The sequence below is a fragment of the Rhizobium sp. AN6A genome (assembly GCF_900215635.1).
Taxonomy (GTDB): Bacteria; Pseudomonadota; Alphaproteobacteria; order Rhizobiales; family Rhizobiaceae; genus Agrobacterium; species Agrobacterium tumefaciens.
The window spans coordinates 1-56,262 of sequence record NZ_OCNC01000004.1; the positions used below are offsets into that span (position 1 = coordinate 1).

The window sequence follows — 56,262 nt, forward strand, 5'->3', positions numbered from 1 at the left end:
CACAACGGAATAAGTGTCGCGATATTCGATGCGATGGGCGACACCGATCTTCGCCAGATATTCCGGCAGGACGTGCTTGGGGAAATTCGGCTGGCCCTGATCGAGATTGCAGGCAATGAGTTCCACAGGCAAAAGGCCGCGCCACTTCAGATCAAGCAGCAGTGCCAGAAGACCGTAGCTGTCCTTGCCGCCGGAAAGGCCGACCAGCCAGCGCTTCTGACCGTTCAGCATGCCGAAATCCCCGAAGGCCTGACGCACATTGCGCAACAGCCGCTTGCGCAGCTTGTTGAAGGAGACAGAACGGGGTGCCGCGTCGAACAGCGGATGCGAACCGCCATTTTCTCCGCCCAGGTCCTGATCGGCCTCGACCTCATCTGCGATGCTGGTGACAATGTTCATGATTAGCCCGCTCTGGCGTTCAGCCATTTTCAATGCAGGAAATGCCCGCATCCGCCCGCAATATCAAGCCCCGAATACCGACCAGCCGGTTTTCGTCGCCAGCATTTCCAGCGCATGCGACCCAAGCGCCGAATTGCCGACCTTGTTCAGACCCGGCGACCAGACCGCAATCGACGCCTTGCCCGGCGCCACTGCCATGATGCCGCCGCCTACGCCGCTCTTGCCCGGCAGGCCGACATGATAGGCGAAATCGCCCGATCCGTCATAATGGCCGCAGGTCAGCATCAGCGCATTGATGCGCCGCGCCCGCCGGTCTGACACGACCGTGTGGCCGCTCAACGGATTGCGGCCGCGATTGGCAAGGAAGAGACCGGCCCGCGAAAGCTGCGCGCAGGTCATGGATAACGCACACTGATGAAAATAGACGCCCAGCGTATATTCGACGGGGTGATGCAGGTTGCCGAAGGACCGCATGAAATTGGCAAGCGCGAAATTGCGGAACCCCGTCGCCTGCTCGGATTTCGCCACGGTGTCGTCAATGCTGATCGTGTCATCGTCAGCGAGATATCGGACGAAGCGCAAGAGTTCGCCAATCGCCTCACGCGGCTGGTGGCCGGAAAGAACGATATCCGTCACCACGATGGCACCGGCATTGACGAAGGGATTGCGAGGAATGCCGTGCTCATGCTCCAGCTGGACGATGGAGTTGAAGGACGACCCGGATGGCTCACGCCCCACCCTGTTCCACACCGTCTCGCCCGCCTTGCCAAGCGCCAGCGTCAGCATGAAGACTTTGGAGATGCTCTGGATCGAAAACGGCGTGAGCGCATTGCCGGCCGTATAGGTGGTTCCGTCGACAGTGGTGATGGCGATACCGAACTGGTTCGGATCGACCTTGGCGAGTTCCGGAATGTAATCCGCAACCTTGCCCTCGCCCAGGCGCGGCACCATGCTGTCGTAAATGGTATCGACGATCGCCTGAATGTCCTGCATGCAAAGCCTTCCCCAGCAAACAAAAAAGCCGCCCCGAGGGGCGGCTTTCTCAATACTGAAACGCGCCGATTAACGCGAGTAGAATTCGACGACCAGATGCGGTTCCATGACGACCGGGTACGGAACGTCAGACAGAGCCGGGATGCGAGCATAGGTCGCAACCATCTTGTTGTGATCGACTTCGATGTAATCAGGAACGTCGCGTTCTGCGAGCTGAACAGCTTCGAGAACGGTCACCAGCTGCTTGGACTTCTGGCGAACTTCGATAACGTCGCCCGGCTTGCAACGATAAGAACCGATGTTGACGCGAACGCCGTTAACCGTGACGTGGCCATGGTTGATGAACTGACGCGATGCGAAAACGGTCGGAACGAACTTGGCGCGGTAGACGATGGCGTCCAGACGCGACTCGAGCAGGCCGATCAGGTTCTCGGAGGTATCGCCCTTGCGACGGTTTGCTTCGTCGTAGGTGGCGCGGAACTGCTTTTCGCGCAGTTCGCCGTAGTAGCCCTTGAGCTTCTGCTTGGCGCGCAGCTGCGTGCCGAAGTCGCTCATCTTGCCCTTGCGGCGCTGGCCGTGCTGGCCCGGGCCGTATTCGCGGCGGTTTACCGGGGACTTCGGACGGCCCCAGATGTTTTCGCCCATACGGCGGTCAATTTTGTACTTAGCCGATTCGCGCTTGCTCATCGTATTTCCTTCTCAATAGGTTATGCCGGTTTGTTGCCAAACCGGTTTGAGGAAACACGCCCTCCTCTGAAGCCCGTTTCAGGACCTCTGACAGGTTTCTCACATGCGAATGGAGAGACCACGGGACATGTCGGTGATGTTGACCGCCGAACGTCAGCTTATAAAACTGCAAGGCAGTCAACGAAACACACCGGACATGACTGCCCGGCGTTGGGGCGGCTTCTAAACACGTTTTACAAATTTGTCAAACAAAGCCCGCCGCTTTTTTCTCGAACCACCCCTTGAAAAGCTGGAAGGCCCACCCACTTCTAAGCCGTAATCAGGACTCGGGCCCCTCTGGCGTGTTACCGGACAACACGCGATGTCGAGTCTCTTGAAGGTTGGGGCCCACGTTTATTCCTGATACGCGTCCCCATCCGCAAAGCCAACCTCGTCCGGCTAAAGGTTGACTGATGGAGTTCCTCCTCAACGATTTTCTCGGTACCCCCACATGGATGTGGGCGGTCTTCATTTCTCTTGTCCTTGGCCTCTTGGCGCTCGATCTTGGCGTGCTGCACAAGAATTCCAAGGAAATCGGCATCCGTGAAAGCTTGCTGATGTCCGGCTTTTATCGCCATCGGCTTGGCCTTCGGCGGATGGATCTGGTACCAGTCCGGTGAACAGTCAGCGATGGAATATGTCACCGGCTTCGTGGTCGAAAAAAGCCTCGCGATGGACAATATCTTCATCATCGCGATGATCTTCTCCTATTTCGCCATTCCCCGCCAATATCAGCACCGCGTGCTGCTATGGGGCATCCTCGGCGTGATCGTTCTGCGCGGCATCATGATTGCCGGCGGCGCCGCCATTGTCGAAAACTTCCACTGGGTGCTTTATCTCTTTGCGGCCTTCCTCGTCTTCACGGGCCTCAAGATGCTGTTTTCATCCGACCATGACGAGAACGACATCGGCAATAACCGCATCCTGAAATTCCTGCGCAGCCGCCTTCCGGTAACGGAGAAGCTGCATGGCGAGAAATTTTTCGTCAAGGAGACCGATGGGACCACCGGCAAGCTGAAGACCTTTGTGACGCCGCTGTTTCTGGCGCTCATCATGGTCGAAATCGCCGACCTTATCTTCGCGGTCGATTCGATCCCGGCGATCTTCGCGATCACCACCGATCCGTTCATCGTCTATACCTCGAACATCTTCGCGATCCTCGGCCTGCGCGCCCTCTATTTCGCACTTGCCGCCCTCATCCACCGCTTCGCCTATCTGAAATACGCGCTGGCTGCGGTTCTGGTCTTCGTCGGCTCGAAGATTTTCGTCGCGGATATGCTGGGCATCGCCAAGATCCCGCCCGCCGTCTCGCTCGGCGCCACCGTCGCCATCCTCGCAACCGGCATCATCGGTTCGCTGATTGCGACACGTAAGGAAGCAAAGGCTATCGAGTAACACCTGAAAATGTTGGCGGCAGGAAACCCTGCCCCAACTTACTCCGCCGCCAGCCTCGCATCATCCTCAGCCGCATCCGCATCGCCGGGTGCGGTCTTCGCGTCGAGATCGGGGAACGCCACAATGCGCTTGCCGGAGAAATCGGCGTGTACCACCACAAGCTCCTTCTCCTCGAAATAACCGAGAAGACGGCGTGCGCGGCGGGCGGAATGGGTACCGTAAGCGCGGGCAATGCGGGCGTCAGATGGGCAAGGCTCCTCATTGAGCGCCGCCTTGACCAACAGCAGGAAAACCCCCTGCAGATCGTCGGAGACCGACATCGACAATTCCAGCGCCTTCTCCCAGCCTTCGCTGGCCGCCATTGCCGCATCCACGCCGGAGCGGGCAATCGCCACCTGCCGGCGGAAATCCGCCAGCGTCATCGGCGTGCCGGGAATACGGCGCATGCGGGCGCGCACCAGAAAATCCTGGTACAGCACGGCGTCCGTGCGATAGGCCGATTGCGGATCGTCGAGAATTTCGACCAGCACCGCCGCGATCTTCTCTTCGCGCTCCTCCGGCGTCAGCTCCGGCTGACCTGCACGCGCGGACTGCTCCGGTGAAGGACCGGCGGCGGCAGGGGTGGAGCGGGAGAGTTCAGCCAGAATATCGGTGGTCGGGCGCGGCGCTGGCGGCGTGCGGCGCGTGGCGGGTCGCGTGAACTCTTCCGGGTCCGGCGTGAAGATCAGATCTTCCACATCCTGCGGCGCATCCGGCAGCGGCATCAGCTTCGGCGAGGAAGACCGCGCCGAGGTTTCCACCGCACCGATGACGATGGGCAACGGGCGACGCGACAGCGCCGGTCCAAGCGCCACGAAATTGCCGCGCTGCAGATCCCGGAACATTTCCGCCTGCCGCCGGTCCATGCCGAGCAGATCGGCAGCGCGCGCCATATCGATATCGAGAAAGGTGCGGCCCATCAGGAAGTTCGAGGCTTCCGCCGCTACGTTCTTGGCAAGCTTGGCAAGGCGCTGCGTGGCGATGACGCCCGCAAGCCCGCGTTTACGTCCACGGCACATCAGATTGGTCATGGCGCCCAGCGACGCCTTGCGCGCATCCTCGGTCACCTCGCCGCCGACGGAGGGCGCAAACATCTGCGCCTCATCCACAACGACAAGCACGGGATACCAGAATTCGCGATCCGCATCGAACAGGCCGTTGAGGAAAGCGGCAGCGGCCCGCATCTGCTGTTCGATGTCAAGACCTTCAAGCGTCAGCACGCAGGAAACGCGGTGCTGGCGGATGCGGTTGGCAATGCCCGCAAGCTCGGCTTCCGTGCGCTCTCCATCCACCACCACATGGCCGAACTTGTCGGACAGCGTGACGAAATCACCCTCGGGATCGATAATGACCTGCTGCACCCATTGCGCCGATTGCTCCAGGAGCCGGCGCAGAAGATGTGACTTGCCGGACCCGGAATTGCCCTGCACCAGCAAACGCGTTGCAAGCAATTCCTCAATATCGAGCTTGGCCTGCTGCCCGCCCGATAGGGTTCCCATGTCGATGCCGACCTGCAATGTTCCGTTCCTCGTGCTGCATGTCATCCGGCCGATTCCCGTAACGGCGGCCGAACATGCTCTTTACCAAAAAATCACCGATTGCGTCTGCCCCGTGCCGATAATGCACAGGCAATTGCGCCACATCTATGCGGCCCCGGACGAGACGCGCGAAAATGAAAGCCGCCTGCCGAACACATTCAGCATCAGCCCGATGATGACCAATGCGGCACCGACCACTTCGAAGACGGTAATATGCTCCGCAAAAGCGAGATAGGCGCTGACGAAACCGACAATCGGCACCAGCAGCGAAAATGGGGCCACCGTTCCGGCCGGATAGCGCAGAAGCAGGTAACTCCAGATACCCGCGCCGACGATGGTCGCACCATAGGCCATGTATATCACCACGAGAGCCATCGTAGGCGTCGCATTGCGCAGCCCTTCCGCAATCGCATCAGGTCCCTCCACCACCAGCGAAAGCAGGACCAACGGCAGAACGGGAACAAGGCTCGTCCATGCGACAAAGGAGACCGCGTTCACCTGGCCGATGCGGCGATTGACGATGTTGCCGCAGGCCCAGGCAATGGCCGAGCCGACGCCCATCAGCAGCGGTATCAACGCTGCAGCCGTCATGCGCTCCACGCCGATGACCGCCAGCCCGCCAAAGGCAACGATTGCGCCGACGATCTGTGACGGCAACGGCCGCTCGCCGAGAAACACCACGGCCAGCGCCAGCGTGAAGAAGGCCTGCGACTGCATGACGAGCGAAGCAAGCCCAGCCGGCAGGCCGAGCTTGATGGCCGGGTAAAGCAGGCCGAATTGCACGAAACCCATCGCCATGCCGTAAACGATCATATGCCGCCACGGCACATTGGGTTTGGGCAGGAAGAACACCAACGGCACGGCCGCAAACAGATAGCGCACCCCCGTCAGAAACAAAGGCGGCATGTCGGCGACGCCGATCTTGATGGCAACGAAGTTGAAGCCCCACAAAAACACGGTGATCAGGGCAAGAAGAATATGCGGCAACGCCATTTTGTTATGTCCGAATTTCAGGCGATCGACGGGCGTTTTACGCCGAAACCGCCCTCTTCCAGCCAAATGTAATGAGACCGGCGCCGATCAGGAGACCGCCGCCCGTGCGGTTGACGATGCGCTGAACCTTGGGTTTGCGGATCGTATTGCGGGCGGCACTTGCCAGAAGTCCATAAAGGGCCGCATTGCAGCTGGCAAGCACAAGGAATGTCGCTTCGAAAATCAGCACCTGCGGCCAGAAAGGCAGCGTCGGCACCAGAAATTGCGGCAGGAAGGCGACGAAGAAGACAATGCTCTTGGGGTTCAGCGCCGTGACGACATAGGCATGCAGGAAGATCTTGAGCGGCCGCTCACGGCCCGTCACGCCTGCGGCTTCACCACCTTCACCGCCAACCGGCGAACGCCACAGCTTGATGCCGAGATAGATGAGGTAAGCCGCACCGATCCATTTCAGACCGGTAAAAAGGGCCGCCGATGTGGCAAGCAGCGCGCCAAGCCCCAGCATGGAGGCCGTCATCGCAGTGAAGTCACCAAGCGTCACACCCGTCACCGTCGCGGTGCTCGCCTTGCGGCCATGCCCCAGAGCATAAGAAATCACCAGCAGGATCGTCGGCCCCGGAATGGCAAGCATGATGGCGGATGCGGCCACGAAGGCCAGCCAGTTCTCCAGCGGCATGATGCAATCTCCCCCGTTCGGTTTTTGGAGCAAGCCACCAAAAGCGCACGGTATCAAGCCAAATTTTCGGAGGCTATGCCGCTTTGTCATCCAGCGGACGAACGGGCTGCTGCTGCCGTTTCATCGCCTGTGCAAGATCGTAATTTGACTGCATGGCAAGCCATGCCGCGCCGTGCTGACCCCTGCCCGCTCCAGCCGCAGGGCAAGATCAGGGGTGACGCCTGCCCGGACGTTCACGAGGATAGTGCAACGCGCTATATGCCAGGCCTTTCCGCAGCTTCCGTTACGGAAAACTGAAGTACGGCAATGAACTCTTCGCAGACGCGCCGTGGCTGGATGCCGGGTCCAGTCCGGCATGACAGAGGCGCGCATTTCGAACATCATTAGCAGTTGAAACGGACGACGGAGCCTCCCCGGCATTTTCTCGCCGGAGAGACTGTCGTCATCAAAATCGCGGCGCCCAGTAAGGAGGGGCCCACTCCCGCCGCATTTTGCGGTCGGACGGCTCCAAGCCGATATCGTCCAGAAGACGCTCCGGCAGATCGGAAAGATCGGTCGGCGGCGGGCGCGGCACCATTGCCGCGACGAGAACCGCTTTCAGGGTTTTCCAGACGCCGAATGTGACGAACAGACGGTCGACCGCATCCGGCAGCGCATATGCTACCAATGGTTGATTTTTCTGCATGGGAAATCCGTCCCGGCGCGGCGAAGCAGCCAGGTCCTTTATCGATGATAAAACGACATGCGGGAACGGCGGGCGCAACACGCGGCAGCGCGGACGCACAATTCAGCTGTCAGACGAAGTGAAGATGCCAAACGGCAGGGAAATCAGGCAGGAAGCCTTATCGGAGGTCGATGCCTCGGGACATGTAACCGCCGATGACCATGCCGGAAAAGCCAAGCATGCCGGTAAGGCGCATATTCATATAGTCAGTCATTCCACGCCTCCTTTTTATAGCGGTTACAGACAAGATGCATCTTACACGAGATGCCGGACGCGACAAGAGGTCGCAATCTCGAATTGCAAAAGTCAGGCAGAATAGATGCAAAAATGCAACAAGCCTTTCAGCTCAGCGATACGCTGAGGCCAAAACCCTGCATCAGCCGCCGTGTGGCGAAATCCGGCTTGCCGGAAGTGAAGACGGCGAAATCGAAACCATCTGGATGCTCCGCATCCTGCGGCAGCGGCACCAGGTGGCGCGCGCGACGGGCAATCGCTTCCGCCGGATCGAGCCAGTCCACCGGCCATGGCGCCAGCCGGCGAAACACATTGGCCATGAAGGGATAATGAGTGCAGGCGAGAACAACGATATCGGTGCGCTTGCCGTCGCTATCGATGAAGCAGGGCTCAATTTCCGCCAGCACGGCTTCGTCGGAGATCGGCTCGCCCCTGATCCAGCTTTCGGCCATACGCGCCAGATTTTCCGATCCCACGAGGCGAACATGGCATTGCGTGGCGAATGACTGGATGAGATCGCGCGTATAGGCGCGCTTGACGGTGCCGGGCGTTGCCAGCACGGAAACGAGACCGGAACGGGTGCGTTCGGCCGCAGGTTTGATAGCTGGAACGGTGCCGACGAAAGTCATATCAGGAAAGCGCGCCCGAAGATCCGCACCTGCCAGTGTGAAGGCGGTGTTGCAGGCGATGACGCAGACTTCAGGGCTATAGTCTTCAAGCAGCTTCTCAAAGAGTGAAAGAATGCGCGCTTTCAGCGCCTCCTCTTCCCAGCCGCCATAGGGGAAACCGGCGTCGTCCGCCACATAGATGAAACCGCGCTCGGGCATCAGCACGCGCGCCTCGCGCAGAACCGTCAGCCCGCCAATGCCGGAATCGAACACCAGCACCGGTTTGAGAACATCGGCCAGAGCCTCAGTCGTCTTCAGCATTCTCCCCAGCCCTCTCCGACAATGGTCCCTCCGCCGTTCCGGCCCGGCCTGCCTGCTTGGACCACTGCCGGGGAAAACGATCGAGTGACCTGATCACGCCACGGAAAACACTGATTTCCTGCTCGGAAAAGCCGCGTCTCGACAGCACCGCACGCAGATTGTCCACCATTTTCGGCTTTTTTTCGGGCGGATGAAAATATCCGCGCGCATCGAGCGCCTCCTCGATGTGTTCGAACAGGCCGAAGACCTGTTCCTTGGTCGAGGGCCGCTGCTCGATAGGCTGGAAAAGCGTCTCGTCCAGATCGTCCATGCCGGATTTCATCCACTCATAGGACATCAAAAGCACGGCCTGCGCGATGTTGAGCGAGGCGAAGGCGGGGTTGACCGGAAATGTTACGATCTCATCGGCCAGCGCCACTTCTTCATTGGTAAGACCCCAGCGCTCACGCCCGAACAGGATGCCGGTTCTTTCACCCGCCTTGAACTTCGCGCGCAGCGTGCCGGCTGCGGTGACGGGGGCACGAACTGGTTTGAAACCGTAACGCTCCCGCGCGGTCGTGGCATAGACGAAATTGAGATCCTTGATCGCCTCTTCCAGCGTCTCGAACACTTTCGTCCCGTCGATGACATGATCGGCCTTGGAAGCGGCGGCGCGCGCCTTCTCGTTCGGCCAGCCGTCACGCGGCTTGACGAGGCGAAGTTCGGCAAGACCGAAATTGGCCATTGCCCGTGCCACCATGCCGATATTTTCGCCGAGCTGCGGTTCGACCAGAATGATCGCCGGGCCTTCCGCCACAAGTTCAAGCTCGCTGTTTGTGCCTGCCATCGTCGTTTTCCAGTTTCCGAAGCGCCGCATCGATTTTCAGGCCGATGCATTTTATGGTTTTTGCGCATTTCCAGACGGAAAACCGGTCGTCGCTTTTCCTGAAAATGCTCTAAAGCGCGCTTCACTGGCACAGATCCGCGCCAAAATCAAAGCCGGGGCAGGCAAAACGCCCTGTTATTCGCCCTTGATGATCGCCGCCATCTCTGCGCGCAGCGAATCCCTGCCCTCGTCTCCAACCCGGTGAATGTCGCTGATGACAGGCTGGCCGTTTTCCTCGATGACATCGAAATGCACCTCGTCGACCGTTGCCTTCATCTCTGCCTCATCCATGCAGGCCCAGAGCTTGAACTTCGCCGTCACGTCAGTCACGCCGTCCTTCACCTCACCGGGCGTTACCGAAACATCCACCAGCGGACAGCCATCCTGCGAGTTCGTCACCACATCGTAGCCGAAGGGATCGCCTTTCTCGCCGCTTTCCGCCTCGTAAGCAGGCTTCTTGGAAGCTTCGCGGTATTGGGCAACGAAGTCCTTGCTGAACAGGCTGGTCAGCATGTCCTCGTCGAAGATGTATTTCCAGTTTTCCGCATCGCCGGACCAGTTCTTGACGGTAATGTCCATCACCTTCTGGACGGGATCGGCGGGGCCGGCCGCAAGGGCGCTGTGGGAAAAGAGGACGGCGGCAGTCAGAAGCAGAATATTCCGCATGATGTGATCCCGGAGGTAGGCCCGACGCACGGGCGAAGCGATTCGCCTGACTGTATTCCGGCAATATGGTTTGGCAATGCGCAAAGCGTTATTGCACCGCGCCAAAAAAGCGCCCCCCATGGCTTTGCCTCAGGCGCGCGCGATGCTATAGCCGCACCGGATATTTTTCCGAATACCGGCGTCATCAGGCGCCACAGCTTCGAAGGTGAGGAATTCATGGCAAAGATCAAGGTAGCCAATCCAGTCGTCGATCTCGACGGCGACGAAATGACCCGTATCATCTGGCAGCTCATCAAGGACAAGCTGATCCTGCCATACCTCGATCTCGACATCGAATATTATGACCTCTCGGTCGAAAACCGCGATGCTACCAACGACCAGGTAACCGTCGATGCGGCACACGCCATCAAGAAGCACGGCGTCGGCATCAAGTGCGCGACGATCACGCCGGACGAGCAGCGCGTCGAGGAATTCGGCCTGAAGCAGATGTGGAAGAGCCCGAACGGCACGATCCGCAACATTCTCGGCGGCGTCATTTTCCGCGAGCCGATCATCTGCAAGAACGTTCCCCGTCTGGTTCCCGGCTGGACGAAGCCGATCGTTGTGGGCCGCCACGCCTTTGGCGACCAGTACAAGGCAACCGATTTCAAGTTCCCCGGCAAGGGCAAGCTGACGATCAAGTTCGTCGGTGAAGACGGTCAGGTCATTGAAAAGGACGTCTTCGACGCGCCGAGCGCCGGCGTTGCGCTGGCAATGTACAACCTTGACGAATCCATCCGCGAATTCGCCCGCGCATCCATGATGTACGGCCTGATGCGCAAGTGGCCGGTCTACCTGTCCACCAAGAACACCATCCTGAAGGCCTATGACGGCCGCTTCAAGGACATCTTCGAAGAAGTCTACCAGACCGAGTTCAAGGCGAAGTTCGATGAAATCGGCATCATCTATGAACACCGCCTGATCGATGACATGGTCGCCTCCGCTCTGAAGTGGTCCGGCGGTTACGTCTGGGCCTGCAAGAACTACGATGGCGACGTGCAGTCTGATACGGTTGCCCAGGGCTTCGGTTCGCTCGGCCTGATGACCTCCGTTCTCCTGTCCCCGGACGGCCGCACGGTTGAAGCTGAAGCGGCACACGGCACGGTCACGCGCCACTACCGCCAGCACCAGAAGGGTCAGGAAACTTCGACCAACTCGATCGCTTCGATCTTCGCCTGGACCCGTGGCCTCGCCCACCGCGCCAAGCTGGACGACAATGCAGAACTCGCAAAGTTCGCAGCAACGCTCGAAACCGTCTGCGTCGACACCGTCGAAAGCGGCTTCATGACCAAGGACCTCGCGCTCCTCATCGGTCCGGACCAGCCCTGGCTCTCCACCACCGCCTTCCTCGACAAGATCGATGAAAACCTCAAGACGGCGATGGCGGCTTAAAAGAACAGGGCACTGCCCGTTTGAAATATCGACAAAAGGAAACCCGGCCGCAACGCCGGGTTTCTTTTTTTGTTCACAGTATCTTGCTTAGATGTTGCACTAGGCGCAAACTTCGATTCCACAGCGTGCCGCAGTCAGAAAAATAAAAATATATAGCTGAAACAGCATAAAACGACACATAACTTGTCCGGCACAGTCAAAAATTCATGTGGTTACCAGCGCGATCCTTCGAGAAAACCGATAATGCTGTGGACTATAAAAACACACCGTGTCAGCGCGAACTCCGCGCGGGTTTTCAATGATGCTTTTGCAATTTTGCTTGGGGAGGCAAAGCAATGAGTGAATTGATCTTCTACACCAATCCCATGTCGCGCGGACGCATTGCGCGATGGATGCTCGAGGAAGTGGGCGTTCCCTACAAAACAGAGATACTGGGCTTCGAGACGTCGATGAAATCGCCTGCCTACAGGCTGATTAACCCGATGGCCAAGGTGCCCGCCATCAAACACGGCGACACCATTGTCACCGAAGCGGCAGCGATCTGCGCCTATCTGGCGGATGCCTTTCCGGGCGCCAACCTTGCGCCGACGCCCAAAGCGCGCGGGCTTTATTACCGCTGGATGTTTTTTGCTGCCGGTCCGTTGGAAATGACAACCAGCATGAAGGCGATGGGTTTCGAGGTACCGCAGGAAAAGCTACGTATGGCTGGCTGCGGCAGCTATGCGGATGCGATCAACACGCTCGAACGTGCCGTCAGCGAAAACCGCTTCATCGCCGGCGATCACTTCACTGCGGCGGATGTCTATGTGGGTGCCCATGTCGGCTGGGGCCTGCAGTTCGGCACAATCGAAAAACGTCCGGCCTTCACGGACTATATGGCGCATCTGACCGACCGCCAAGCCTTCAAGCGGGCCGCCCAGCTTGACGAAGCGGCAGCGAAGGATATGCAGGCAGCGGGTTGAGAAAACTGACAGGCATTTCGCCTGAAAGCGGAGCACCAGCGCTCGCAGGGGTCACAAAACGGATTTTGGAAGCGGGCTTATCCGTTAGACTGGGCGAGTGGTTCGCCGATCTCGATTGCATGCCCGTCCGGATCATAAAAACGGAACACTCTCTGTCCCCATGCCTGCCGCTCAACGGGATGGATCAACTCCACATGCGGCGCAATATTCCGAAATGCCGCATCGACATCCTCATGTTCGAAATAGAGCAGCAGGTTCCGTCTGCCGTAAGGTTCGTCCGTGTCGGGCGATGTCCGCCAGACCGTCTGTTCGAGCGAACGCCCCTCATGGATTGCAAAGCCGCTTTCAAAGAGGACGAAATTTCCGAAATCGTCCAAAACCTTCAGGCCGAGCCTGTCACGATAAAACTCCCTGGAGCGGTTGATATCGCACACGAAAGGGATGGGATTTACAAAGCGCATCACGTTCCTTTCGGAATTCAACATCCCGAATCAAAAAGGCGGGGTAGAACCCCGCCTTTTTCAATTCATCCAGATCAGGCCGCGAGCGCTGCCGCCACCGCGTCGATGGCGTCCTGTGCCTTGGCGCCATCGGGGCCGCCAGCCTGCGCCATATCCGGGCGTCCACCGCCGCCCTTGCCGCCGAGGGCGGCAGAGGCCGTGCGGACGATATCGACGGCGCTGAAACGGCCAGTCAGATCCTCGGTCACGGCAGCAACAGCACTTGCCTTACCATCTTCGGACACGGCGATCAGCAGCACGACGCCGGAGCCGATATTGGCCTTGGCTTCATCTGCAAGACCCTTGAGGTCCTTGGCATCGATGCCGGACAGGGATTTTGCGAGGAAATTGACGCCCGCGACCTGCTGTACGTCGTTTGCGCCGGCATCCGACGAGCCGCCGCCCATTGCGAGTTTCTTGCGGGCATCCGCAAGCTCGCGCTCCAGCTTCTTGCGCTCATCGAGAAGTCCCTCGACACGCGACAGCACATCGCCCGGCTGAACCTTCAGCGACGAGGCCAGCGCCTTTACACGCTCATCCTGCTCGGAGAGATAGGCAAGCGCGCCCTGACCCGTTACGGCTTCAAGACGGCGCACGCCCGCACCGACGGCACTTTCGCCGAGAATGCGGATAAGGCCGATCTGGCCGGTTGCGGCAACATGAGTGCCGCCGCAAAGCTCGACCGAGTACGGACGGTTGGCTTTCGCACCGTGAACGCCGGTGCCCATGGAGACAACGCGGACTTCATCGCCGTATTTTTCGCCAAACAGTGCCATAGCACCCTCGGCAATGGCATCGTCAACGCTCATCAGACGCGTCACGACAGGCGAGTTCTGCAAGACGATCTCGTTTGCCATTTCCTCGACAACCTTCAGCTCCTCGGCCGACATCGGCTTCGGATGCGAAACGTCGAAGCGCAGACGCTCGGGTGCGACCAGCGAACCCTTCTGAGCGACGTGCGTACCAAGCACCTCGCGCAGCGCCTCATGCAGCAGGTGGGTGGCGGAGTGGTTGGCGCGCAGACGCGAGCGGCGGTCGTGATCGACAGTCAGCTGCACGGCGTCGTCCAGCTTCAATCCACCCTTGGACACCGTGCCGGAATGCACGAAAAGGCCCTCGCCCTTCTTCTGGGTTTCTGAAACGGTAAAGGTGCCGTTATCGCCAGAGATTACGCCGGTATCGCCCATCTGACCGCCGGACTCGCCATAAAATGGCGTCTGGTTGACGACGATCTGCACCGTCTCGCCCTCGGCAGCACTGTCCACCGACTTGCCGTCCTTGACGATCGCCTGAATGACGCCTTCGGCGGTTTCAGTGTCGTAACCAAGGAATTCGGTCGCGCCGAGCTTTTCCTTCAGTTCGAACCACACCGTTTCGGTCGCCTTGTCGCCGGAGCCAGCCCAGTGCGAGCGTGCTTCCGCCTTCTGGCGCTGCATGGCATCGGTGAAGCCGGAAATATCGACGCCGATCTCACGGGCGCGCAGCGCATCCTGCGTCAGATCAAGCGGGAAACCATAGGTGTCGTAAAGCTTGAAGGCGGTTTCGCCGTCCAGCATATCACCCTTGTGCAGGGTCGAAGTCGCGTCGGACAGCAGCGAAAGGCCGCGTTCCAGCGTCTTGCGGAAACGGGTTTCCTCAAGCTTCAGCGTCTCGGAGATCAGCGCCTCGGCGCGAACGAGTTCCGGATAGGCGCGGCCCATCTGCTGTATCAGCGCCGGCAGCAGCTTGTAGATCAGCGGCTCGCGCGAACCGAGAAGCTCGGCATGGCGCATGGCGCGGCGCATGATGCGGCGCAGAACGTAACCACGACCCTCATTCGACGGCAGGACGCCATCGGCGATCAGGAAAGCGGAGGAGCGCAGATGATCGGCAATGACGCGGTGGCTGGCGCGCTTCTCGCCCTCTGCCGGAACGCCGGTCGCTTCGACGGAGGCCGAAATCAGCGCCCGGAACAGATCGGTGTCGTAATTGTCGTGTTTGCCCTGCAACAGCGCCGAAATGCGCTCGAGACCCATGCCGGTGTCGATAGACGGGCGCGGCAGGTCGATGCGCTCTTCCTTCGTCAACTGCTCATATTGCATGAAGACGAGGTTCCAGATTTCGATGAAACGGTCGCCATCCTCTTCCGGCGAACCGGGCGGTCCGCCCCAGATATGATCGCCGTGGTCATAGAAGATTTCCGAGCAGGGACCGCACGGACCGGTATCGCCCATGGCCCAGAAATTATCGCTGGTCGGAATACGGATGATGCGGTCGTCAGAGAAACCGGCGATCTTCTTCCAGAGATTAAAAGCCTCGTCGTCGGTGTGATAGACCGTGACCAGCAGACGGTTGCGGTCGATGCCGAATTCCTTGGTGATCAGGTTCCAGGCATGGGTAATCGCCTCTTCCTTGAAATAATCGCCAAAGGAGAAATTGCCGAGCATTTCGAAGAACGTATGGTGACGGGCCGTATAACCGACATTGTCGAGGTCGTTATGCTTGCCACCGGCGCGCACGCATTTCTGCGCGGAAGCGGCGGTGGAATAAGGACGGCTTTCGAGACCGGTGAAGACGTTCTTGAACTGCACCATGCCGGCATTGGTGAACATCAGCGTCGGATCGTTGCGCGGCACCAGCGGGCTGGAGGGCACAATCTCGTGTCCGTTCTTCTTGAAGTAGTCGAGAAACGTCGACCGAATTTCATTCACACCGCTCATGCCCACACACCGCTCACAGCTGGAGTCCATCACTGCCATCCCGAATGATGGCTATCTTGCAAAATCAAAGGCTTTTATCGTCCGCATCCTGCCCTGTCCAGCCATGGAGGCGCACCAAGGCGTCTAGGCAAAGAAAAAGGGCCGTGCGAGGAAAATCGCACGACCCTTTTGATCCATACCGGCTCATGCCGGCAAAGCCACCGGACGCGAACGCCCGGACCTTCGAATGCATCAGCCCTCGTCGGGACCGTCGTCGCTTTCGCCGGCTTCCGGGCCGCCATTCTGCAGGAACCGGTCGGCGATCAGACCGGCGTTCTGGCGCAGCGCCAGTTCGATCTCGTTTGCCATTTCCGGATTGTCGCGCAGGAAGGTCTTGGCATTTTCACGCCCCTGCCCCAGACGCTGGCTGTTATAGGAGAACCATGCACCGGATTTCTCGACGATACCGGCTTTCACGCCGAGATCGACAAGCTCGCCGGTCTTGGAAACGCCTTCGCCATACATGATGTCGAATTCCACCTGCTTGAAAGGCGGTGCCATCTTGTTCTTGACGACCTTGACGCGGGTCTGGTTGCCGACAACCTCTTCACGCTCCTTGACGGCGCCGATACGGCGAATGTCGAGACGCACCGAGGCGTAGAATTTCAGCGCATTACCGCCCGTCGTCGTTTCCGGCGAACCGAACATGACGCCGATCTTCATGCGGATCTGGTTGATGAAGATCACCATGCACTTCGACTTGGAGATCGAGGCGGTCAGCTTGCGCAGCGCCTGGCTCATCAGACGTGCCTGAAGGCCCGGCAGGCTGTCACCCATCTCGCCTTCGATTTCGGCACGCGGCGTCAGCGCCGCAACCGAGTCCACCACCAGAATGTCGACGGCACCAGAGCGCACCAGCGTATCGGTGATTTCAAGCGCCTGCTCGCCCGTATCCGGCTGCGAGATCAGAAGGTTCTGCAAATCCACACCGAGCTTGCGGGCATAGACCGGATCGAGCGCGTGCTCGGCATCCACGAAGGCGCAGATGCCGCCCTTCTTCTGGGCTTCCGCGATTGTCTGCAACGCAAGCGTTGTCTTACCGGAGCTTTCCGGGCCGTAAATCTCAACGATACGCCCCTTCGGCAGGCCGCCGATACCGAGCGCTATATCCAGGCTGAGAGAACCCGTCGAAATGGTCTCTACTTCAACCACGTTTTCATTGGAACCGAGCTTCATGATCGATCCCTTGCCGAACGACCGTTCGATCTGGGAGAGCGCCGCTTCCAGTGCCTTGCTTTTATCCACCGATTTATCCTCTACGAGACGCAAAGAATTTTGTGCCATCCGATCCACCTTTAGGTTATTGAAGCCGCACAGGCAATGAAGCAGTATGGAAATAGGATGTACTCTATTTGTTCTCATATCGCAAGGCGCAGCCAGCATATTGAAAACAAATAGCGATAAGTGGTTTGTTCTGCTTTCGTTTTTCCGTGTCCGACCTATCGCTGCGGACCGGATGTGAAGGGGAACAAACACAAGATTGGGACGAATCGTCCACCTTTTCCATCCGCGAAAGAGGGAAACACAAGCGTGAAGAAAATACTCGTTCTGGGCGGCGCGCATATAGACAGGCGCGGCATGATCGAGACTGAAACGGCGCCCGGCGCCAGCAATCCTGGCTCATGGATGGAAGAGGCTGGCGGCGGCGGTTTCAACGCGGCGCGCAATCTTTCCCGGCTCGGTTTTGCCGTCCGTATCATCGCGCCGCGCGGTGGCGACGTGACAGGCGAAGCGGTGGCGGAGGCAGCAAGGCAGGCGGGCGTGGAAGATACGCCCTTCGTTTTCCTCGATCGCCGCACGCCAAGCTACACCGCCATTCTGGAGCGCGACGGCAATCTTGTCATCGCACTTGCGGATATGGACCTTTACAAGCTGTTTTCGCCGCGCCGCCTCAAAGTTCGCGCGGTGCGTGACGCGATTACCGCGAGCGACCTTCTGCTTTGCGATGCCAATCTGCCGGAGGATACGTTGAAGGCGCTCGGTCTCATTGCCCGCGCCTGCCAAAAGCCGCTCGCGGCCATCGCCATTTCGCCCGCCAAGGCGGTGAAACTGAAGGACATGCTCGCCGATATCGACATTCTCTTCATGAACGAGGCAGAGGCGCGCGCGCTGACCGGACAGACGGCAGACAATGTTCGCGACTGGCCGGGCATTCTCCGCAAGGCAGGCCTTGCTGGCGGCGTCATCACCCGCGGTGCAAGCGAAGTGGTAGCCTTTAACGCGACGCAAACCGCAAGCCTCCACCCACCCATCATCCGCGAGGTGAAAGACGTAACCGGCGCCGGAGATGCCATGGCGTCAGGTTATCTCGCGGCGATTACGGAGGGCAAAACCATCACTGAGGCCCTGCGACTGGGTGCCGCGGCGGCCGCCATCACCGTGCAATCGCCTTTCGCCACCGCTCAAGACCTGTCAAAAGACAGTGTCGAGACCATGTTGGGGCTTGTCCCCAAGGCCGAAATGCTGGCATGAACCCGTTTTTTTATAGTCTGGAACAAACAGAATGACCCGCCCCATCTCCCCGCTCCTGCCCATCGTCTATTCGCAAGAGGTTGCCGCTGCCAAACAGCGCGGCGCGCCGATCGTCGCGCTGGAATCGACCATCATCACCCACGGCATGCCCTATCCCGGCAATATCGAGATGGCCGAAGGCGTCGAACAGATCATCCGCGATCAGGGAGCCGTTCCGGCAACCATCGCCGTCATTCACGGCACGCTGCATATCGGCCTCGAGAAGGAGCAGCTCGAAGCGCTTGCCCAGACCACCGACGCCATGAAGGTCTCGCGCGCCGATATTGCCTTTGCTATTGCCGAGCGCCGCACCGGTGCCACGACAGTGGCAGCCACCATGATTGCCGCTGCCCGCGCCGGCATCCGCGTTTTCGCCACCGGCGGCATCGGCGGTGTGCACAAGGGCGCGGAGGAAACCTTCGATATTTCCGCCGATCTGACCGAGCTCGCCAAAACCGGCGTGATCGTCGTCTGCGCCGGCGCCAAGGCCATTCTTGACATCCCGAAGACGCTGGAAGTTCTCGAAACCAACGGCGTGCCTGTCGTGACTTTCGGTTCGGAAGAATTCCCGGCATTCTGGTCGCGTTCCTCCGGCCTTTCCAGCCCGCTGTCGCTCAACAGCCCCGCAGCCATCGCCAATTTCCAGACGACCCGCGAACAGCTCGGCATCGATGGCGGCATGCTGATTGCCAATCCCGTGCCGGAAGAGGACGAAATTCCGCGCGAGGAGATGGAAATCTACATCAATCGCGCCATTTCCCACGCTGAGCGCGAGGACATCACCGGCAAGGCCGTCACGCCCTTCCTGCTCGGCGATATCTTCCGCCTGACCGACGGCCGCAGCCTCGCGACCAATATCGCGCTGGTACGCAACAACGCCCAGCTCGCAGCAGAAATTGCTGTGGCGCTGAACTAAGCGTTAGTGGCTGGACTATCCTCAAATTTGAGGATGATGGCAGGGTGTGAAGCATCCCAGTCATGCCGGACTCGATCACCCCGGACCGCGGATCTGGTCCGGAGGTACGGATAATGTGTCGGCCTGGGAACTTTGCTGCCGACTAAAAAGCCCGGAAAGCTTTGCGCTTTCCGGGCTTTCATTTTTCAGTTCCTGAACCTTATCAGTTCTGGGCGACCGGTCTTACCAGCGGCGTCACGCGGCGGATGGTGACGCGGCGGTTCTGCTGTTCCGGGCCGAGTGTCTGAACCTTCAGGTAACGTTCGCCGTAGCCTTGCGTCGCCAGGTTTTCCGGCGGAATGCCGTAAACATCGGTCAGGACATTGGCGACGGAAGCGGCACGCTCGTCGGAAAGAACGAGGTTGCTTTCATCCGAACCAATGGCATCGGTATGGCCTTCGATCAGGAAGGTTTCCGCCGGGTTCTTTGCCAGCGCCTTGTTGATCGCATCCGCTACCTTCCGCAGCGAACGGGCCTGCGCCATCGGAATGTCAGCGCTTCCAGTGGCAAAGGTGATCGTATCGAGGTCGATACGGCGCACCTTGTCGCGGATACGGGCCGAATAACGCACTTCATCCAGCGAGTAGACACGCTCCACCGGCTCAACCGGCGGCTGCTCCAGGAAGCGGTAATAATCGCGGTCCGGATCGCTCGACGTGTCGATGATGTAGTCACGAACCGGAATGCGCAGACGCATCGGCGGCAGGTCGAGGCCGGGATCGCGATAGACATATTCACGGTCCGGTTCGTCCATCAGCTCCGGCGCATAGAACAGAACATATTCCCGGCCACGGTCATCGATGCGCGAACGCTGGATGACGTCGCCATAGCGGTTGCGGATCGTCACCACCTGCGTGCCGTCGCGACGCTCGACGGTCTCGCGGACACGTCCGCCCGGCAGGCGCTCGTAATAGGGCTCGCCGCCATCGCGGATGAAGCGCTGATTGTCGTCGCCGCGCACAACCACGCGGTCACCGAATTGCAGGATGATCGGCGCATCGCGATCCTGATCACGCCGGCCGCCTTCGCGCGGCTGCCATTCCCGCGCACCTTCCGGCCGGTCATATTGCGGACGCCGGTCGACACGCTCGCCCTGCTGAGAGGTGATCGCCTCCATCTTCACGGGCGGCGGAGCCTTGCCTTCGGCGGCACCGGCGCGCTGCGCTTCGGCGTCGGAAGTCGGCACCTTCACGTCACCGGCCTGCTCACGCTCGCGGCGGCGTTGCTCGCGTGCCTGGTTGTTGCCGGAGCGCTCCACTTCCTTGTCGCTGTCGAGAACGGCGGCACCCTTGTCGACGGGCAGAATGACGGTGTCGGCAGTCTTGGACGGGTCCTTGGCGATAGCCTTGGCCTTGTCCAGTTCCTGCTTCGTCGTCGGAGGCGCTTCCGTCTGCGGAATGGCGACCTGATTGGGAACGGCTTCGCCGGCAGGCGCCTGTCCTGTCGTGGCACCGCTTGGCGGCGGAGGTGTCGGCGTACCCGGCAGCGGCGCTGCAGGCTCCGTCTTGCCCTGGCCTTCTACCGGCTGCTTTTCAGAAGGCTGCTGGCCGGGCGCAGGATTGGGCTGAGCTTCCGGAGCCGGTGGCCGTGCCGGTGTCGGCGCTTCCGTTGGAACGGGAGCCTCCTTTACGGCTGGCTCAGGAGCCGCTGGCTTTTTCTCCGGAACGGCCTTTTCGGCGGGTTCCGATTTCGGTTCCGGTGCTGGAACTGGAGCGGGCGCCTTTTCCTCTACCGGCTTTTTCTCGGCGGCGGGCTCGCGCGGCTTTGCCGGCTGCTCGGTATTTTCAGGGCGTGCGGCTGGCTGTTCGGCCGCCGGCTCCGGCTTGCGCGGACGTGCGGGGCGTTGCTCGCCCTCGCCTGCCGGCTGCTCGGCTCTAGCCGGTTTGCGCGGCCGTTCCTGCGGCTGCTGCTCTGCGGGTGCAGGCGCGGCTTCCGGCTCAGGCTGCGGGCGCTGCTTGCGGGCGGGTGGTTGTTCAGCTGGCGCCGGTTCCGGTTGGGCTTCGCGCTGCTGCGGTTGCCGTTTCGGTTCTGGCTGCGGCTCGGGCTGAGGTTCACGCTTGGGTTCAGGACGCGGTTCGGCCGGTGCAGCTTCAGCCTTCGGCTGTTCGCGCTGCGGTTCCGGAGCCTGCTCCTGCTTTTTCGGCTCTGGCTCTGGCTTCGGCTGCGCCTCTTCTGCTTGCTGGCGTTGCTTGCGCAGCAACTCTTCCGGGTTCTGCTCCTCCGCTTGCGGCTGCGCCTGCGCCAATATCACAGGGGCCTGTGCCTGGGGCATTTGCGTTTGCGTCCGTGCGGCGCCGGCATAACCGGCGGCGGCCGGCTCCACCGCGATCGCCAGCGACATGAGGGGGAAAACCACCCCCGTCAGCAATGTGTTCTTCTTCAGCATCGGTGCTTCCTCATCTGCCAATCGTTGTACGCGGCTTATGCCGCGACATTGTGAATCCGGCCGCGCGTGCAGGCGCTGGTCAACGCCTTGCATACGCTTCGGTTCCCATGATGACCAAAGCCTTCTGTACCGGAAATGAACAGATCAAGGCCATTTCGTGAAAGCTCCGCGACGAAAAAGAGGGCGCTAATATTGCAGTTGCATTTTTTGACCAACCGGACGAATAATTGCCGCGCGCTGAAGGCCACGAATGGCAAACCGTTCTGTTGCGCCTGCGCTCACGACGTCCGCACTGAAAACAACAACAGACTGCGGATGAACGACCAAAAGAGAGGATCGAAATGCCTATTTCCACCCGTCTGCTCGCAGCCGTATCGATTGCCGCCATCTCCCTGTTTTCCGGCGCGGCCCTCGCGCAGGACAAGATCGTCATCGGCACCGAAGGCGCCTACCCGCCCTTCAACAATCTGGAGGCCGACGGTACGTTGACCGGCTTCGACATCGACATCGCCAAGGCGCTGTGCGTCGAAATGAAGGCCGAATGCACCTTTGTCACCAATGACTGGGACGGCATCATTCCCGCCCTGCAGGCCAAGAAGTTCGACGCCATCATCGCGTCCATGTCGATCACGCCGGAGCGTCTCCAGAAGGTCGATTTCTCCAAGAAATATTACAACACCCCGCCGGCAATCGCCGTACCGAAGGATTCGCCGATCAAGTCCGTCGACGACCTGAAGGGCAAGTCGCTCGGCGCGCAGGGTTCCACGACCCACTCCAACTATGCCGAAAAGCACTTCCCCGGTTCCGACCTGAAAATGTACCCGACCGCCGACGAATATAAGCTCGACATCGCCAACGGCCGCATCGACGCCGTCATCGACGATATCGTCGTCCTGTCGGAGTGGCTGAAGTCGGATGCAGGCAAGTGCTGCAAGATCCTGACGCCGCTTCCGGTGGATGTCGAGATCAACGGCAACGGTGCAGGCGTGGCCGTTCGCAAGGGTGACACGGCGCTCGCCGACAAGTTCACGGCTGCCATCGCCGGCATCCGCGCCAACGGCAAGTACCAGGAAATCAACAAGAAATACTTCGATTTCGACGTTTACGGCCAGTAAGCGGCGCGTCGCCTGTTGAAATCTGGTGGCGGAAGGCTTGCCCTTCCGCCATTTTTGTTTGAAAACGTAACCATAACAATCACGGCGGCTTAAGACCGCGGGGGAAAACTGGCATGAGCGGAGCATTTTCCGCCATAGGTGCGTTCTGGACCTATGTCTCGACACTTCTCGACCCTTTCTGTGGGCCGGTCGGTCTCTTCACGCTTTTCGGAAACGGCACCCTCGTCACCTGTGGCGATGCCGGCTGGGGCGACGAAATCGCCTTCGGCGTCAAGGTAACGATCTCGCTGGCGCTCGCCACCCTGCCCGTCGGGCTTGTGATCGGTTTCCTCATTGCGCTCGCCGCGCAATCGGAGGAAAAATCGCTGCGGCTGGCGGCCGGTGTCTATACCACCATCTTCCGTGGCCTGCCGGAACTTCTGACCCTGTTCATCGTCTATTACGGCATCCAGATGCTGCTGCAATCGGCCGCCGGTTATGTCGGGATAACCGGCCCGGTAGAGATCAACGCCTTCGTGGCGGGCATGGTCGCGCTGTCAGTGGTGTTTTCGTCCTATTCCTCGGAAGTGTTGCTATCCGCCTTCAAGGCCATCCCAAAGGGCCAATATGAGGCGGGCCATGCACTCGGCCTCTCGCGCGGCCACACCATGGTGCTCGTCATCATTCCGCAGCTGGTCAGGATCGCCCTGCCCGGCATGACCAACCTTTGGGTCATCCTGCTCAAGGATACCTCATACGTCTCGATCATCGGCCTTGCCGATATCGTGCGCCAGACCGGCATCGCTGCCCGCGTCAGCAAGGAAGCCTTCTTCTTCTACGGCATCGCCTGCCTGCTCTACCTCATCCTCGCTCTGCTCTCCTCCATCGGCATCGGCTTCATCGATCGCTGGTCGCGCAAGTCGGAGGCAAGCCGATGAGCCATGTTCAGGAACTCATTCCGCCGCGCCCCGCGCCTGTCGCCACAGACAAGCCCCTCAACATATCGCGCGTCGTCGGCATCGCCGTCATAACGCTCTGGCTGCTGCTGGCCGCCGGGCTGATCTTTGCGATGATCGAAGGCTGGGACTGGGCGAAATTCGAACGTTACGGGCCGCGTTATATCGATGGCCTCATCACCACCATTACGCTGGTCGGCAGTTCGATCATCCTCGGCGCAATTCTCTCGGTGCCGATCGCCTTCGCCCGCATGTCGGAAAATCGCGTCATCGGCGCGCTGGCCTATGCCTATGTCTACGTCTTTCGCAGCACGCCGCTGCTGGCGCAGCTTTTCCTGATCTATTACGGCCTCGGCAGTTTCCGTCAGGGGCTGGAAACCGTTGGCCTGTGGTGGTTCTTCCGTGAGGCCTGGTATTGCGGCCTCTTGTCACTCACCCTCAACACCGCCGCCTATCAGGCAGAAATCCTGAGGGGCGCGATCCGAAGCGTACCACGCGGCCAGATTGAAGGTGCGGCCTCGCTCGGCCTGTCGAAATTCATCACCTTCCGCAAGGTCATTCTGCCGCAGGCCCTCATCGTGGCGCTGCGCCCCTACGGCAATGAGATCATCCTGATGATCAAGGGTTCGGCAGTGGTCTCCATCGTCACGGTCTTCGACCTGATGGGACAGACGCGTTACGCCTTCTCCCGCACATTCGACTATCAGGCCTATCTCTGGGCGGCGATCTTCTACCTGACGATCGTCGAGACGCTCCGGCATGTCTGGGCATGGCTGGAAGCCCGCCTGACGCGCCATCTCAAACGCTAGGGGCACGGTTGGCAGCACTCACCAGAGAAGACTGCCAACATTTTGAAAAATATAACTATTTTGTGACAACCCAGACCTTTGGCAAGGTTGGGTTAACCCTGTCGTGTTCCCATATCAGATACAGCGACAACGCTGTGATCGGCAATCATGAGAACGGGAACAGCCGACATGAACAAGGAAATGGAAATGATGCTGAGGGGCTACGGCCTCACCACCGCCCAGATTTTTTATCGCATGCCGGACCATCCGCTGGTTCTCCAGACCTATGTCTGGCAGGACTATGATCTCGCCCCGGATTTCCCCGAAATGCACGGTTTCCTCAAATTCTGGCAGGAAAAGCTAGACGGTCCGTTGCACTCGGTCCGCTATGTGCACCGGCAGGTGATCTCGGCGCAAGAATGGCGCGCACTGAAAGGAGAGTTCATTCTCCACTGAGGCCCATTGCCACATAAGCATTGCGCCCGTCCCTCTTGCGGCTTACAGCAGACTTCAACTGAAGATGCTGACGGATACCGCACGATGACGAAGAACCAGAAAATTGACGAAGAGGCGCTTGCCGAAGCCTATAACCGCGCGCTCGCGCTTGAAAAAGCCGGCGATGTTGACGCGGCGGTGAAGGCCTATGAAGAGGTTCTGGCCATCGACCCGGACGATCACGGCGGCGCAGCCGTTCGCATCGCCGCCATGGGCCGCGGCGAACCGCCTTCCAAAGCGCCCGACGCCTATGTCGAAACCCTGTTCGACCAGCACGCCGAAGCCTTCGAGGATATTCTTGTCGAACAGCTCGGTTATGCCGTGCCGATGATGGTGCGCCAGCGCCTGCAAACGCTTGATCTCGGCCCCTTCAAGCGCCTGCTCGATCTCGGCTGCGGCACCGGCCTCACCGGCGAGGCGCTGCGCGACATGGCTGATGACATCACCGGCATCGACATTTCCGAAAACATGGTCGAGATCGCCCATGAGAAAGACCTCTACGAGACGCTTTATGTCGCCGAAGCCGAGGACTTTCTCGAAGACAATGACGACGAGCCATTCGACATCATCACCGCAACCGATGTGCTGCCCTATCTCGGCGCTCTGGAACCGCTGTTTTTCGGCGCCGCCGAAAACCTCGTCCCTGGTGGCCTGCTGATCTTCTCGTCGGAAACGTTGCCCGAAGCAACCATGGCCGGACGCCCCTATATGGTCGGCCCGCACCAGCGTTTCGCCCACGCCGAAACCTATGTTCGGGAAAGACTGGCAGCGACCGGTTTCGACATAGTCGAAGTCACCGATATCAACGTGCGCATGCAGGACGGCAACCCCACACCCGGCCATCTGGTGATTGCCAAGCTCAAGGGCTGAGGCAGAGGCAAGCGCTCCTGAAATGGAGCGCTTGCCTGAATCAATCTCTCAGCAACAACAGCCAGACGATTGAAGAGACTCAGCTTTCGCCCGGCTCAACTCGCTTTCGGACGCCAGACGATATCGGTAACCTTGAGTTTCTTCGGCACGATTTTCAGATCGTAGAACTCGTCGGCCAGCGCCTGCTGATAGCTGATGGCCTCATCCGAAACCAGCGAGACACGCCCCAGATCCGCCCCCGGACGCGTCAGCGACACCTTGGTTACATCCTGCGGGACGCCGGTTATCGCCGCCAGTAATTTTGCAGTCTCATCGATATTGGCCTGAGCCTTTGCGCCGACGCTTGCGAGTTCCTTGAGGATCAGCGGCACGAGGTCGGGATTGCTTTCCACGAAGTCGCCATTGGCGAGGAAATAGCTCCAGGGATCGACAATACCTTCGGCAGTCGCGAGAACTCGTGTCGTCGGCTCCTTTTCCGCCACGGCGAAATAAGGATCCCAGATCGACCAGGCATCGATGCTGCCGCTGCGGAAAGCGGCCGCCGCATCCGGCGGGGCAAGGTCGATGGATGTTATGTCGTTCAGCGTCAGGCCTGCTTTTCGCAATGCTTTGACAGTAACGTTATGGGCGCTGGAGCCGCGCTTGAAGGCCACCTTCTTGCCCTTGAGGTCGGCCAGCGTCTTCAGCGGCGAATCCTTCTGCACAAGAATTGCCGATCCGCCGGCAGCGCCCTTGTAAGTTCCCACATAGCGCAGATTGCCACCGGCAGCCTGCGCGAAAAGCGGTGGCACATCGCCCGTCGGGCCAATATCCAGCGCACCTGCGCCCAGAGCTTCGAGAAGCGGCGGCCCGGAGGAAAACTCCGACCATTTGACCTCAATGCCGCGATCTTTCAACAGCGCTTCAAGAGCGCCCTGGCTCTTTGCCAGCGCAATCACGCCATTCTTCTGCCAGCCGATCCGTAATGTGGTGGTCGCGGCTCCAGCCCGTCGGATATGCGGCAGAAACGCCGCCCCAGTTGCACCCGCAATCAGTCCCAATGTTCCGCGTCGTGTGAGCATGTGGATATCCTTCGCTGTTGCCATCATCAGATATACAAAGCGTAGATATTCGAGTGATTTTATCAAAATCCCAGTTTGCGCGGCCCGAGTGCAAAGAGAATTGAATGTGCGAATTTGCCGTCGCAGGCGGAATAACATTGCCTGACCGCCTCGGCACGCCAGGAGTGTGCATTCCCCGGACAACCGCCGGATGGCCGACTTGAGTGCTTGCGGAAAAGCAAACTGCGCAACGAAAAATGCCCTCCCCGGCAGCCGGAAAGGGCATTGTTCAAAAAGCCTGATCAGCCGGGATCATTCCTCGCCGGATTTGGGATTATCCAGCAGCATGTAATCGAGCGGCAGTTCCGTCGTATATTTGATCTGTTCCATCGCAAAGGCAGACGACACGTCACGAATTTCGATCTTGGCGATCATCCGCTTGTAGAAGGCGTCATAGGCCGCAATGTCAGGCACGACAACGCGCAGCAGATAATCGACATCGCCGCTCATGCGGTAAAACTCGACGACCTCAGGAAACTCGGACACCACCTCGGAAAACCGCTTCAGCCATTCGATGGAATGGGAGGCAGTGCGGATGGAGACGAAAACGGTGACCTTGGTGTTGACCTTGACCGGATCCAGCAGCGCCACGCGCCGGCGGATGACACCATCCTCTTCCATCTTCTGGATACGCCGCCAACAGGGCGTCGTGGAAAGGCCGACCTTTTTCGCCAGATCAGCGACAGCCAGCGTGGAATCCTCTTGCAGAATGCGCAAAATCTTACGGTCTAGGCGATCCAATGCGTCTACCCTCCTGAATTAATTTCCTTTCAATACACTAATTTTTAGAGAAAAACAGAAAATTGTTTCACTAAAGTCGCATTTCCACATGTTGTCGCAGAACAGGAAGCAGCTCCTCGGTAAACCACGGATTCTTCTTCAGCCAGCCGGTGTTGCGCCAGCTTGGATGCGGCAGCGGCAAAATGGCCGGTCCCGAATTTGAATGAAAATAGCTGCGCCAGTCGTGCACGGTTTCGGTCATGGTTTTCCGCCGTCTTTCGCCGAGATGAAAGGCCTGGGCATATTGACCGATGGCAAGGACCAGCTCCACCTGCGGCATCGCCGCCATCACTTTCTCCCGCCATTGCGGCGCACATTCGCGTCGAGGCGGCAGGTCACTGCCCTTGTCGTCATAGCCGGGGAAACAGAACCCCATGGGCGCGATTGCGAAGCGGTCCGGATTGTAGAATGTCTCACGATCGACATTCAGCCACTGGCGCAGCCTGTCGCCGGAGGCATCGTTGAAAGGCACACCCGTTTCATGCACGCGAAGTCCGGGCGCCTGCCCCGCAATCAGGATACGCGCCCTGGTCGATATCACCACCACCGGTCGGGGTTCGTGCGGCAAGCGTCCGAAGGTTGGGGTGTCGCGACAGATGCGACAGAGGGCGATCGCGCCCCGCAGCCCGTCCAACCCTTCGTCATTCATCGGCAGGGCTCGATCCGCCTCAGCCATGATTCCACCCCAGAAGATGACGGATGATCGTGAGGAAACCCGCTGCGGGCGTTTGCAAATCCGCTGCGCGATGTTCGCGCCGCCACTCCGCCGGTTTTTCGAATTCTCCACCCCAAATCCCGCGAGCCTCTTTGCGTGCCAGCGCCTGTTCGCCGGAGAACTGGAAATAACCTGACGCGATGGCAAAACCCGACGCCACCATTTCCGAGGACACATCCCGGTCTCCCGCCGAGCAATAGACCAGCAGGCGTCCGTAACGGTCCCTGGAGCTGCCGGAACAGGAAAAGGTCGTGCCTTCGATCATCTGTTGCAGAACGCGGCGCGCCTCCGCGCCGCATGGCCAGGTTTCGCTGCCGCGCTGGCACGTTTGCGAAAGCTCCGGCGCATCGATGCCGAGCAGCCGGAACCGGTTCTCGCCCTTCGAAAGCGTATCGCCATCGATCACGAAGAAACGGCCGGTATGGGTCTCGCTGTTGATCTGATCGAGCTTGGCGGCAATCAGAATGCCAAGAAAGACGGTGGCGAGGAAAAGCCCGCCGTCGCGAAACGTCGAGAAAAAGCCGCGCCTGCCTCCATTTCGTCTCATGTCACAACAAACCCTTGTCAGAAATGGCAAACAAATCCTTTCACGGCAGCATCTTCTTAAGATTTTGTGCGTAGCCTGCAAAGGGTTCATGTCACCTGCGTTGTAACAATGAGTAAAAGCGTCAGCACGTCCACCGATAAGATCATCGTCGACCGTTCACGAAAGCACCGTAACAAGGCTGTTTTCGACACGGTGAAGACGACGCGTGAACGCTTGCAACAAGGCGCTGGCGGCAGCGAAGCCTATGAACGTGAAATGCTGACGATGCACATCGCCGAAGCCCTCCAGGGCGCGATGATCATGCCGCTTTTCATCGTATTAGCCTCTATCATCGGTTTGTATATCACCGGTGACATAGGGCTGATTATCTGGTCGCTCATTGCGCTGAGTTTCCATGCCATGTCTCTGGTGCTGGCCAAAAGAGCCGCCAAACAGGGTATCACGGCCGAAAATCTGCCGAAGTGGCGCAATCTCTTCCTTGCCATGCAGATCCTCATCGGTTGCGCGTGGGCAATGTTCGCCTTGGCCGAACCGGTGCGCAACAATCCGACACTCGTTCTTTTCTTCAAGGGCGCGACGCTGCTGATCGCGCTTTCGCTTACCGCCATGGCCAATTTCATGCTGCGGCGGGCCACCTTCATGACCTTCCTGCCGGTGCTGGCAGCGCTGTGCGTCACCTCCGTCATCTCCCGCGATCCCTTCGATGTTGGCCTCGCCCTGATGTTCGGCATGGCGATCCTTTTCTGTCATCGCATCACCAGCAGGCTTTACCAGACCAGTATCAAGCTGCTGTCGTCGCAGACTGAAAAAGATGATCTGATCGCCGAACTCGAAGTCGCCAACTCAATGTCGGATGAGGCGCGGCGGCGTGCGGAAGAGGCCAATCTGGCGAAATCGCGCTTTCTCGCCTCCATGTCGCACGAGCTGCGAACCCCGCTCAACGCCATTCTCGGCTTCTCCGAAGTCATGTCAGCAGAGGTGCTCGGTCCGCTCAACAATCCGCTCTACAAGGAATATTCCGGCGACATCCACCGTTCCGGCCAGCATCTGCTCGACCTCATCAACGAAATCCTCGACCTGTCGCGTATCGAGGCCGGCCGCTACGACCTCAATGAGGAAGCGGTCTCGATGCTTGAGATCGCCGAAGATTGCATCGGCATGATCCAGCTTCGCGCCCGCGCCAAGACCATCAGGATTTCGCAGCAGTTCGAGAGCAGCCTGCCGCAGGTCTGGGCGGATGAAAAATCGATCCGCCAGGTCATCCTCAACCTGCTCTCCAACGCCGTCAAATTCACCCCGCAGGGCGGTGAAATCCTCGTGAAGGCAGGCTGGACGGCGGGTGGCGGACAATATGTGTCGATCAAGGACAACGGCCCCGGCATTCCCGAAGAAGAAATCCCCGTGGTGCTGTCGGCCTTCGGTCAGGGATCGATCGCGATCAAGAGCGCCGAACAGGGAACCGGGCTCGGCCTGCCCATCGTTCAGGCCATCCTTGCCAAGCATGACGGCCAGTTCATCCTGAAATCGAAATTGCGTGAAGGCACCGAAGGCATCGCCATCCTGCCCGCAAAACGTGTGTTGCAAAGCCTGCCAGCCGTGGAGGAAACCCACGCCATCCAGCCACGCCGCCGGTCCTTCGCCTAAGCGTCAAATCTGCCGTTCAGAAGAACAGTGCCGTCACCAGCGAATAAAGCACGAAAAATCCGTTTGCCGTCAAAAGGCAGAAGACGGCGAAGGAACCGAGATCCTTGGCGTGTCGCCCGACGGAGGAGATTTCCGGCGAGATGCGATCCACCAACTCCTCAATCGCGGTATTGAGCGCCTCGACCGCGAACAAAAGCAGCATCAGCACCGTAAAGACGAGAAGATGCGCAAACGGCGCGCCGACGACCAGAAGCAGGGCAAGGCCGACGCCGAAAGCGAGAACCTCGTGCCGGAACGCCGCTTCCTGCCACAGCCGTCCAAGCCCCTGCAAGGAATAGCGGGCAGCAGCAAAAAGATGCCGCCATCCCTTTTCCTTGCGAAAGGCAGGTTCCGGTTGCTTCTTCTGCGGCGTTGCGTCCATCTTCGGCCTCAATGCTCAGTGGGGGAATGGGTACCAGTATCGACACCGGCAGCTTCGAAAGTCGCCATGCCGGAATGGCAGGCGGCGGCAGCCTTGACGATGCCGGCAGCCAAAGCGGCACCCGTGCCCTCGCCAAGCCGCATGCCCAGCGCCAGAAGCGGCGTCTTGCCAAGTTTCTCGACGGCAGCCAGATGGCCCGGTTCACCGGAGACATGGCCGATCAGGCAATGGTCAAGCGCCGAAGGATTGGCGGCCTTCAACAGCGCGGCAGCGGCAGTCGCCACATAACCGTCGATCAGCACAGGAATGCGCTGCACGCGGGCGGCAAGGATCGCGCCGGCAATCGCCGCAATTTCGCGTCCGCCAAGACGGCGCATGATTTCGAGCGGATCGGACAGATGGTCCTTGTGGAACTCCACAGCAGCCTTCACCGCCGCGATCTTGCGGGCCATGACCTCGCCTTCGGAGCCGGTACCGGGACCGGTCCATTCTTCCGCCGTACCGCCATAGAGCGCCAGATTGATCGCCGCTGCGATGGTGGTGTTGCCAATGCCCATTTCGCCAACGCAGAGAAGGTCGGTACCGCCAGCAATCGCCTCCATGCCGAAGGCCATGGTGGCGGCGCAATCACGCTCAGAAAGGGCAGGCTCGCAGGTGATGTCGCCGGTCGGGTAGTCCAGCGCCAGATCGAAAATCTTCAGACCGAGATCATTGGTGACGCAAATCTGGTTGATCGCCGCACCGCCTGCCGCAAAATTCTCCACCATCTGCTGCGTCACGGATGTCGGATAGGGCGTGATGCCGTGCCGGGTGACGCCATGATTGCCGGCGAAAATCGCCACCAGCGGACGGGTGACGGCGGGCGAGCGACCCGACCATGCGGCAAGCCACATGGCGATTTCTTCCAGCCGACCGAGCGAACCGGCCGGTTTCGTCAGTTGCGCATTGCGCTCCTTGGCCGCGACCAGCGCATGCGTATCCGGGCCGGGAAGCTCGCGCAGCAGCGCGCGGAAATCGTCGAAGGGCAATCCGCTCATGCTCATGGTATCTGTCTTTCTCGTCGTCGGGTTGGCGGAAACTTGTGTTTTCCGGCAAATCGGTCTTTGTTGCGCCTCTCATAATCGCGGACGCGCCGCGGAACAACCGGAAATGCAAGCACAGCAGCGGAGAGAGCATGAAGGCCGGGGATTTTATAACAGATGTCATGCATTCCGTTGCCTTTCTCAGCCGCCTGCCGGTCCCATCGCGCTTCTTCGGTGAAGGAGACGGTCCATCGATGCGCCGGACCGCACGCGCTTTTCCCGCCGCAGGCCTCCTGATCGCCCTGCCCGCTGCTGTCCTCGTGGTGGCATTAGCGAAGTTCGACGCCTCACCGCAGCTCACCGGCTGGCTTGCCATCGCCGTCACCGCACTCATAACCGGTGCTTTGCACGAAGACGGCTTGGCGGATATGGCCGATGGCTTCGGCAGCGGCAGGGACAAGCCGAAAACGCTTGAGATCATGAAGGACAGCCGCATCGGCAGCTATGGCACCATCGCCATGGTCCTGTCCTTTGCACTGCGCGCCACGGCACTCGCATCGCTGATAGAAACCCTGCCGGCCAAGACCGCCGCCGCCTGCCTGATTGCCGCGCTGGTGGTGAGCCGCGCCCTGATGGTGTGGCACTGGCAGTCACTGCCCGCCGCCAAAACCTCCGGCATCGCCGCCGCCGCCGGCCAACCCGGGGAAAACGAGCGCAACATCGCGCTCGCAACAGGGTTGCTGCTGCTCGTGCTTTTCACGCTGCATGCCCTGCCCTTTGTGTCGATCGTAGTCGTTCTGGCAACTACCTGCCTCGCGACGGTGCTGTTCGGCAGGCTCTGTGTCAGCAAGATCGGCGGCCACACCGGCGACACAATCGGCGCCAGCCAGCAGATCACGGAGATCGTTACTCTCGTCGCTCTTGCCCTTGCGGCGTGACGGACTGATATAGATTCCCATGGAAACACCCTGCATTCATATCTGCTCCCTCGACGCCACGAACAGCCTCTGTATCGGTTGCGGACGCACGCTGGACGAGATCGGCGGCTGGGCAACCTATAGCGACGAAAAGCGCCGCATGATCATGCAGGCGCTTCCCGAAAGACTGGCAAAAACAGGCAAAGGCACCTCCAGGGAGACGCACACCGCATGAACAGGCTGACTTTCGTTCTCCTCTTGCTGGCCGTGGGTCTCGGCCTGCTTCTCGTCAATCACGACAGCGGCCGCACCTTCGGCATCGATAACGAGAAATTCGGACAGATCGTCTATCTCCTGCCGATTGCGGGATTGCTATCCGTCGGCATTCTGGCGGGACGCCGCGGCAGCTTCGCAAGCGTTGTGCGGCAACTCGCCATCTGGCTCGTGATTATCCTCGGCCTCGTATCCGTCTATCTCTATCGCTATGACCTGCAATCCTTCGCCGACCGGCTGCTGGGTGGCCTGATGCCCGGCCGCGCCGTGGTGGTGACGACCGCTGGCGGCGAACAGGAGATCATACTGCACAAATCGATGAGCGGCCATTTCGAGGCGAATGTCAGCATTGAAGGCAAAACCATCCACATGCTGGTCGATACCGGCGCGAGCTCCGTGGTGCTGGCCAATGCCGATGCCGCCGCCATCGGCATCGACACCACGAAACTGCGCTACACCGTGCCGGTGATGACCGCGAACGGCCGCACGGCGGCAGCGCCCGTCACCTTGTCCGAGATCGGCATCGGCCCGATCACGCGGAGCAACATCCCCGCCCTCGTCGCGCAGGATGGCCAACTGGGCCAGAGCCTGCTCGGCATGAGCTTCCTGTCGACGCTCGGTTCGATGCAGATGCAGACCGATGAGTTGAGATTGCGAGACAGGTAAAACCTGCCGGGCAGACAGTTCTTGCTCGCGATCAAAAAAAACGTCTCGCTATCCGAATACGAAAACGCCCGGTGCAAACCGGGCGTATCACATTCACGGCAAACCTCTTTCCGGTCAGTTGCGCAGCCGGTAACCGGTCTTGAACATCCAGCCGACGACGCCGAGGCAGAGTGCGAGAAACAGCGTGATCATCGCCAGGCTGATGACGGGATTGACGTCGGCGATCTCGTAGAAGCTCCAGCGGAAACCGCTTATGAGGTAGAGCACCGGGTTGAAATGACTGACCGTCTGCCAGAAGGGCGGCAGCATGTCGATGGAGTAGAAGCTGCCGCCGAGGAATGTCAGAGGCGGCACCACCAGCATCGGGATGAGGTTCAGCTGCTCGAAATTCGTGGCCCAGATGCCGATGATGAAGCCGAACAGGCTGAAGCTCACCGCCGTCAGCACAAAGAACAGGATCATCATGAACGGATGGGCGATGGTGATATCGACGAAGAAGGAGGCCGTTATCAGGATGATCGTGCCGATCATCAGCCCCTTGGTCGCCGCCGCCCCGACATAACCGGCAACAATTTCCGTCATCGCCACTGGCGCAGACAATATCTCGTAGACCGTGCCGGTGAATTTCGGAAAATAGATGCCGAAAGAGCCGTTGCTGATGCATTGCGTCAGAAGCGTCAGCATGATCAGGCCGGGCGTTATGAACGCGCCATAGGAAACCCCGCCAACCTCCTGAATCCTTGAACCGATCGCCGTTCCGAAAACGATGAAATAGAGAGAGGTGGAAATGACCGGCGACACGACACTCTGCAACAGGGTGCGGCGGGTGCGCGCCATTTCGAACAGGTAGATGGACTTGACGGCTTCGAAATTCATTTCTGGTCTCCTACCAGCGAGACGAAAATATCCTCAAGAGAGCTTTGACGTGTCGAAATATCCTTGAAATGGATGTTGGCACCGGAAAGCGCAGTCAGCAGATCGGCAATGCGCCCCTGCTCGCCGTTGTCCTCGATCTCGTAGGTGATGGTGTTGCGATCATCCGAGAGCGAAAGGCCGAAAGATGAGAGACTGTCCGGCAACGCCTCCACCGGCTGCGAAAGTTCAAGGAAAAGCTGCTTGCGGCCGAGCTTCTTCATCAGCGCGGTCTTCTCTTCCACCAGCAACAATTGGCCGCCATTGATGACGCCCACCCGATCGGCGATCTCTTCCGCCTCCTCGATGTAATGCGTGGTCAAAATGATTGTGACGCCCTTGGAGCGCAGCTCGGAAACGACATTCCACATGTCGCGGCGCAAGGTAACATCCACACCCGCCGTCGGCTCGTCGAGGAAGAGGACCTTCGGTTCGTGCGCAAGCGCCTTGGCGATCAGCACGCGTCGCTTCATGCCGCCGGAAAGCTCTCGCAGCATATTGTCCTTCTTGTCCCAGAGCGACAGCGATTTCAGGACGCGCTCGATCAGTTCCGGGTTCTTCTTCTGCCCATGCAGACCGCGCGAGAAGCTGACGGTGTTCCACACGGTCTCGAACTGGTCTGTCGTCAGTTCCTGTGGCACAAGGCCGATCAGGGCACGCGTCTGGCGAAAATCCTTCACCACATCATATCCGCCAACGAGAACAGAGCCTTCGCCCGGATTGACAAGCCCGCAGACGATGGAGATCAGCGTCGTCTTGCCGGCTCCGTTAGGCCCGAGAAGAGCAAGGATTTCCCCCTCCCTGATATCGAGGCTGACACCTTTGAGCGCCTGAAAGCCATTTGCGTAGGATTTGGTCAGATTCCGTATCGAAACAATGGCATTCATCGCGAATCTTTCGAAAAAACGAGTAAGATGCACGCCATATAGGCCGTACAACCCGCAATTGCCAGCCCAACGGCCTGAACACTGCATTCGGCGGGGAGGGAAAATCAGCCGTAGACGCTGTAGAAAAACTGGGCTGCAACGAAGACCAGAAACACCCCGAAGGCCCGCTCCAGCTGCTTCTTGCTGAGTGCATGCGCCAGCCGCGCGCCATAGGGCGCGACGACAAGCGTGATGGGGATCAGCAGCGCGACGGCGATCCAGTTGATGAAGCCGGTGGAAAAAGGCGGCAGACCCGCATCACCCCAGCCGGCCCAGATATACCCGAGGAGACCCGGGAGCGAAATAAGCACTCCGACACCGGAGGATGTGGCAACCGCCTGATGGATGGTGCGTCCGTAAAGCGTCATGAAAGTGTTGTTCATCACCCCGCCGCCCACACCCATCAGCCCTGACAGAAGGCCGATGCCGGTGCCGACCAGAAAGCGGACCGGGTTTTTCGGCAGGTCTGAACCGAGATGCCAGCTCGCCCGGTTGAAGATCATCCGGAAGGCGAGCGCAAGCGCAATGAAAGCGAAGATCAGCCGCAAAGCCACGCTCGAGGCATGCGCAGCCACCACCGATGCGAGGATGGTGCCGAGCGGCACGGCGACGATCCAGCCCTTCAGGAGATCGATATCAACGGCACCTTTCTGCCGATGCGTCAGGAAGGAACGAATGGAGGTCGGCACGATAATGGCAAGCGACGTGCCAAGCGACAGATGCATGCGCACCGCCTCCGGCACATCCAGAAGCCCGAACACATGGTAGAACACCGGCACCAGCACAGCACCGCCGCCAATGCCGAACAGCCCCGCCAGAAGTCCAGCGACCACGCCCGCGGCCGCAAGCGCCGAAGCAAAGATCAGTATCTCTGAAACAGGGGGCATGAAAGCAGGCTCCCGGGGCCGTTGTCACAAACATGTGATGCTCATAGCGTATCAGAAAAGGGCGGCAAGCCATGTTGGCCGCAGGTCAGTACGGCGCGATGTTTTTTGCCGGATATCCGCACCGGATGGACCGTTTTATGGGATTTCTTCCCATTGCATGCCCTTGCAAAGACGCCGATATCCCCCGATTTAGGCAGTCTTCTTCAACCGGCCTTAGGGCCGGTCTTTTTTTGTGGGCGTGGTACGGGCGGCTATCGCTGGCGCGCAGATAGAGAAACATCCCCAACTTTCCTCATTCCTGCCTTATCCCGGGATCCACAGCCATCGGCAGCAAGTTGATAACAAGCTGCTCTCCGTACTCGACGTCATCCTCGGCCTTGTGCCGAGGATCTGCCCACGTAACGCCCATCGCGACGTTGCAGATGCTCGGGACAGGCCCGAGCATGACGGAGGAAACGCTTTCAAACTCAGCCGAAAACCTCCACCAAGGCGACTTAGTCACAATGCCTGTAACCAGACTTGCGGGTGCGCAGGTCGAAGTGGAAATGGTTCCAGTGGTTGGGATCGCTGCCCGGCCCGAGAACCGTGGAGAAATATTTGCAGCTATCGGACCTCACTGCCTTCAGCAGCGCCTTTTCCCGGAAGGCGAAGAAGTTCTTGCTGCGAACGTCGATCTCCTTGCCGTTGTTCAGCGTTATGGTGCCGATATCGATGGCATTGCCGCGCGCATGTTCGGACCATGGATTGCTGGAGCGCGAATTCATCTTGCGGCAGGAATAACCGCCCATGGGCGTGATACGCCCGACGCCTGAGAGGTAACGGAAGCGGGAGGACGGCACGAGTTCGAACTTTACCCATTTGGCGAAGGCAAGCGTGACCTGGCAATTGAGCTTCACTGCCGGGCGGATGGCAACGCCGCTGGCAAGCCCGCTGAGTTCGATCGGATAGTCGATACCGCAGGTCGGACCATCTGCAATGCGCGCAACATCGCGGAAGGCGACGCCGAGACGGCGCAGCTCGGAGCGACAGGCCACTTCCGAGGATGGCATGACGCCGGGCGGCATGGCCGAGCGGTTGCTTTGCAATCCGTCGCGGGCCATGGGATCATTAGGCATCAGCATGGCGACCTCCTCCACCGGCTGGCGGCGGGAAGAAGACCCGGGCGGCGGTGGCGGTATCAACCGCGACTGACCCGCACTTTGTTGCCGGCGAGCCGGAGAAACGGCAACCGGATTGTCGGTGCCGATGCCGTCCACCACCGGCTGGGCGGAAGCGCCTTCGGCAATATCGGCGTCCTGCTCTTCCGCAAGTCCGCGAACCGGCTCCACGCCCAGCATGGAATCCATGTTCACCCCGCCCTCGCCTTCGGCGATCTGGTTTGCGGCGGCCTGCTGGTTGGGCATGGCTGGGGAGGCCATGCTTTGGCCGTTCGCGGCCATCCGCGCCTGATGTTGGCCATCCAGCGTGGAATAGCCTTGGCCGCCCTGTGGCGATTGCAGCAGGGGATCCTGCGAGGCATAAGGCTCCGGCATCGGTTGCGACACGGCTGCGGGATAATTGGTGGCCTGCCCGGTCCGCTCGGCCTGATAGACCGCACCCGGCGGCGCGCTGTAGCCTTGCTGCCGCGACGACCGGATGGCGCCGACACGCGTCGTGCCGTCAACCTCGGCCGGCGGCACAAGGCCCTCCGCCGAACACGACACCATGACCGTGGAAATCATCAACAACGTCACAAGACGACGCGGAAGGGAAACATACGCCATACGAGAACCTGTACCTTCAGCGGCCGCTACCCGCGGCAATACAGGTAAATTTTAAAGAAACGGGGTAAACGAATCCTTATTGGTTGGGAGAAATAACGAACCGGGCTGTTCCGTGACGCGGGAAATGGGGAAGCCTCGACCGAAATCATACCAAAGGTGTGAGCAAAGCTCTGCAACCCAACGCCTCTCGCGAAGCAGACACACCACGGGTCCGGCACGACGGAGGAGAGGTTGTCGCACTTCCTCGAAACAGAAAGGGCGCAGCCAAAGCCGCGCCCTGTAAACTATCTCGAGCGGATAAAAATCAAGCCGCCCGCGAAACCTCGCGCCCTGCCCCATGCCCGAGTTCGAAACGGGACAGCAGCGCGCGGAGCTGCCGGCTTTCTTCGGCGAGCGTCTGGCTGGCCGCCGTCGTCTCTTCCACCATGGCGGCGTTCTGCTGGGTCATCTGGTCCATGTGGTTGACGGAGGTATTGATCTCCTGCAGGCCGGTGGCCTGTTCCCTTGCTGCCGTGGCGATGGAATTGACGTGGCCGTCGACCCGGTTGACCAGCGTCACGATCTCATCCAGCGCGTCACCCGTGGAGCGAACGAGTGCGACACCGCCGCCGACCTCTTCCGCAGAACGATTGATAAGGGTCTTGATCTCCTTGGCGGCATTGGCAGAGCGTTGCGCCAGTTCGCGAACCTCCTGCGCCACCACGGCAAAACCGCGTCCCGCTTCGCCCGCCCTTGCGGCCTCAACACCGGCATTCAGCGCCAGAAGGTTGGTCTGGAACGCGATTTCGTCGATGACGGAAATGATCTGCCCGATGCGCCTTGAGGATTCCTCAATACGGCCCATCGCATCGACGGCATTGCGCACGATCTCGCCCGAGCGGCCCGCGCTCGTTTTTGTATCCTGCACCATTTGCCGGGCCTCGTTCGCCCGTTCGGAAGCGGTGCGCACCGTCGCGGTGATTTCGTCAAGAGCCGCGGCCGTCTCCTCCAGTGCCGCTGCCTGCTGCTCTGTCCGGCGCGAAAGATTGCCGGTCGCACCGCTGATGTCAGATGCGCTATCGTTGACGACATGGCCGGTTCTGGCGATCGCCTCGATTGCCCCATGCAGCGCGCCGACGGCGCGGTTGAAATCCATACGCAGCTTTTCATATTCGCCGCCGATGTCGGCAAGCTCGACGGTCAGATCGCCATTGGCGAGTGCTTCCAGCGAACTGCCGAGCTCGTTCATGGCATGAGCCTGACGCTCGGATGCGGAGCGCAACGCTATCTCGTTGCCATGCCGCGCCTCCTCCAGCGCCCGCTGCTGCCCCGCCTCGCGGGCCTGCAAGGCGCTGCGCTCGTTGACGCTGTCACGCAGCACCAGCAACGTCTTGGCAATGGCACCGATTTCGTTGCGACGGTCGGCGAATTCAATTTCCGCCTCGCCGTCACCATCAGCGATCCGCTTCATACTCTGCCGGATGCGATCGATAGGCCGTGTCACGCTGCGCACGACGGCGGCAGCCACGCCGATCACCAGAAGGCCGGACAGAACACACACTGCGATGTTGAAATAGGCGTTGCTCCAGAAAACTGCCTCAAGATCGTCGACATAAACGCCAGTGCCGACAATCCATCCCCAGGGCGCGAAACCGGCGACATGGGAAAATTTCTCGACTGGGTCCGGCGCGCCGGGCTTGGGCCAATAATAATCTACAAAGCCCTGGCCGCCCGCCTTCACCGTATTGACGAATTCAACGAACAGCGCCTTGCCGTTCGGATCCTTGTTGGCAGTGAGATCGATGCCGTTCATCTCGGGCTTGATCGGATGCATCACCATCTTGGGATGCATGTCGTTGATCCAAAAATAACCGCTGCCGTTGCCATAGCGCATCGCCGCAATCGTGGTCTTGGCTTGCTGCTGCGCGGCCTCACGCGTCAGGGTGCCACCCTGCTCCAGCCGGTAATATTGCTCAAGAATGGCGACAGCCGTTTCGTTCATGGATGCGAGCCCCGCTTTACGCTCGCGTTCCATCTCATGAAAGGTCTCGAACAGGCTGAATGTCAGTGCCGCAGTCAATATTGCCAGAAACAATGCAACGAGCGCATAAAGGCGCATAGATATCGTGACGTTTTTCATATTTCCCCCAACGCCGCTGACGGCACTTCGACCAGCCGATGTTAGAGTTAAAAAATTTATTATCACTGAATACGCTTGTTATACGTTAGTATTATTCCGGACCTCCTCCACCCAACCCGCCTATACTCCCCACGGCCGTTTGAAACCGGCACAGCGACCCGAAATTCTACAGGGTGCTGCCGTTTTAAAGAGCTCGTTAACCCTGACGTCCTATCCTCTTTTGCCAAAATACAGGTACAGGGAGACGCGCAATGTCACGGCCGAATTTCCGCTTTACACATTATGACCTGAAGGAGTTGCGGGCTGGGACGACCATTGAGGTGTCCCTGTCGGCCGTCAACAATGTACGGCTGATGACAGGCGCAAATTTCCAGCGTTTCACCGAATTGCTCGATTTCAAATATCTCGGCGGCGTCGCGAAAAAATCGCCGATCCGCATCAGCATTCCCGAGACCTTGCACTGGCATCTGGTGATCGATGCCGAAGGGCATAGCGGTCTGGCGGAATCCTCGGTCAAGATGCTGCCTGCGCCGTCGCAGGTCATACAACATCGCAAGGCATCCTGATTTCCCTTTGGAAACAGTTGGATGGCGCGGTTTTACGACTCACTTTGGCAAGCGCCTGATTCTTTTTGTGAAGAGAGCTTTTTAACGCGAACCGCGCTCGCGGCGCAGCTTCGCCCACCAGTCGAGACGCTTGCGGATGTCCCGCTCGAAACCCCTGTCGGGCGGATCGTAAAACGTCTTGCGACCCATTTTTTCCGGAAAATAGTCCTGTCCCGAAAAGGCATCCGGCTCGTCATGGTCGTAACGGTAACCGTCACCGTAACCCTCGCCCTTCATCAGCTTTGTGGGCGCGTTCAGAATATGCTTTGGCGGCACCAGCGAGCCGTTTTCCTTGGCCGCCCGCATCGCCGATTTGAAGGCTGTATAAACGGCATTCGATTTCGGCGCGGTGGCGAGATAGACGCAGGCCTGCGCCAGCGCCAGTTCGCCTTCCGGTGACCCCAGATAATCATAGGCGTCCTTGGCGGCATTGCAGACGGCAAGCGCCTGTGGATCGGCAAGGCCGATATCCTCCACCGCCATGCGCACCAACCGCCTTCCGATAAAGAGCGGGTCCTCGCCGGCATCGAACATGCGGCAGAGATAATAGAGCGCCGCATCCGGATCCGAACCGCGCACCGATTTATGCAGCGCGGAAATCAGATTGTAGTGGCCGTCCTGTCCCTTGTCGTAAACCGGCGCGCGCCGCTGCACGATACGCGTCAGCCCTTCGGTATCGAAAGTCTCGTCCTTGCGCGCCGCACGCCAGACCTCTTCGGCAAGCGTCAGCACGGCGCGGCCATCGCCATCAGCCATCCGGATCAGGCTGGCACGCGCCTCCTCGGTCAGCGGCAGAGGCTTGCCCTCCGCCTCTTCGGCGCGCTTTAAAAGTTCGCCCAGGCTCTCCTCATCATGCGAACCGAACGTGAGGACACGCGCCCGCGACAAAAGAGCGGCATTCAGTTCAAAGGACGGGTTTTCGGTGGTTGCACCCACAAGAATGATGGTGCCGTCTTCCATGACCGGCAGGAAGCTGTCCTGCTGGGCACGGTTGAAACGATGGATCTCGTCAACAAAAAGCAGCGTCTGCCGGCCGTTCATCCGGCGTGTACGTGCTGCCTCGAAAACCTTCTTAAGATCGGCAACACCGGAAAAGATCGCCGAAATCTGTTCGAAAGCCAGCCCGGCCTCGCCCGAAAGCAGACGGGCGACCGTCGTCTTGCCGGTGCCGGGCGGCCCCCAGAAGATCATCGATCCGAGTGAGCCGCTATCTATCATACGGCGCAGCACGCCCTCTTCACCCGTCAGATGCGGCTGCCCGGTCACCTCCGCCAGCGTCTTCGGCCGCAGGCGGTCGGCAAGAGGCCGCCGGTTGGCAACCTCGACAGGCACCTGTGGGGCAAAGAGGTCATCGCTCATCGCAGGAACTGCCGGATGCGTTGACCGTCACGCAGGATTTCCACCCGCCAGAAGCCGGGATTGTCATCCAGCGCCTTTTCGACCGCAGCTGTGGAGCCGATATCCGAGCCGTTCAGCGACAGGATGACGTCCTTCGGCTGGAAACCGACCCGATAGGCCGGCGAACCGCGCTTCACATCGGTGACGACGACGCCGGTCACCTGCGAAGGCATGCGCAGTTCATCCGCAAGCTTCGGCGAGAGATTGGCGACAGTTGCGCCCGCCAGGGGATTGCGTCCCTCCAGCAGCCGTTCGTCACGCGGCGCGGTTTCCGGCGCCGTGTCGAGCGCAATGGTCACCTTCTTCTCTTTGCCCTTCTCCACCAGCGTCAATTCGGCAGACTTGCCGATGCCAGCCGTCGTGAGGCGATAACCGAGTGCATCGGGATGCTCCACCTCGAAACCGTTGACCGCCGTTACGACCTGCCCCGGCTCGATGCCGGCCTTCTCCGCCGGCCCCCCCTTGACGACGCTGACGACGAGCGCACCGCGCGCACGGTGCAGGCCAAGCGCCTCGGCAACGTCGGAGGTGACGGGATCGAAGGTCGCGCCGATATAGGGCCGCTGGAAGTTCGCGTCGCCACGCTCGGCGGCGGCAACGAAAACGCGGACAAGGTTGGCGGGAATGGCAAAACCGATGCCGTTCGACCCGCCGCCCTTGGAGAAGATGGCGGTGTTGATGCCGATCAACTCACCCGCCATGTTCATCAGCGCACCGCCGGAATTGCCGGGGTTGATGGAGGCGTCTGTCTGGATGAAGAAGCCGAAATCGCCCTGCGTCACCTGGTTGCGCGCCAGTCCCGAGACGATGCCGCTCGTTACCGTCTGGCCGACACCGAAGGGGTTGCCGATGGCAAGCACGAGATCGCCGACTTCAATGGCATCCGAATTGCCAAGCGAAAGCACCGGAAACTGTTCCTTCGCGTCGATCTGCAGAATGGCAAGATCGACCCGGTCGTCCTTCAGCAGCACCTTGGAGGAGAATTCACGCCCATCCGCCAGCGCCACCTTGATGTCGTCGGCACCATCGATGACATGATTGTTGGTCACCACGAGGCCGCCGGCCGTCACGATCACACCCGATCCGAGCGAGGACTGTTTCTCCGTGCGGTTCGGCATCTGCTGGCCGAAGAACTGTTCGAAGAACGGGTCACCGGCAAAGGGCGACGAGCGCCGCTGCACGATGCGTTCGGCATAGACATTCACCACAGCGCCTGCGGTACGCTTGACCAGCGGCGCGAAGGAAAGCTGCATTTCCGTGTGGCTTGCGGGCACGGTCTTGTTGTCCTGCGCCTGCGCTCCGACCGGAACGAGAAGCAGCGCCGCAAGAAAGCCGGTGGACAGATACTTCAGCACGCTCTGCATGTGATTCCTCATCCTCATCAGTATGATGGAGTTATAACGCGAAAGCCTATAAAGCAAAGCGCGGCAAGATCATGGCCGATCTTTTTCATACGACGACCGGCTTGTGCAGGTGGAACCAACAGCACCCCATTTCGGTTTCACCCACACGAGCCTGTCCTCAAAATGAGACGACCCATGCACCTGAAACAGACAATCCTTGCCTCCGGCATCCTCCTCGCCTGCGCTTCACTGGGTTCGCCCGCCAACGCCGCCAGCTTTGATTGCACGAAGCCGGATCTCGCCGCGGATGAAAAGGCGATCTGCGACAACCGCGCCCTCAACGATCAGGACGTGAAGATGGTCACCACCTTCGACATCCTGACACAACTGATGGCGATGGGCGCACGCGACACCTTGCGCGAAGAGCAGAGCCAGTGGTTGAAAAAGCGCCAGGAATGCAACGCGGATGTCGCCTGCATCACAAATGCCTATGAGGAGCGCATGAAGCGGCTCGGGGAAGCTTTTCAGAGCATAAACAGACCGCTTTGATTTTCACGCCACGCGAATGATATTCTCCATCAGCCCATGCAATTGGTCGCGATAACCGGTTCTCGCCGAAGGCGCGTCTTCACGGGACGTCATAACCACCGAAAGCCGTTTGGCGGGGACGATATAGAGCATCTGCCCGCCGTAGCCCCAGGCATAATAAACCGTCTCGCCCGCCATCTCCTTGATGAACCAGCAATAGCCGTAACCATCGCCGTTGAAGACGGAATTGGTGCGTCGCTGCCAGGATTGATCGATCCAGCTCTGCGAAATCAGACGCTCTCCGCCTGGCGTTACCCCGCCCAGCCGGTAAAGCTCGCCGAAAGCCAGCAGCGACCGCGCCGTCATCGCCATCTGGTTGCCGCCCAGATAGATGCCCTGCGGGTCGCGCTCCCAGCCGCCGATTGAGAAGCCCTCCAGCGGCCGGAACCAGTCGCGCGCCAGCGACAGCGTCGAACGGCCGGATGCCTTGGTCAAAATCGCCGAAAGCAGATGCGTGGAACCGGTGGAGTAAAGCATGCCGCCGCCCGGCTCTCCGGCAAAACCCGACCCCAGCGCCATTCGCACCCAGTTGCGGCTTGCGACCCAGCGGCCGTAGTTCGGGCCGGACATTCGTTCCAGACCGGACTGCATGGAAAGCAGGTTGCCGATGGTAACCCTTTCCAGACGCGCATCGGGGTTCGGCGGAAAATCGCTGCGCAGGATCGTGGCAATCGGCTGATCCGCCCCGGCCAATATCTTGCGATCGATCGCCATGCCGACCAGCGCGGAAATCACCGATTTCGAGGCCGACTTGATGTTGGTGGAACCCATAAGGCTGGCGCCGTGATAGGCACGGCTGGCCACCTCCTCGCCGTCAATACTGACGATGATGGCTTTCAGGCTCGAAAGCCCATCCGCCTCGTTGAGCAATGGACTGAAGCGGGCGCCATTGCCGGGTGTTTGCCCGTGGGCAAGGCGGGCGAAAGGCAGGGATGCGATAAGGCCAAGTGCGGTTCGTCTTTTCATGATGCTGAAGTTAGGCATCGCGGCGCGTTGGAAAAGGGCAAGTGACGGAACATCACTCCAATGTGACTGCTGGCATGGAGGGTGGACGGCCGGATGGTTTAGAATTTACGGTGGAGAAACAGCGTGTTGCGCGAGCTTGGAGAATCAAGCTCTGAGGCAATTGAATCTGTTTCTTAACGACGCGCGTAATCTGGGTCAGAACAAGAAAAAGCCGCTCAGAAGAGCGGCTCAGGCTGCCTGCAATGTAGGACCCTGCCCGCCAGATTACTCCGGCAAAATCCGAACAGCACCCTTGTCGGCACTGGACGCAAAAGCCGCATAGGCCTTCAGCGCTGTCGTGACGTTGCGCTTGCGGAACTCCGCAGGCTTCCAGCCGAGCTGATCCTGCTCGGCGCGGCGGGCTGCCAGTTCCGCATCCGTAACTTTGAGGTTGATCGTGCGGTTGGGAATATCGATCTCGATCAAGTCGCCCTGACGCACGAGGCCGATAGCACCGCCCTGCGCCGCTTCCGGCGAGGCATGGCCGATGGACAGGCCGGAGGTGCCGCCCGAAAAACGTCCGTCGGTGATCAGCGCGCAGGCTTTACCGAGGCCCTTGGACTTTAGGTAGCTGGTCGGATAGAGCATTTCCTGCATTCCGGGGCCGCCCTTTGGGCCTTCGTAACGAATGACGACGACATCACCTGCCTTGACCTCGTTGGAAAGAATGCCCTTCACCGCCGCGTCCTGGCTTTCGTAAACAACCGCCGGACCGCTGAATTTCAGGATGGATTCGTCGACACCCGCTGTCTTCACGATGCAGCCATCAAGCGCGATGTTGCCATAAAGCACGGCCAGACCGCCATCCTTGGAGAACGGCTTTTCAACCGAGCGGATAACGCCGTTTTCACCGTCCGTATCCAGATCGTCCCAGCGCGACGACTGGCTGAAGGCCACCTGCGTCGGCACGCCGCCGGGGGCAGCCTTGAAGAACTGCCGCACGGTTTCGCTGTTGGTGCGGGTGATGTCCCAACGGTCGATGGCATCGCCCAGCGTCGCCTCGTGCACCGTGTAGGTATCGCGATTGAGAAGGCCGCCGCGATCCAGCTCGCCGAGAATGCGCATGATGCCGCCGGCGCGGTGAACGTCTTCCATGTGCACGTCCTGCTTGGCAGGCGCGACCTTGGAAAGGCAGGGAACCTTGCGGGAAAGACGGTCGATGTCTTCCATGCCGAAATCGACACCGCCCTCATGCGCTGCCGCCAGAATATGCAGCACCGTGTTGGTGGAACCGCCCATGGCGATATCCAGTGACATGGCGTTTTCAAACGCCGCCTTGTTGGCAATGGTGCGCGGCAGAACGGTCTCGTCGTCCTGCTCGTAATAACGACGCGCCAGATCGACGATCAGGTGACCGGCCTCGACGAACAGGCGTTTGCGGTCCGAATGGGTGGCAAGCGTCGAACCGTTGCCGGGCAATGACAGGCCTAGCGCTTCGGTCAGACAGTTCATGGAATTGGCGGTGAACATGCCGGAACAGGAACCGCAGGTCGGGCAAGCGGAACGCTCGATGATCTTGACGTCCTCATCGGAAATCTTGTCATCGGCAGCTGCGACCATGGCGTCAACCAGATCGAGCGCGACTGTCTTGCCATGCAGAACGACCTTGCCCGCTTCCATCGGACCACCGGAAACGAAGACGGCGGGAATGTTGAGGCGCATCGCCGCATTCAGCATGCCGGGCGTGATCTTGTCGCAGTTGGAAATGCACACCATCGCGTCGGCGCAATGGGCGTTTACCATGTATTCGACCGAGTCAGCGATGATTTCGCGCGACGGCAGCGAATAAAGCATGCCGTCATGGCCCATGGCGATGCCGTCATCGACAGCGATGGTGTTGAATTCCTTGGCGACGCCACCGGCCGCCTCGATTTCACGCGCAACGAGCTGGCCGAGATCCTTCAGATGCACATGGCCCGGAACAAACTGCGTAAAGGAATTGACTACCGCGATGATGGGCTTGCCGAAATCGCTGTCCTTCATGCCGGTGGCGCGCCATAGGCCGCGCGCGCCCGCCATGTTGCGGCCGTGGGTTGTCGTTCTGGAGCGATAGACTGGCATGGTGTTTTCCTCGATCTCTTGGGCAGAACAGCGCATTCCCGCACCGCGGTCAAAATACCCTCGCCCTATTTTGCGGTTTTTCTAGCGCAAACCGTAAGCCCTGTCACTGTCACCTTCGGGCAAAACAGTACGGTTCGGTACGGTACGCCCAGTTTGAATGTTGCAATTCCCGCGGCCTGTCATCACAAATGCGCGATTTTCGCCGCCCGGCCGCTGTTTTTGCGCAGAGTGCTGAAACATATCTGTGCAGCGGCCGTATAGCCTATCATAATCGATTTATCGCCGATGCACCCGGCTTTTGTGGAGGTTGAAATGCCCGCCTATCGTCCGCCCCTCATCCCGGCAGGAGAAATCACGCCGAAGAATATATACCTCTCGAGACGCGGCTTTCTCGGCACGGCGGCGGGGCTTGCGGCAATCGGGCTTTCCGGCCGCGAGGCTGTCGCCACTCCGCTTGCTGCTAAAGCAGGCGCCTACAAGCTGGATGAGAAGCTCACCCCGCTCGATGCCGTCACCAGCTACAATAATTTCTATGAGTTCGGAGTGGGCAAATCCGACCCGAAGGAAAATTCCGGCAAGTTCAAGCCCACCCCCTGGACGGTGAAGGTGGATGGCCTTGTCTCCAAACCGCAGGAATTCGGCATCGAAGAGCTGATGAAATATCAGCTAGAGGAGCGCACCTATCGCATGCGCTGCGTCGAGGGCTGGTCGATGGTCATTCCGTGGATCGGTTTCCCCCTCGCCGCACTTCTCGACAAGGTGGAGCCACTCGGTAGCGCAAAATACGTGTCCTTCGAAACCGTGGTGCGGCCGGAGGAAATGCCGGGCCAGAGCGGCCTGTTCCAGCCTCTGTCCTGGCCCTATGTCGAAGGTCTGCGCCTAGATGAGGCCCGCCATCCTCTGACCATTCTCGCCGTTGGACTATATGGCGAAACCCTGCCGAACCAGAATGGCGCGCCCATTCGCCTCGTCGTTCCCTGGAAATACGGCTTCAAGGGCATCAAATCCATCGTCCGTATTTCGCTTGTCGAGAAACAGCCGGAAACGACGTGGAAAAACTCCAACGCCCGCGAATACGGTTTCTATTCCAACGTCAATCCGCATGTGGACCATCCGCGCTGGAGCCAGGCAACGGAACAGCGCATCGGCGAAGGCGGCTTTTTCGGCACCCAGAACCGCCCTACCCTGTTGTTCAACGGCTATGACGAGGTGGCAAGCCTCTATACCGGGCTTGACCTGAAAGCGAATTACTGACCATGGCCCTCGCCTTTTCGCTTCCGAAGCGCTACCAGCCGGCCGCCATCTGGTCGCTCTATGTCATCGGCCTCTGTCCGGGCGTCTGGTATTTCTACCTCGCTGCAACCGGCGGCCTCGGCTTTAACCCGGTCAAAGATTTCGAGCACCTGCTCGGCATCTGGGCGCTGCGCTTTCTGTGCCTCGGCCTGCTGGTGACGCCGCTGCGCGATCTCTTCAACGTCAACCTCATCGCCTATCGCCGGGCGCTGGGACTGATCGCCTTTTATTATGTGCTCGCCCATTTCACCGTCTATCTGGTGCTGGATCGCGGCCTCATCCTCAGCTCCATCGCCGGCGACATTCTCAAACGCCCCTACATCATGCTCGGCATGGCGGGGCTCATCATGCTCATTCCGCTGGCGCTGACCTCTAACCGCTGGTCAATTCGCCGTCTCGGCAGCCGCTGGAACACGCTGCACAAACTCGTCTATCTCGTGCTCATCGTCGGCGTGCTGCATTTCGTGCTGGCGCGAAAATCGATCACGCTCGAGCCGGTGTTTTATATCAGTACGATGGTGGTGTTGCTCGGGTATCGGCTGGTGCGGCCTTCGATCATGGCGGCGAAGAGGAATAAGCGCGCAAGCCCCGTCCGGACGTAAAGGACGCCACCGCGATCCCGCCGATATAACAGACGATATTCCACACCGAGAAAACGCGGCCGAGCAGCAAAGCTCCGGCCGCCGTTGCGCGAAACGCGTCCAGCGCCGGGAAATGAACGAGCCGGATCAATTCCACGACGACGACGACGATGACGGCGATGTGAACCTCGTAACCGTACCAGCGGGACGGAAGGATGGCCGCCAGCAGCAGATAGACCATCGCCCCCCAGAGCACGGATCCGCCATATTTTACCGCCACGAACGGCAATCCCACCTCGTAGCCGAACGCCCGCAAGCAAAGACCGCCAATGATCACAATCATGGCCGCCGCCAAAAGCCGGATGCGGGCAAAATAAGGCGGGGAAAGGCGTGACGGACCCATGCGAGTTCCTTCCGGTTTTCGTATGAAAATTTAACGGATACAAATCGAGGCGCGAACATGAGCACAGCAACAGGCCCAGCCGCAACCCGCCTCTCGGTTTTGGACAATCTTCTGTGCGATACCTATCCTTGGGGCGAACTCAAGGGCATCAGGCGCTTTGTCATCGAATTTCTCTATTTCGGCATCAAGGAGGCCCGTGCCTGCCTGTTTGCGGGATTGTTCTTCATTTCCATCTTCGTGGTGCCGCATGGTGGGGTATTTGGCATTCCGCGTTATGACGTGCTGCTGATCGTCGCGCTCGGCATCCAGTTCTTCATGATCTGGAGCAGGCTGGAAACGCTTGACGAGGCCAAGGCCATCCTGCTGTTCCATATCGTCGGCTTCGCGCTTGAGGTGTTCAAGACGTCAAGCGCTATCCAGTCCTGGTCCTACCCCGACTTCGCCTATAGCAAGGTCCTCGGCGTGCCGCTCTTTTCCGGCTTCATGTACGCCGCCGTCGGCAGCTACATCATCCAGGCGTGGCGCCTGCTGGATGTGCGCATTCGCAATTATCCCACCTATTGGATGGCAACGCTGATCGGCATCGCCATCTACGCCAACTTCTTCACCCACCACTTTATCGGTGACTACCGCTGGTACATCGCCGCCTGCGCCATCGGCCTCTATTCCCGCGCAACGGTGGTCTACCGTCCCTATGATCGGGATCGAAAGATGCCGCTGCTTCTCTCCTTCGTCCTGATAGGGTTTTTCGTCTGGCTGGCGGAAAACATCTCCACATTCTTCGGTATCTGGAAATATCCCGATCAGATCGGCGCCTGGTCCGTGGTGCATATCGGCAAGTGGAGTTCGTGGTCGCTGCTGGTCATCATGACGTTTACGATTGTCGCGCAACTCAAGCACATCAAGGGTCGCATCCACGTTCCGGAGTGAAGCGAGCGCTTTCCAAGCATCGTTAAAAACTACGATTGCAGGACATCGAGCCGATAGAGAGGAATAGCTTAGATATCATTAAGTAAATCCTGCCAAAAATCTATCGAGCGATATACAAGACAAGCGAAAATTACGAAGTTGGCGTATTTATTGTTCACGACGCCAGCCGCTCTAATGGCTTCTATGTTGATACAGCTTACCCTCGGAACGCCGATATTGTGAAAAAGACCATTACACCCGCACCCGTATTCCTGAAATTTACAGGCTATATGATCCAAGACTTCGAAATGCTCGAAAGCTTGGATGGCGTCTTACTTTTAGGTTTGTATCACTTAACCAAAAAGGAGCGAAATGAGCTCCATACATTCCTTGCATCCCTGTTGCGCTCTGATGTTTCAGATAGCTTGATTGTAAATCTTTGGAACACATCCAATGCTGAATTTGGTGCCGAAGGTAAGGGAATTAGATGGCTTCTCAACCGGACCGTCGAGTTGATCGAAGGTGACGACGGCACTGACGGTTACTATCTGCGTCGTTCATGACTATTCTTTTGGAAAATAAAAAAGCCGGGTGATCTCTCACCCGGCTTTTTAATTCACGACACCTGAACGGCGTCAGACCTTACGCAGCTTCGGCAGCAGCAGCTTCCGCAGCAACGCGAGCCTTGTCAGCTGCGCCCTTGGCGTCAACGTCACGCTCGACGAATTCAACAACGGCGAGAGCCGCGTTGTCGCCCTGGCGGAAGCCAGCCTTCATGATACGCAGGTAGCCGCCGTTGCGGGTTGCGTAACGCGAAGCGATCGCGTCGAACAGCTTGCGAACAGCGTCCTGATCCTTGATCTGCGAGATCGCCTGACGACGAGCGTGCAGGTCGCCGCGCTTGCCAAGCGTCACGAGACGCTCGACGATCGGACGGATTTCCTTCGCCTTAGGAAGGGTGGTGACGATCTGCTCATGGGTGATGAGCGAAGCAGCCATGTTGGCAAACATTGCCTTGCGGTGGCTGGCGGTTCTATTGAGCTTGCGGCCTGAATTACCGTGGCGCATTGCTATTCTCCTTCTACGCAGGTGCCTTCTCTAAGGCCTGCCGTTTCCTGGCACATGCAGATGACTTATCTGCTGTTTGACGGGGAAAGGCAGTCTTTAAGGTCTGCCTTCTTGTTTGTTAGTATTGGTCTTCGTAACGCTTTGCGAGATCTTCGATGTTCTCAGGCGGCCATGCCGGTACTTCCATACCGAGGTGCAGACCCATGGAAGCGAGAACTTCCTTGATTTCGTTCAGCGACTTGCGACCAAAGTTCGGCGTGCGAAGCATTTCGGCTTCGGTCTTCTGGATCAGGTCGCCGATATAAACGATGTTGTCGTTCTTCAGGCAGTTTGCCGAACGAACGGACAGCTCCAGCTCGTCGACCTTCTTGAGAAGCGCCGGGTTGAACGCGAGTTCGGTAACCGATTCTTCTTCTGCTTCCTTCTGCGGCTCGTCGAAGTTGACGAAGACGCCGAGCTGGTCCTGAAGAATGCGAGCGGCGAAGGCAACGGCGTCTTCGCCGGAAACCGAACCGTTGGTCTCGATCGTCATGATCAGCTTGTCATAGTCGAGAACCTGGCCTTCACGGGTGTTTTCCACCTTGTAGGACACTTTCTTGACCGGAGAATACAGGCTGTCCACCGGAATGAGGCCAATCGGGGCATCTTCCGCGCGGTTGCGCTCAGCCGGTACGTAACCCTTGCCGTTGTTGACGGTGAATTCCATGCGGATTTCAGCGCCCTCGTCCAGCGTGCAGATCACGTGGTCGGGGTTCAGGATCTCGATGTCGCCAACCGTCTGGATGTCACCAGCGGTTACCGAACCCGGACCCTGCTTGCGCACGACCATGCGCTTGGAATCGTCACCATCCATCTTGATGGCGATTTCCTTGATGTTGAGCACGATATCCGTCACATCTTCCCGAACGCCGGGGATGGAGGAGAATTCGTGCAGGACACCGTCGATCTGCACGGCCGTAACAGCGGCACCACGCAGAGAAGACAACAGAACGCGACGCAGCGCGTTGCCGAGGGTAAGACCGAAACCACGCTCCAGCGGCTCGGCAACGAGCGTTGCCTTGGTGCGGCTGGACGAGGTGAACTCGACCTTGTTCGGCTTGATAAGTTCCTGCCAGTTCTTCTGAATCATCTTTAAACCTTCCGTTCGCCGCCACCATCCAATCGTGACGGACCGAGCATGAAAACACTGAGAGGAACCTAATTCAGCGGTTCATCAGTGGGTTCTTGAGCGCAAGTCCGTCGATCGAAATCGACGCGCACACGCCAGATACACGAAAATTCCGCCAGACCGAAGGAAAGGCGGAATTTCCGAACCACGGTCGCGTCAGACGCGGCGCTTCTTGCGCGGACGGCAACCGTTGTGCGGGATCGGCGTCACGTCGCGAATGGAGGTGATCATGAAACCGGCAGCCTGCAGAGCGCGAAGTGCCGATTCACGGCCGGAACCCGGACCGCAAACTTCAACTTCAAGCGACTTCATGCCGTGTTCCTGAGCCTTCTTCGCGCAATCTTCAGCAGCGATCTGGGCAGCAAACGGGGTCGACTTGCGCGAACCCTTGAAGCCCTTGGCACCAGCGGACGACCAGGCAATAGCATTGCCCTGTGCGTCGGTGATGGTGATCATCGTGTTGTTGAAGGTCGAGTTGACATGCGCGACGCCCGACGTGATATTTTTACGTTCGCGACGGCGAACGCGTGCGGCTTCCTTGGCCATTTTATACCTTTCATTGATCTCTTCACCGCCGTAACACCAGCAGCTACACCGGCGATCGACCCGTTTCCGAGCTTCACGCCAAACTCAGAAAGGCTGGCGCAGACCGCACCAGCCTCTCCTTTCCGGAGAACCGGAAAATTACTTCTTCTTACCAGCGATAGCCTTCGCCGGACCCTTACGGGTGCGGGCGTTGGTGTGCGTGCGCTGACCGCGGACCGGAAGGCCACGACGGTGACGCAGGCCGCGGTAGCAGCCGAGGTCCATCAGACGCTTGATGTTCATCGAGGTCTCGCGACGAAGATCGCCTTCGACCTGATAGTCGCGGTCGATGGCTTCGCGGATCTGAAGAACTTCAGCATCCGTAAGCTGATGAACGCGCTTGTCAGCCGGAAGACCGACCTTGTCCATGATTTCCTGCGCGAATTTCGGACCAATCCCGTGAATATACGTCAGCGCAATAACAACGCGCTTTGCAGTCGGGATGTTGACGCCAGCGATACGTGCCACGTCTTTTCTCCTTGGTTCCAGTTGCCATCCGGCAAGTGGTGATTCCATTCGAGCGGCCGACACGACCGCCAGTTCAAAATTGATGTCCGTGACAAGTCAACACGACCGAACCCGGATTTCCCTCCCTTAAGGGAAATCCGCGCCAGTCGCTTGGGATGTCGCGAGTTGGCGCGGTGTTTAACGGAATCAGCGCTAAAAAGCAACCGGCTCCGCCAAGATTCTTTTGCGATCCAAAGGATACGCCATATCAGGAGCACAAGACTTGCCGGGAAAACCGCCTGCGGTTTTCACCATCCCGCTCCAACCATCAGGCCGAGGCCTTTTCCAGAACCCGTTCGATGTCCGCGGTGACGGCATCGACATCAGCCATGCCATCCAGCGTCACAAGTTCGCCCTGCTCGCTGTAATATTGCGATAGCGGCGCAGTCTTCTCGCGATACTCCGTCAGCCGCTTGCGGAATGCTTCCGGATTGTCGTCGGAACGAACCGTGCCACCGGCAGCGATGGTCTCTGCAACACGATTTTCGATTCGGCGAATCAGCGCCTCCTCGTCCACCTTCAGTTCGATGACGGCATCGAGGGCGACGTTCTTCTTGTGCATGTTCTCGGCAAGCGCCTTGGCCTGCGGAACGGTGCGCGGATAGCCATCGAGAATGAAACCCTTGGCACAGTCCGGAGCTTCGATGCGTTCGGAAACGATCTGATTGACGATATCGTCGGAAACCAGCCCGCCGGCGTCCATGACGGCCTTGGCGCGCTTGCCTATTTCCGTGCCCGCGCTAACCGCAGCGCGAAGCATGTCACCGGTGGAAAGCTGCGGGATCCCATACTTGTCAGTCAGGCGTTTGGCCTGGGTTCCCTTGCCCGCACCCGGCGGACCTAAAAATATCAGTCTCATCGTCCCCTCTTTCCTCCACGCAACTTCGACTTCTTGATCAGTCCTTCATACTGCTGCGCGATCAGGTGACCCTGAATTTGCGCAACCGTGTCCAGAGTTACACTGACAACGATCAAAAGCGAAGTACCACCAAGGGCTAATGGAATGCCCGTACGTGCGATAAGTGTCTCAGGAAGGATACATACGAAGACAAGATAAACAGCGCCGACAACCGTGATACGGGTCAGAACGTAATCGATGTACTCCGCGGTGCGCTCGCCCGGACGAATGCCCGGAATGAAGCCGCCGTGCTTCTTGAGGTTATCGGCCGTGTCCTTCGGATTGAAGACGATAGCCGTGTAGAAAAATGCAAAGAACGCGATGAGCAGGCCGTAGAGCGCCATGAACAGCGGCTGTCCATGCTGCAGCGACGCGATGATCGAGGTTGCCCAGCCCGGCAGGTTGGTGTTTCCGGCAAAACCGGCAGCCGTCGCAGGCAGAAGCAGCAGCGAGGATGCGAAGATCGCGGGAATAACGCCAGCCGTGTTGAGCTTCAGCGGCAGATGCGAGGTATCGCCCTGGAACATCCGGTTGCCGACCTGACGTTTCGGATATTGTATCAGCAGACGGCGCTGGGCGCGTTCCACGAAAACGATCAGCGCGATGACGCCGATTGCCACGATAACGACCATGAGGATGAGCGTTGTCGACAGCGCACCGGTGCGGCCGAGTTCCAGCGTGCCGGCAAGCGCCTTGGGCAGACCTGCGGCAATACCGGCAAAGATGATGAGCGAAATACCGTTGCCGATGCCGCGCGAGGTAATCTGTTCGCCAAGCCACATCAGGAACATCGTGCCGCCGAGCAGCGTGATGACGGTGGAAATACGGAAGAACAGGCCAGGATCGACTACGAGGCCGTTGCCGCTCTCAAGGCCGACAGCGATGCCGTAGGCCTGCAGGGTGCCAAGCAGTACCGTGCCGTAGCGCGTGTACTGGTTGATGATCTTGCGTCCGGCTTCGCCTTCCTTCTTCAACGCTTCGAGCGAAGGCACGACCGAGGTCATGAGCTGCACGATGATCGAAGCGGAGATGTAAGGCATGATGCCGAGGGCGAAGATCGCCATGCGCTCGACGGCGCCACCCGCAAACATGTTGAAAAGACCGAGAATACCGTTGGCCTGGCCACGGAAGGCCTGCGCATAGGCTTCTGGGTTCAGACCCGGAAGCGGAATGTGGGTACCAAGACGGTAGACGAGAAGTGCGGCAAGAGTAAACCAGAGACGCTTTTTCAGATCCTCCGCCTTAGCGAAGGTCGAAAAATTCAGGTTCGAAGCCAGTTGTTCCGCTGCTGAAGC

At 59.3% G+C, this 56,262-nt stretch carries 54 protein-coding genes and 2 pseudogenes (1 of these 56 only partly in view); 20 read left to right on the forward strand and 36 right to left on the reverse strand.

The window, feature by feature from the left end:
- The 3 genes and pseudogenes from CRO62_RS12555 to rpsD all read right to left on the reverse strand — a co-directional run.
- A pseudogene (locus tag CRO62_RS12555) lies at positions 1-399 on the reverse strand (tRNA 2-thiocytidine(32) synthetase TtcA); the annotation flags it as partial.
- Between the two features lie 63 nt (positions 400-462).
- Positions 463-1,392 carry a glutaminase gene (locus tag CRO62_RS12560; protein ID WP_097100492.1) on the reverse strand — a complete coding sequence of 310 codons (930 nt, stop codon included), beginning with the start codon at positions 1,390-1,392 and terminating at the stop codon, positions 463-465.
- A 69-nt stretch (positions 1,393-1,461) separates the two neighbouring features.
- A complete protein-coding gene (gene rpsD / locus CRO62_RS12565) occupies positions 1,462-2,079 on the reverse strand; it encodes a 30S ribosomal protein S4 (RefSeq protein ID WP_003516040.1) in 618 nt (205 codons plus the stop codon).
- Between the two features lie 452 nt (positions 2,080-2,531).
- Here rpsD and CRO62_RS12570 point away from each other — a divergent pair.
- Positions 2,532-3,513, forward strand: a pseudogene (locus CRO62_RS12570) (TerC family protein).
- A 38-nt stretch (positions 3,514-3,551) separates the two neighbouring features.
- On the opposite strand, the gene CRO62_RS12575 reads toward CRO62_RS12570, so the two are convergent.
- The 7 genes from CRO62_RS12575 to CRO62_RS12610 all read right to left on the reverse strand — a co-directional run bounded on the left by CRO62_RS12575 (position 3,552) and on the right by CRO62_RS12610 (position 10,177).
- Positions 3,552-5,069 carry an ATP-binding protein gene (locus CRO62_RS12575; RefSeq protein WP_025593912.1) on the reverse strand — a complete coding sequence of 506 codons (1,518 nt, stop codon included), beginning with the start codon at positions 5,067-5,069 and terminating at the stop codon, positions 3,552-3,554.
- Between the two features lie 126 nt (positions 5,070-5,195).
- Complete coding sequence (locus CRO62_RS12580) at positions 5,196-6,083, reverse strand: EamA family transporter (RefSeq protein WP_025593913.1); 888 nt, start codon at positions 6,081-6,083, stop codon at positions 5,196-5,198.
- A gap of 37 nt (positions 6,084-6,120) precedes the next feature.
- Positions 6,121-6,759, reverse strand: coding sequence for a LysE family translocator (locus tag CRO62_RS12585; RefSeq protein WP_097100493.1), 639 nt, complete (start codon positions 6,757-6,759; stop codon positions 6,121-6,123).
- A 445-nt stretch (positions 6,760-7,204) separates the two neighbouring features.
- Positions 7,205-7,444, reverse strand: a complete 240-nt coding sequence (locus tag CRO62_RS12595) for a DUF1127 domain-containing protein (protein WP_013636401.1) — start codon at positions 7,442-7,444, stop codon at positions 7,205-7,207.
- Positions 7,445-7,824: 380 nt separating this feature from the next.
- On the reverse strand, positions 7,825-8,646 hold the full coding sequence (gene murI, locus CRO62_RS12600; protein WP_097100494.1) for a glutamate racemase: 822 nt from the start codon (positions 8,644-8,646) through the stop codon (positions 7,825-7,827).
- Positions 8,630-9,472, reverse strand: coding sequence for an RNA methyltransferase (locus tag CRO62_RS12605; protein WP_097102954.1), 843 nt, complete (start codon positions 9,470-9,472; stop codon positions 8,630-8,632). The genes murI and CRO62_RS12605 overlap by 17 nt, the downstream gene beginning before the upstream one ends.
- Before the next feature lie 174 nt (positions 9,473-9,646).
- On the reverse strand, positions 9,647-10,177 hold the full coding sequence (locus CRO62_RS12610; RefSeq protein ID WP_174001926.1) for a hypothetical protein: 531 nt from the start codon (positions 10,175-10,177) through the stop codon (positions 9,647-9,649).
- A gap of 216 nt (positions 10,178-10,393) precedes the next feature.
- Here CRO62_RS12610 and CRO62_RS12615 point away from each other — a divergent pair, with 216 nt between their 5' ends.
- Complete coding sequence (locus CRO62_RS12615; protein ID WP_003516051.1) at positions 10,394-11,608, forward strand: NADP-dependent isocitrate dehydrogenase; 1,215 nt, start codon at positions 10,394-10,396, stop codon at positions 11,606-11,608.
- A 335-nt stretch (positions 11,609-11,943) separates the two neighbouring features.
- Positions 11,944-12,570 carry a glutathione S-transferase family protein gene (locus CRO62_RS12620; protein WP_097100495.1) on the forward strand — a complete coding sequence of 209 codons (627 nt, stop codon included), beginning with the start codon at positions 11,944-11,946 and terminating at the stop codon, positions 12,568-12,570.
- A gap of 77 nt (positions 12,571-12,647) precedes the next feature.
- Here the strand turns inward: CRO62_RS12620 and CRO62_RS12625 are convergent, their stop codons facing one another.
- The 3 genes from CRO62_RS12625 to recA all read right to left on the reverse strand — a co-directional run bounded on the left by CRO62_RS12625 (position 12,648) and on the right by recA (position 17,092).
- The gene (locus tag CRO62_RS12625) at positions 12,648-13,031 is read right to left on the reverse strand and encodes a VOC family protein (RefSeq protein WP_097102959.1); all 384 of its coding nucleotides are present in this window, start codon (positions 13,029-13,031) and stop codon (positions 12,648-12,650) included.
- A 74-nt stretch (positions 13,032-13,105) separates the two neighbouring features.
- Positions 13,106-15,769 carry an alanine--tRNA ligase gene (gene alaS / locus CRO62_RS12630; RefSeq protein WP_025593920.1) on the reverse strand — a complete coding sequence of 888 codons (2,664 nt, stop codon included), beginning with the start codon at positions 15,767-15,769 and terminating at the stop codon, positions 13,106-13,108.
- 231 nt (positions 15,770-16,000) lie between these two features.
- A complete protein-coding gene (recA, locus tag CRO62_RS12635) occupies positions 16,001-17,092 on the reverse strand; it encodes a recombinase RecA (protein ID WP_097100496.1) in 1,092 nt (363 codons plus the stop codon).
- Between the two features lie 246 nt (positions 17,093-17,338).
- Between recA and CRO62_RS12640 the strand changes: the two genes are divergently transcribed.
- Together CRO62_RS12640 and CRO62_RS12645 are read left to right on the forward strand one after the other, a co-directional pair.
- A complete protein-coding gene (locus CRO62_RS12640; protein WP_097100497.1) occupies positions 17,339-18,280 on the forward strand; it encodes a carbohydrate kinase family protein in 942 nt (313 codons plus the stop codon).
- Between the two features lie 31 nt (positions 18,281-18,311).
- Positions 18,312-19,235 carry a pseudouridine-5'-phosphate glycosidase gene (locus CRO62_RS12645; protein ID WP_097100498.1) on the forward strand — a complete coding sequence of 308 codons (924 nt, stop codon included), beginning with the start codon at positions 18,312-18,314 and terminating at the stop codon, positions 19,233-19,235.
- A 202-nt stretch (positions 19,236-19,437) separates the two neighbouring features.
- Here CRO62_RS12645 and CRO62_RS12650 read toward each other — a convergent pair whose 3' ends face one another.
- Positions 19,438-21,660 (reverse strand): OmpA family protein, encoded by a 2,223-nt coding sequence (locus CRO62_RS12650; protein ID WP_097100499.1) that lies wholly within the window; start codon positions 21,658-21,660, stop codon positions 19,438-19,440.
- A gap of 341 nt (positions 21,661-22,001) precedes the next feature.
- On the opposite strand from CRO62_RS12650, the gene CRO62_RS12660 reads away from it, so the two are divergent.
- From CRO62_RS12660 to CRO62_RS12680, 5 genes are all read left to right on the forward strand, one after another.
- Complete coding sequence (locus CRO62_RS12660; RefSeq protein ID WP_003516066.1) at positions 22,002-22,775, forward strand: ABC transporter substrate-binding protein; 774 nt, start codon at positions 22,002-22,004, stop codon at positions 22,773-22,775.
- 113 nt (positions 22,776-22,888) lie between these two features.
- The gene (locus tag CRO62_RS12665) at positions 22,889-23,692 is read left to right on the forward strand and encodes an ABC transporter permease (RefSeq protein ID WP_003516067.1); all 804 of its coding nucleotides are present in this window, start codon (positions 22,889-22,891) and stop codon (positions 23,690-23,692) included.
- Positions 23,689-24,519: an ABC transporter permease gene (locus tag CRO62_RS12670; RefSeq protein WP_097100501.1), complete on the forward strand. Its 831-nt coding sequence runs from the start codon at positions 23,689-23,691 to the stop codon at positions 24,517-24,519. The genes CRO62_RS12665 and CRO62_RS12670 overlap by 4 nt, the downstream gene beginning before the upstream one ends.
- A gap of 168 nt (positions 24,520-24,687) precedes the next feature.
- Positions 24,688-24,954 carry an usg protein gene (locus CRO62_RS12675; protein WP_003516070.1) on the forward strand — a complete coding sequence of 89 codons (267 nt, stop codon included), beginning with the start codon at positions 24,688-24,690 and terminating at the stop codon, positions 24,952-24,954.
- An 84-nt stretch (positions 24,955-25,038) separates the two neighbouring features.
- Positions 25,039-25,863 carry a class I SAM-dependent DNA methyltransferase gene (locus CRO62_RS12680; protein WP_097100502.1) on the forward strand — a complete coding sequence of 275 codons (825 nt, stop codon included), beginning with the start codon at positions 25,039-25,041 and terminating at the stop codon, positions 25,861-25,863.
- Between the two features lie 95 nt (positions 25,864-25,958).
- Here the strand turns inward: CRO62_RS12680 and CRO62_RS12685 are convergent, their stop codons facing one another.
- The 4 genes from CRO62_RS12685 to CRO62_RS12700 form a co-directional block, all read right to left on the reverse strand.
- Positions 25,959-26,924 carry an aliphatic sulfonate ABC transporter substrate-binding protein gene (locus CRO62_RS12685; RefSeq protein WP_097102961.1) on the reverse strand — a complete coding sequence of 322 codons (966 nt, stop codon included), beginning with the start codon at positions 26,922-26,924 and terminating at the stop codon, positions 25,959-25,961.
- Positions 26,925-27,215: 291 nt separating this feature from the next.
- A complete protein-coding gene (locus CRO62_RS12690; protein ID WP_003507846.1) occupies positions 27,216-27,704 on the reverse strand; it encodes an Lrp/AsnC family transcriptional regulator in 489 nt (162 codons plus the stop codon).
- A gap of 70 nt (positions 27,705-27,774) precedes the next feature.
- Complete coding sequence (locus CRO62_RS12695) at positions 27,775-28,419, reverse strand: uracil-DNA glycosylase family protein (RefSeq protein ID WP_323455496.1); 645 nt, start codon at positions 28,417-28,419, stop codon at positions 27,775-27,777.
- Positions 28,412-29,005: a thermonuclease family protein gene (locus CRO62_RS12700; RefSeq protein ID WP_097100504.1), complete on the reverse strand. Its 594-nt coding sequence runs from the start codon at positions 29,003-29,005 to the stop codon at positions 28,412-28,414. Before CRO62_RS12700 ends, CRO62_RS12695 begins: the two co-directional genes overlap by 8 nt.
- A gap of 108 nt (positions 29,006-29,113) precedes the next feature.
- On the opposite strand from CRO62_RS12700, the gene pdhS2 reads away from it, so the two are divergent.
- Positions 29,114-30,649: a two-component system sensor histidine kinase PdhS2 gene (gene pdhS2, locus CRO62_RS12705; RefSeq protein ID WP_097100505.1), complete on the forward strand. Its 1,536-nt coding sequence runs from the start codon at positions 29,114-29,116 to the stop codon at positions 30,647-30,649.
- Between the two features lie 16 nt (positions 30,650-30,665).
- Here pdhS2 and CRO62_RS12710 read toward each other — a convergent pair whose 3' ends face one another.
- Together CRO62_RS12710 and cobT are read right to left on the reverse strand one after the other, a co-directional pair.
- On the reverse strand, positions 30,666-31,070 hold the full coding sequence (locus CRO62_RS12710) for a diacylglycerol kinase (RefSeq protein WP_097100506.1): 405 nt from the start codon (positions 31,068-31,070) through the stop codon (positions 30,666-30,668).
- Positions 31,071-31,078: 8 nt separating this feature from the next.
- Positions 31,079-32,113, reverse strand: coding sequence for a nicotinate-nucleotide--dimethylbenzimidazole phosphoribosyltransferase (gene cobT, locus CRO62_RS12715; protein ID WP_097100507.1), 1,035 nt, complete (start codon positions 32,111-32,113; stop codon positions 31,079-31,081).
- 131 nt (positions 32,114-32,244) lie between these two features.
- Here cobT and CRO62_RS12720 point away from each other — a divergent pair, with 131 nt between their 5' ends.
- From CRO62_RS12720 to CRO62_RS12730, 3 genes are read left to right on the forward strand one after another with little or no spacing between them, the layout of a single operon-like run.
- A complete protein-coding gene (locus CRO62_RS12720; protein WP_097102963.1) occupies positions 32,245-33,030 on the forward strand; it encodes an adenosylcobinamide-GDP ribazoletransferase in 786 nt (261 codons plus the stop codon).
- A gap of 19 nt (positions 33,031-33,049) precedes the next feature.
- Positions 33,050-33,244 (forward strand): DUF1289 domain-containing protein, encoded by a 195-nt coding sequence (locus tag CRO62_RS12725; protein WP_097100508.1) that lies wholly within the window; start codon positions 33,050-33,052, stop codon positions 33,242-33,244.
- Positions 33,241-33,948 carry a TIGR02281 family clan AA aspartic protease gene (locus tag CRO62_RS12730; RefSeq protein WP_097100509.1) on the forward strand — a complete coding sequence of 236 codons (708 nt, stop codon included), beginning with the start codon at positions 33,241-33,243 and terminating at the stop codon, positions 33,946-33,948. The genes CRO62_RS12725 and CRO62_RS12730 overlap by 4 nt, the downstream gene beginning before the upstream one ends.
- A gap of 114 nt (positions 33,949-34,062) precedes the next feature.
- On the opposite strand, the gene CRO62_RS12735 is transcribed toward CRO62_RS12730, so the two are convergent.
- The 5 genes from CRO62_RS12735 to CRO62_RS12760 all read right to left on the reverse strand — a co-directional run bounded on the left by CRO62_RS12735 (position 34,063) and on the right by CRO62_RS12760 (position 40,555).
- Complete coding sequence (locus tag CRO62_RS12735) at positions 34,063-34,824, reverse strand: ABC transporter permease (protein ID WP_003516094.1); 762 nt, start codon at positions 34,822-34,824, stop codon at positions 34,063-34,065.
- The gene (locus CRO62_RS12740; protein ID WP_097100510.1) at positions 34,821-35,747 is read right to left on the reverse strand and encodes an ABC transporter ATP-binding protein; all 927 of its coding nucleotides are present in this window, start codon (positions 35,745-35,747) and stop codon (positions 34,821-34,823) included. Before CRO62_RS12740 ends, CRO62_RS12735 begins: the two co-directional genes overlap by 4 nt.
- 104 nt (positions 35,748-35,851) lie before the next feature.
- Positions 35,852-36,673: a sulfite exporter TauE/SafE family protein gene (locus CRO62_RS12745; RefSeq protein WP_097100511.1), complete on the reverse strand. Its 822-nt coding sequence runs from the start codon at positions 36,671-36,673 to the stop codon at positions 35,852-35,854.
- Positions 36,674-37,167: 494 nt separating this feature from the next.
- Positions 37,168-38,436 (reverse strand): extensin family protein, encoded by a 1,269-nt coding sequence (locus CRO62_RS12755; RefSeq protein ID WP_097100512.1) that lies wholly within the window; start codon positions 38,434-38,436, stop codon positions 37,168-37,170.
- Positions 38,437-38,740: 304 nt separating this feature from the next.
- Positions 38,741-40,555: a methyl-accepting chemotaxis protein gene (locus CRO62_RS12760; protein ID WP_097100513.1), complete on the reverse strand. Its 1,815-nt coding sequence runs from the start codon at positions 40,553-40,555 to the stop codon at positions 38,741-38,743.
- 251 nt (positions 40,556-40,806) lie between these two features.
- Between CRO62_RS12760 and CRO62_RS12765 the strand changes: the two genes are divergently transcribed.
- The gene (locus CRO62_RS12765) at positions 40,807-41,121 is read left to right on the forward strand and encodes a DUF1883 domain-containing protein (protein WP_013636426.1); all 315 of its coding nucleotides are present in this window, start codon (positions 40,807-40,809) and stop codon (positions 41,119-41,121) included.
- Positions 41,122-41,202: 81 nt separating this feature from the next.
- Here the strand turns inward: CRO62_RS12765 and CRO62_RS12770 are convergent, their stop codons facing one another.
- Positions 41,203-42,519, reverse strand: a complete 1,317-nt coding sequence (locus CRO62_RS12770) for a replication-associated recombination protein A (protein WP_013636427.1) — start codon at positions 42,517-42,519, stop codon at positions 41,203-41,205.
- Complete coding sequence (locus tag CRO62_RS12775) at positions 42,516-43,922, reverse strand: DegQ family serine endoprotease (RefSeq protein WP_097100514.1); 1,407 nt, start codon at positions 43,920-43,922, stop codon at positions 42,516-42,518. Before CRO62_RS12775 ends, CRO62_RS12770 begins: the two co-directional genes overlap by 4 nt.
- A gap of 174 nt (positions 43,923-44,096) precedes the next feature.
- On the opposite strand from CRO62_RS12775, the gene CRO62_RS12780 reads away from it, so the two are divergent.
- Positions 44,097-44,450 (forward strand): lysozyme inhibitor LprI family protein, encoded by a 354-nt coding sequence (locus CRO62_RS12780; RefSeq protein ID WP_097100515.1) that lies wholly within the window; start codon positions 44,097-44,099, stop codon positions 44,448-44,450.
- A 3-nt stretch (positions 44,451-44,453) separates the two neighbouring features.
- On the opposite strand, the gene CRO62_RS12785 is transcribed toward CRO62_RS12780, so the two are convergent.
- The gene (locus tag CRO62_RS12785) at positions 44,454-45,455 is read right to left on the reverse strand and encodes a serine hydrolase domain-containing protein (protein WP_097100516.1); all 1,002 of its coding nucleotides are present in this window, start codon (positions 45,453-45,455) and stop codon (positions 44,454-44,456) included.
- A 264-nt stretch (positions 45,456-45,719) separates the two neighbouring features.
- Positions 45,720-47,555 (reverse strand): dihydroxy-acid dehydratase, encoded by a 1,836-nt coding sequence (gene ilvD, locus CRO62_RS12790; RefSeq protein ID WP_013636431.1) that lies wholly within the window; start codon positions 47,553-47,555, stop codon positions 45,720-45,722.
- Positions 47,556-47,867: 312 nt separating this feature from the next.
- On the opposite strand from ilvD, the gene msrP reads away from it, so the two are divergent.
- A complete protein-coding gene (gene msrP / locus CRO62_RS12795; RefSeq protein ID WP_097100517.1) occupies positions 47,868-48,809 on the forward strand; it encodes a protein-methionine-sulfoxide reductase catalytic subunit MsrP in 942 nt (313 codons plus the stop codon).
- Positions 48,810-48,811: 2 nt separating this feature from the next.
- On the forward strand, positions 48,812-49,450 hold the full coding sequence (gene msrQ, locus CRO62_RS12800; protein ID WP_179784517.1) for a protein-methionine-sulfoxide reductase heme-binding subunit MsrQ: 639 nt from the start codon (positions 48,812-48,814) through the stop codon (positions 49,448-49,450).
- Here the strand turns inward: msrQ and CRO62_RS12805 are convergent.
- Complete coding sequence (locus CRO62_RS12805; RefSeq protein ID WP_097100519.1) at positions 49,404-49,832, reverse strand: DUF2809 domain-containing protein; 429 nt, start codon at positions 49,830-49,832, stop codon at positions 49,404-49,406. The two genes, msrQ and CRO62_RS12805, sit on opposite strands and share 47 nt — an antisense overlap.
- 57 nt (positions 49,833-49,889) lie before the next feature.
- Between CRO62_RS12805 and CRO62_RS12810 the strand changes: the two genes are divergently transcribed.
- Together CRO62_RS12810 and CRO62_RS12815 are read left to right on the forward strand one after the other, a co-directional pair.
- Complete coding sequence (locus tag CRO62_RS12810) at positions 49,890-50,762, forward strand: DUF817 domain-containing protein (protein WP_097100520.1); 873 nt, start codon at positions 49,890-49,892, stop codon at positions 50,760-50,762.
- Positions 50,763-50,980: 218 nt separating this feature from the next.
- Positions 50,981-51,304, forward strand: a complete 324-nt coding sequence (locus CRO62_RS12815) for a hypothetical protein (protein ID WP_323455497.1) — start codon at positions 50,981-50,983, stop codon at positions 51,302-51,304.
- A 79-nt stretch (positions 51,305-51,383) separates the two neighbouring features.
- Here CRO62_RS12815 and rplQ read toward each other — a convergent pair whose 3' ends face one another.
- The 6 genes from rplQ to secY form a co-directional block, all read right to left on the reverse strand.
- On the reverse strand, positions 51,384-51,809 hold the full coding sequence (gene rplQ, locus CRO62_RS12820) for a 50S ribosomal protein L17 (protein WP_003495230.1): 426 nt from the start codon (positions 51,807-51,809) through the stop codon (positions 51,384-51,386).
- Positions 51,810-51,927: 118 nt separating this feature from the next.
- Complete coding sequence (locus CRO62_RS12825; protein ID WP_003516121.1) at positions 51,928-52,938, reverse strand: DNA-directed RNA polymerase subunit alpha; 1,011 nt, start codon at positions 52,936-52,938, stop codon at positions 51,928-51,930.
- 195 nt (positions 52,939-53,133) lie between these two features.
- Positions 53,134-53,523, reverse strand: a complete 390-nt coding sequence (rpsK, locus tag CRO62_RS12830) for a 30S ribosomal protein S11 (RefSeq protein WP_003495225.1) — start codon at positions 53,521-53,523, stop codon at positions 53,134-53,136.
- A 138-nt stretch (positions 53,524-53,661) separates the two neighbouring features.
- Positions 53,662-54,030: a 30S ribosomal protein S13 gene (gene rpsM, locus CRO62_RS12835; protein ID WP_003516122.1), complete on the reverse strand. Its 369-nt coding sequence runs from the start codon at positions 54,028-54,030 to the stop codon at positions 53,662-53,664.
- Positions 54,031-54,337: 307 nt separating this feature from the next.
- Positions 54,338-54,928 carry an adenylate kinase gene (locus CRO62_RS12840; RefSeq protein ID WP_097100522.1) on the reverse strand — a complete coding sequence of 197 codons (591 nt, stop codon included), beginning with the start codon at positions 54,926-54,928 and terminating at the stop codon, positions 54,338-54,340.
- Positions 54,925-56,262, reverse strand: the 3' portion of a protein-coding gene (gene secY / locus CRO62_RS12845) for a preprotein translocase subunit SecY (protein ID WP_003516124.1). The gene runs 3 nt beyond the window's last position; the window shows 1,338 of its 1,341 coding nt (coding positions 4-1,341); its start codon lies off the right edge, out of view — the gene reads right to left on this strand; its stop codon occupies positions 54,925-54,927. Before secY ends, CRO62_RS12840 begins: the two co-directional genes overlap by 4 nt.

Excerpts from the sequence above, each read along its gene's own strand:
- CRO62_RS12560 (WP_097100492.1), bottom strand. The coding sequence starts at position 1,392 with ATGCAGGACATTCAGGCGATCGTCGATACCATTTACGACAGCATGGTG.
- rpsD (WP_003516040.1), bottom strand. The coding sequence starts at position 2,079 with ATGAGCAAGCGCGAATCGGCTAAGTACAAAATTGACCGCCGTATGGGC.
- CRO62_RS12580 (WP_025593913.1), bottom strand. The coding sequence starts at position 6,083 with ATGGCGTTGCCGCATATTCTTCTTGCCCTGATCACCGTGTTTTTGTGG.
- CRO62_RS12585 (WP_097100493.1), bottom strand. The coding sequence starts at position 6,759 with ATGCCGCTGGAGAACTGGCTGGCCTTCGTGGCCGCATCCGCCATCATG.
- CRO62_RS12595 (WP_013636401.1), bottom strand. The coding sequence starts at position 7,444 with ATGCAGAAAAATCAACCATTGGTAGCATATGCGCTGCCGGATGCGGTC.
- murI (WP_097100494.1), bottom strand. The coding sequence starts at position 8,646 with ATGCTGAAGACGACTGAGGCTCTGGCCGATGTTCTCAAACCGGTGCTG.
- CRO62_RS12605 (WP_097102954.1), bottom strand. The coding sequence starts at position 9,472 with ATGGCAGGCACAAACAGCGAGCTTGAACTTGTGGCGGAAGGCCCGGCG.
- CRO62_RS12610 (WP_174001926.1), bottom strand. The coding sequence starts at position 10,177 with ATGCGGAATATTCTGCTTCTGACTGCCGCCGTCCTCTTTTCCCACAGC.
- CRO62_RS12615 (WP_003516051.1), top strand. The coding sequence starts at position 10,394 with ATGGCAAAGATCAAGGTAGCCAATCCAGTCGTCGATCTCGACGGCGAC.
- CRO62_RS12620 (WP_097100495.1), top strand. The coding sequence starts at position 11,944 with ATGAGTGAATTGATCTTCTACACCAATCCCATGTCGCGCGGACGCATT.
- CRO62_RS12625 (WP_097102959.1), bottom strand. The coding sequence starts at position 13,031 with ATGCGCTTTGTAAATCCCATCCCTTTCGTGTGCGATATCAACCGCTCC.
- alaS (WP_025593920.1), bottom strand. The coding sequence starts at position 15,769 with ATGAGCGGTGTGAATGAAATTCGGTCGACGTTTCTCGACTACTTCAAG.
- recA (WP_097100496.1), bottom strand. The coding sequence starts at position 17,092 with ATGGCACAAAATTCTTTGCGTCTCGTAGAGGATAAATCGGTGGATAAA.
- CRO62_RS12645 (WP_097100498.1), top strand. The coding sequence starts at position 18,312 with ATGACCCGCCCCATCTCCCCGCTCCTGCCCATCGTCTATTCGCAAGAG.
- CRO62_RS12650 (WP_097100499.1), bottom strand. The coding sequence starts at position 21,660 with ATGCTGAAGAAGAACACATTGCTGACGGGGGTGGTTTTCCCCCTCATG.
- CRO62_RS12660 (WP_003516066.1), top strand. The coding sequence starts at position 22,002 with ATGCCTATTTCCACCCGTCTGCTCGCAGCCGTATCGATTGCCGCCATC.
- CRO62_RS12665 (WP_003516067.1), top strand. The coding sequence starts at position 22,889 with ATGAGCGGAGCATTTTCCGCCATAGGTGCGTTCTGGACCTATGTCTCG.
- CRO62_RS12670 (WP_097100501.1), top strand. The coding sequence starts at position 23,689 with ATGAGCCATGTTCAGGAACTCATTCCGCCGCGCCCCGCGCCTGTCGCC.
- CRO62_RS12675 (WP_003516070.1), top strand. The coding sequence starts at position 24,688 with ATGAACAAGGAAATGGAAATGATGCTGAGGGGCTACGGCCTCACCACC.
- CRO62_RS12680 (WP_097100502.1), top strand. The coding sequence starts at position 25,039 with ATGACGAAGAACCAGAAAATTGACGAAGAGGCGCTTGCCGAAGCCTAT.
- CRO62_RS12685 (WP_097102961.1), bottom strand. The coding sequence starts at position 26,924 with ATGCTCACACGACGCGGAACATTGGGACTGATTGCGGGTGCAACTGGG.
- CRO62_RS12695 (WP_323455496.1), bottom strand. The coding sequence starts at position 28,419 with ATGGCTGAGGCGGATCGAGCCCTGCCGATGAATGACGAAGGGTTGGAC.
- CRO62_RS12700 (WP_097100504.1), bottom strand. The coding sequence starts at position 29,005 with ATGAGACGAAATGGAGGCAGGCGCGGCTTTTTCTCGACGTTTCGCGAC.
- pdhS2 (WP_097100505.1), top strand. The coding sequence starts at position 29,114 with ATGAGTAAAAGCGTCAGCACGTCCACCGATAAGATCATCGTCGACCGT.
- CRO62_RS12710 (WP_097100506.1), bottom strand. The coding sequence starts at position 31,070 with ATGGACGCAACGCCGCAGAAGAAGCAACCGGAACCTGCCTTTCGCAAG.
- cobT (WP_097100507.1), bottom strand. The coding sequence starts at position 32,113 with ATGAGCATGAGCGGATTGCCCTTCGACGATTTCCGCGCGCTGCTGCGC.
- CRO62_RS12720 (WP_097102963.1), top strand. The coding sequence starts at position 32,245 with ATGAAGGCCGGGGATTTTATAACAGATGTCATGCATTCCGTTGCCTTT.
- CRO62_RS12725 (WP_097100508.1), top strand. The coding sequence starts at position 33,050 with ATGGAAACACCCTGCATTCATATCTGCTCCCTCGACGCCACGAACAGC.
- CRO62_RS12730 (WP_097100509.1), top strand. The coding sequence starts at position 33,241 with ATGAACAGGCTGACTTTCGTTCTCCTCTTGCTGGCCGTGGGTCTCGGC.
- CRO62_RS12735 (WP_003516094.1), bottom strand. The coding sequence starts at position 34,824 with ATGAATTTCGAAGCCGTCAAGTCCATCTACCTGTTCGAAATGGCGCGC.
- CRO62_RS12740 (WP_097100510.1), bottom strand. The coding sequence starts at position 35,747 with ATGAATGCCATTGTTTCGATACGGAATCTGACCAAATCCTACGCAAAT.
- CRO62_RS12745 (WP_097100511.1), bottom strand. The coding sequence starts at position 36,673 with ATGCCCCCTGTTTCAGAGATACTGATCTTTGCTTCGGCGCTTGCGGCC.
- CRO62_RS12755 (WP_097100512.1), bottom strand. The coding sequence starts at position 38,436 with ATGGCGTATGTTTCCCTTCCGCGTCGTCTTGTGACGTTGTTGATGATT.
- CRO62_RS12760 (WP_097100513.1), bottom strand. The coding sequence starts at position 40,555 with ATGAAAAACGTCACGATATCTATGCGCCTTTATGCGCTCGTTGCATTG.
- CRO62_RS12765 (WP_013636426.1), top strand. The coding sequence starts at position 40,807 with ATGTCACGGCCGAATTTCCGCTTTACACATTATGACCTGAAGGAGTTG.
- CRO62_RS12770 (WP_013636427.1), bottom strand. The coding sequence starts at position 42,519 with ATGAGCGATGACCTCTTTGCCCCACAGGTGCCTGTCGAGGTTGCCAAC.
- CRO62_RS12775 (WP_097100514.1), bottom strand. The coding sequence starts at position 43,922 with ATGCAGAGCGTGCTGAAGTATCTGTCCACCGGCTTTCTTGCGGCGCTG.
- CRO62_RS12780 (WP_097100515.1), top strand. The coding sequence starts at position 44,097 with ATGCACCTGAAACAGACAATCCTTGCCTCCGGCATCCTCCTCGCCTGC.
- CRO62_RS12785 (WP_097100516.1), bottom strand. The coding sequence starts at position 45,455 with ATGAAAAGACGAACCGCACTTGGCCTTATCGCATCCCTGCCTTTCGCC.
- ilvD (WP_013636431.1), bottom strand. The coding sequence starts at position 47,555 with ATGCCAGTCTATCGCTCCAGAACGACAACCCACGGCCGCAACATGGCG.
- msrP (WP_097100517.1), top strand. The coding sequence starts at position 47,868 with ATGCCCGCCTATCGTCCGCCCCTCATCCCGGCAGGAGAAATCACGCCG.
- msrQ (WP_179784517.1), top strand. The coding sequence starts at position 48,812 with ATGGCCCTCGCCTTTTCGCTTCCGAAGCGCTACCAGCCGGCCGCCATC.
- CRO62_RS12805 (WP_097100519.1), bottom strand. The coding sequence starts at position 49,832 with ATGGGTCCGTCACGCCTTTCCCCGCCTTATTTTGCCCGCATCCGGCTT.
- CRO62_RS12810 (WP_097100520.1), top strand. The coding sequence starts at position 49,890 with ATGAGCACAGCAACAGGCCCAGCCGCAACCCGCCTCTCGGTTTTGGAC.
- rplQ (WP_003495230.1), bottom strand. The coding sequence starts at position 51,809 with ATGCGCCACGGTAATTCAGGCCGCAAGCTCAATAGAACCGCCAGCCAC.
- CRO62_RS12825 (WP_003516121.1), bottom strand. The coding sequence starts at position 52,938 with ATGATTCAGAAGAACTGGCAGGAACTTATCAAGCCGAACAAGGTCGAG.
- rpsK (WP_003495225.1), bottom strand. The coding sequence starts at position 53,523 with ATGGCCAAGGAAGCCGCACGCGTTCGCCGTCGCGAACGTAAAAATATC.
- CRO62_RS12840 (WP_097100522.1), bottom strand. The coding sequence starts at position 54,928 with ATGAGACTGATATTTTTAGGTCCGCCGGGTGCGGGCAAGGGAACCCAG.